The sequence below is a fragment of the Arthrobacter sp. ZBG10 genome, assembly GCF_001238605.1.
GTDB lineage: Bacteria > Actinomycetota > Actinomycetes > Actinomycetales > Micrococcaceae > Arthrobacter.
This window is the reverse complement of record NZ_LFQH01000052.1, coordinates 1-51,126: the sequence shown is the minus strand read 5'-3', so window position 1 is coordinate 51,126 and position 51,126 is coordinate 1. Positions and strand designations below refer to the sequence as shown.

At 67.9% G+C, this 51,126-nt stretch carries 38 protein-coding genes and 1 tRNA gene; 9 read left to right on the top strand and 30 right to left on the bottom strand.

Going from position 1 to position 51,126, the window contains the following annotated elements; all coding sequences use genetic code 11:
• Positions 1-951, top strand: a 951-nt coding sequence (locus ACU18_RS19945) for a hypothetical protein (RefSeq protein WP_197273581.1), incomplete at its 5' end; no start/stop codon positions are given.
• A gap of 96 nt (positions 952-1,047) precedes the next feature.
• Here ACU18_RS19945 and ACU18_RS13360 read toward each other — a convergent pair.
• The 16 genes from ACU18_RS13360 to ACU18_RS13285 all read right to left on the bottom strand — a co-directional run bounded on the left by ACU18_RS13360 (position 1,048) and on the right by ACU18_RS13285 (position 23,845).
• Positions 1,048-3,561 carry a PKD domain-containing protein gene (locus tag ACU18_RS13360; RefSeq protein ID WP_231686079.1) on the bottom strand — a complete coding sequence of 838 codons (2,514 nt, stop codon included), beginning with the start codon at positions 3,559-3,561 and terminating at the stop codon, positions 1,048-1,050.
• 237 nt (positions 3,562-3,798) lie between these two features.
• Entirely contained in the window at positions 3,799-7,374 is a 3,576-nt protein-coding gene (locus ACU18_RS13355; RefSeq protein WP_082178327.1) for a PKD domain-containing protein, read from the bottom strand.
• Positions 7,364-8,299, bottom strand: coding sequence for a hypothetical protein (locus tag ACU18_RS13350; RefSeq protein WP_050686265.1), 936 nt, complete (start codon positions 8,297-8,299; stop codon positions 7,364-7,366). The genes ACU18_RS13355 and ACU18_RS13350 overlap by 11 nt, the downstream gene beginning before the upstream one ends.
• Entirely contained in the window at positions 8,296-9,063 is a 768-nt protein-coding gene (locus ACU18_RS13345) for a hypothetical protein (RefSeq protein ID WP_050686264.1), read from the bottom strand. The genes ACU18_RS13350 and ACU18_RS13345 overlap by 4 nt, the downstream gene beginning before the upstream one ends.
• A 3-nt stretch (positions 9,064-9,066) precedes the next feature.
• Positions 9,067-9,903 carry a CDP-alcohol phosphatidyltransferase family protein gene (locus ACU18_RS13340; RefSeq protein WP_082178326.1) on the bottom strand — a complete coding sequence of 279 codons (837 nt, stop codon included), beginning with the start codon at positions 9,901-9,903 and terminating at the stop codon, positions 9,067-9,069.
• Positions 9,903-11,054 carry a DUF1972 domain-containing protein gene (locus ACU18_RS13335; RefSeq protein WP_082178325.1) on the bottom strand — a complete coding sequence of 384 codons (1,152 nt, stop codon included), beginning with the start codon at positions 11,052-11,054 and terminating at the stop codon, positions 9,903-9,905. The genes ACU18_RS13340 and ACU18_RS13335 overlap by 1 nt, the downstream gene beginning before the upstream one ends.
• 20 nt (positions 11,055-11,074) lie before the next feature.
• The gene (locus ACU18_RS13330; protein ID WP_050686262.1) at positions 11,075-11,530 is read right to left on the bottom strand and encodes an adenylyltransferase/cytidyltransferase family protein; all 456 of its coding nucleotides are present in this window, start codon (positions 11,528-11,530) and stop codon (positions 11,075-11,077) included.
• 418 nt (positions 11,531-11,948) lie between these two features.
• Positions 11,949-12,398, bottom strand: a complete 450-nt coding sequence (gene sufU, locus ACU18_RS13325) for a Fe-S cluster assembly sulfur transfer protein SufU (protein WP_050686261.1) — start codon at positions 12,396-12,398, stop codon at positions 11,949-11,951.
• A 22-nt stretch (positions 12,399-12,420) separates the two neighbouring features.
• Positions 12,421-13,746: a SufS family cysteine desulfurase gene (locus tag ACU18_RS13320; RefSeq protein ID WP_050686260.1), complete on the bottom strand. Its 1,326-nt coding sequence runs from the start codon at positions 13,744-13,746 to the stop codon at positions 12,421-12,423.
• A gap of 450 nt (positions 13,747-14,196) precedes the next feature.
• Positions 14,197-16,731 carry a helix-turn-helix domain-containing protein gene (locus tag ACU18_RS13315; protein WP_050686274.1) on the bottom strand — a complete coding sequence of 845 codons (2,535 nt, stop codon included), beginning with the start codon at positions 16,729-16,731 and terminating at the stop codon, positions 14,197-14,199.
• Between the two features lie 106 nt (positions 16,732-16,837).
• Positions 16,838-19,573 (bottom strand): helix-turn-helix transcriptional regulator, encoded by a 2,736-nt coding sequence (locus tag ACU18_RS13310; RefSeq protein ID WP_050686259.1) that lies wholly within the window; start codon positions 19,571-19,573, stop codon positions 16,838-16,840.
• 121 nt (positions 19,574-19,694) lie between these two features.
• Positions 19,695-20,285: an aminoacyl-tRNA hydrolase gene (gene pth, locus ACU18_RS13305; RefSeq protein WP_050686258.1), complete on the bottom strand. Its 591-nt coding sequence runs from the start codon at positions 20,283-20,285 to the stop codon at positions 19,695-19,697.
• Between the two features lie 85 nt (positions 20,286-20,370).
• Positions 20,371-20,961 (bottom strand): 50S ribosomal protein L25/general stress protein Ctc, encoded by a 591-nt coding sequence (locus ACU18_RS13300; protein WP_050686257.1) that lies wholly within the window; start codon positions 20,959-20,961, stop codon positions 20,371-20,373.
• A 255-nt stretch (positions 20,962-21,216) separates the two neighbouring features.
• Complete coding sequence (locus ACU18_RS13295; RefSeq protein ID WP_050686256.1) at positions 21,217-22,197, bottom strand: ribose-phosphate diphosphokinase; 981 nt, start codon at positions 22,195-22,197, stop codon at positions 21,217-21,219.
• Positions 22,198-22,199: 2 nt separating this feature from the next.
• Positions 22,200-23,678: a bifunctional UDP-N-acetylglucosamine diphosphorylase/glucosamine-1-phosphate N-acetyltransferase GlmU gene (gene glmU / locus ACU18_RS13290; protein WP_050686255.1), complete on the bottom strand. Its 1,479-nt coding sequence runs from the start codon at positions 23,676-23,678 to the stop codon at positions 22,200-22,202.
• A 95-nt stretch (positions 23,679-23,773) separates the two neighbouring features.
• Positions 23,774-23,845 (bottom strand) — tRNA-Gln (locus tag ACU18_RS13285).
• Positions 23,846-23,980: 135 nt separating this feature from the next.
• On the opposite strand from ACU18_RS13285, the gene ACU18_RS13280 reads away from it, so the two are divergent.
• The gene (locus tag ACU18_RS13280) at positions 23,981-24,607 is read left to right on the top strand and encodes a TetR/AcrR family transcriptional regulator (RefSeq protein WP_050686254.1); all 627 of its coding nucleotides are present in this window, start codon (positions 23,981-23,983) and stop codon (positions 24,605-24,607) included.
• A 9-nt stretch (positions 24,608-24,616) separates the two neighbouring features.
• On the opposite strand, the gene ACU18_RS13275 is transcribed toward ACU18_RS13280, so the two are convergent.
• The 5 genes from ACU18_RS13275 to ACU18_RS13255 all read right to left on the bottom strand — a co-directional run bounded on the left by ACU18_RS13275 (position 24,617) and on the right by ACU18_RS13255 (position 30,780).
• The gene (locus tag ACU18_RS13275) at positions 24,617-26,440 is read right to left on the bottom strand and encodes an ABC-F family ATP-binding cassette domain-containing protein (RefSeq protein WP_050686253.1); all 1,824 of its coding nucleotides are present in this window, start codon (positions 26,438-26,440) and stop codon (positions 24,617-24,619) included.
• Positions 26,441-26,472: 32 nt separating this feature from the next.
• Positions 26,473-27,435, bottom strand: coding sequence for a 4-(cytidine 5'-diphospho)-2-C-methyl-D-erythritol kinase (locus tag ACU18_RS13270; protein ID WP_050686252.1), 963 nt, complete (start codon positions 27,433-27,435; stop codon positions 26,473-26,475).
• Complete coding sequence (gene rsmA, locus ACU18_RS13265) at positions 27,432-28,304, bottom strand: 16S rRNA (adenine(1518)-N(6)/adenine(1519)-N(6))-dimethyltransferase RsmA (protein ID WP_050686251.1); 873 nt, start codon at positions 28,302-28,304, stop codon at positions 27,432-27,434. Before rsmA ends, ACU18_RS13270 begins: the two co-directional genes overlap by 4 nt.
• Positions 28,305-28,414: 110 nt before the next feature.
• The gene (locus ACU18_RS13260) at positions 28,415-29,617 is read right to left on the bottom strand and encodes a resuscitation-promoting factor (RefSeq protein ID WP_197273580.1); all 1,203 of its coding nucleotides are present in this window, start codon (positions 29,615-29,617) and stop codon (positions 28,415-28,417) included.
• Positions 29,618-29,874: 257 nt separating this feature from the next.
• The gene (locus tag ACU18_RS13255) at positions 29,875-30,780 is read right to left on the bottom strand and encodes a TatD family hydrolase (RefSeq protein ID WP_050686249.1); all 906 of its coding nucleotides are present in this window, start codon (positions 30,778-30,780) and stop codon (positions 29,875-29,877) included.
• A gap of 165 nt (positions 30,781-30,945) precedes the next feature.
• Here ACU18_RS13255 and ACU18_RS13250 point away from each other — a divergent pair, with 165 nt between their 5' ends.
• From ACU18_RS13250 to ACU18_RS13240, 3 genes are read left to right on the top strand one after another with little or no spacing between them, the layout of a single operon-like run.
• Positions 30,946-32,058: an AAA family ATPase gene (locus tag ACU18_RS13250; RefSeq protein ID WP_050686247.1), complete on the top strand. Its 1,113-nt coding sequence runs from the start codon at positions 30,946-30,948 to the stop codon at positions 32,056-32,058.
• 12 nt (positions 32,059-32,070) lie between these two features.
• On the top strand, positions 32,071-33,519 hold the full coding sequence (locus ACU18_RS13245) for a DUF58 domain-containing protein (protein ID WP_050686246.1): 1,449 nt from the start codon (positions 32,071-32,073) through the stop codon (positions 33,517-33,519).
• Complete coding sequence (locus ACU18_RS13240; protein WP_050686244.1) at positions 33,516-36,029, top strand: transglutaminase family protein; 2,514 nt, start codon at positions 33,516-33,518, stop codon at positions 36,027-36,029. The genes ACU18_RS13245 and ACU18_RS13240 overlap by 4 nt, the downstream gene beginning before the upstream one ends.
• A gap of 29 nt (positions 36,030-36,058) precedes the next feature.
• On the opposite strand, the gene ACU18_RS13235 is transcribed toward ACU18_RS13240, so the two are convergent.
• Together ACU18_RS13235 and rsmI are read right to left on the bottom strand one after the other, a co-directional pair.
• On the bottom strand, positions 36,059-37,558 hold the full coding sequence (locus ACU18_RS13235) for an NAD-dependent succinate-semialdehyde dehydrogenase (protein WP_050686242.1): 1,500 nt from the start codon (positions 37,556-37,558) through the stop codon (positions 36,059-36,061).
• A 195-nt stretch (positions 37,559-37,753) separates the two neighbouring features.
• Positions 37,754-38,629, bottom strand: a complete 876-nt coding sequence (rsmI, locus tag ACU18_RS13230; RefSeq protein ID WP_050686239.1) for a 16S rRNA (cytidine(1402)-2'-O)-methyltransferase — start codon at positions 38,627-38,629, stop codon at positions 37,754-37,756.
• 46 nt (positions 38,630-38,675) lie between these two features.
• Between rsmI and ACU18_RS13225 the strand changes: the two genes are divergently transcribed.
• Together ACU18_RS13225 and ACU18_RS13220 are read left to right on the top strand one after the other, a co-directional pair.
• Entirely contained in the window at positions 38,676-40,373 is a 1,698-nt protein-coding gene (locus tag ACU18_RS13225; protein ID WP_050686233.1) for a dolichyl-phosphate-mannose--protein mannosyltransferase, read from the top strand.
• Positions 40,374-40,440: 67 nt separating this feature from the next.
• Entirely contained in the window at positions 40,441-42,270 is a 1,830-nt protein-coding gene (locus tag ACU18_RS13220; RefSeq protein ID WP_050686231.1) for an AMP-dependent synthetase/ligase, read from the top strand.
• On the opposite strand, the gene ACU18_RS13215 is transcribed toward ACU18_RS13220, so the two are convergent.
• Both ACU18_RS13215 and ACU18_RS13210 read right to left on the bottom strand, forming a co-directional pair.
• A complete protein-coding gene (locus ACU18_RS13215; RefSeq protein ID WP_050686230.1) occupies positions 42,261-43,457 on the bottom strand; it encodes a TIGR01906 family membrane protein in 1,197 nt (398 codons plus the stop codon). The genes ACU18_RS13220 and ACU18_RS13215 overlap by 10 nt on opposite strands.
• 123 nt (positions 43,458-43,580) lie before the next feature.
• Positions 43,581-44,573 carry a stage II sporulation protein M gene (locus ACU18_RS13210; protein ID WP_197273579.1) on the bottom strand — a complete coding sequence of 331 codons (993 nt, stop codon included), beginning with the start codon at positions 44,571-44,573 and terminating at the stop codon, positions 43,581-43,583.
• Positions 44,574-44,670: 97 nt separating this feature from the next.
• Here ACU18_RS13210 and ACU18_RS13205 point away from each other — a divergent pair, with 97 nt between their 5' ends.
• Positions 44,671-45,471, top strand: coding sequence for an RDD family protein (locus ACU18_RS13205; RefSeq protein WP_050686226.1), 801 nt, complete (start codon positions 44,671-44,673; stop codon positions 45,469-45,471).
• A 2-nt stretch (positions 45,472-45,473) separates the two neighbouring features.
• On the opposite strand, the gene ACU18_RS13200 is transcribed toward ACU18_RS13205, so the two are convergent.
• From ACU18_RS13200 to ACU18_RS13185, 4 genes are all read right to left on the bottom strand, one after another.
• Entirely contained in the window at positions 45,474-46,712 is a 1,239-nt protein-coding gene (locus ACU18_RS13200) for a L,D-transpeptidase (RefSeq protein WP_050686224.1), read from the bottom strand.
• Positions 46,713-46,820: 108 nt separating this feature from the next.
• Positions 46,821-48,299 carry an adenosylhomocysteinase gene (gene ahcY / locus ACU18_RS13195; RefSeq protein ID WP_050686222.1) on the bottom strand — a complete coding sequence of 493 codons (1,479 nt, stop codon included), beginning with the start codon at positions 48,297-48,299 and terminating at the stop codon, positions 46,821-46,823.
• A gap of 39 nt (positions 48,300-48,338) precedes the next feature.
• A complete protein-coding gene (locus tag ACU18_RS13190; RefSeq protein ID WP_050686220.1) occupies positions 48,339-48,569 on the bottom strand; it encodes a Trm112 family protein in 231 nt (76 codons plus the stop codon).
• Between the two features lie 78 nt (positions 48,570-48,647).
• Positions 48,648-49,037 (bottom strand): DUF3499 domain-containing protein, encoded by a 390-nt coding sequence (locus tag ACU18_RS13185; RefSeq protein WP_050686218.1) that lies wholly within the window; start codon positions 49,035-49,037, stop codon positions 48,648-48,650.
• 117 nt (positions 49,038-49,154) lie between these two features.
• On the opposite strand from ACU18_RS13185, the gene ACU18_RS13180 reads away from it, so the two are divergent.
• Positions 49,155-49,667 carry a metallopeptidase family protein gene (locus tag ACU18_RS13180; RefSeq protein ID WP_050686216.1) on the top strand — a complete coding sequence of 171 codons (513 nt, stop codon included), beginning with the start codon at positions 49,155-49,157 and terminating at the stop codon, positions 49,665-49,667.
• Between the two features lie 26 nt (positions 49,668-49,693).
• Here ACU18_RS13180 and ACU18_RS19940 read toward each other — a convergent pair.
• A partial coding sequence (locus tag ACU18_RS19940; protein WP_050686214.1) for a DUF5719 family protein occupies positions 49,694-51,126 on the bottom strand: 1,433 nt, incomplete at its 5' end.

Genomic DNA, 51,126 nt, shown 5'->3' with positions numbered 1-51,126 from the left:
GAGGCAGCACCGGCTCCGGTGGAAACCGTCCAGTCCGTGGCCGCAGCCACCACCACCTCGGCCAAGCCATCGGCCGCCAACACCGGCGTTCCGGCCGGAACCACTTTGAAGCCGTACAACACCAGCGGCGCCGACCTGGTCATCTCCGTGGACGGCACCGTCCTGGACGGCCTTGAGATCTACGGCGACATCAAGGTCCGGGCAAAGAACGTGGTCATCAAGAACAGCAGGCTGCATGGCGGCAAGAACCACCCCGCCAACGCCACCGGCATCATCGACGCCAACAGCGCTGCCGTGTCCAACCTGCTGGTGCAGAACAACACCATCAACCCGGACCGTCCCTCGTTCAACCGTGACGGCATCGTGGGCCACGATTACACGGCCCTGCGCAACCACATCCAGCGGACCAACGACGGACTGGGGATCTTCAACCGTCCCGGCGGCCCGGCCACGGCCAACGTGACCGCCAAGGGCAACTACATCCATTCCCTGACGTTCTTCGACCAGGACACCGTGCACTCCGATGGGACGCACAACGACGGCATCCAGGTCCAGGGCGGCGAGAACATCCTGCTCGCCGGCAACACCGTGGTGGCCAGCATCGTTACCGGAGCAGGTTCGGGCCCGAGCCCCCGCGGCACGCACGGCGGCATTGCCATCATGCTCCAGCAGAACGTAGCCAAGCTGGCCAACGTAGTGGTGGAGAGCAACTGGGTGGATGACGGCCAGACGTCGATCAACATCGACAACGGCAAGTACTCCAACATCACGGTGACGGTCCGCAATAACTACCTGGGCCGCAACCAGTACCAGTACGCCAACGGCACCTACCCGATCCGGATCATCCAGCGGTCGGCAAGCACCGTCAGCGGCCTGTCCACCAACCGCTGGGAAGACAACCTGGCCTTCCTCACCGAGGGCAAAACCACCGGCATTCTCTACAACGGCTGATAACTCAATAGCTGCCCGGCCCGCTCTGCGGCACGGGCCAACAGGAAGGGGAGGAGTGCGCTGGTGGCGCTCCTCCCCTTCCTTTATGTTTGCCGGTCAAGGCCTCCTGACGCTGAAATCGTCAAACAGGACCCGGACGGGCAAGTTGGTGACGGCACTGGAGGTGTAGACGGTGACACCTGTGCTGCCGGCGGCCTGCAGTCCCGCTGTTGTATCAGTGGTGCTGGCTCCCCAGCCTGCCGGTTCCGTGGAGCCGCTGGACCACACTTTGGCCCGCAGCTGGCTTGGCCCCGTTCCCGTGACCTGGAACCGCAGCTGCAGCTGGTTTCCGGCACCGGCCGACAGTCCAGTGTTGGCGGTGACCAATGTGGTTTCCACGCCGCCGGAGAGCCGGATCAGGCGCAGGGTCACCACACCGGCAGCGTCGAGCTTGATCCTGGCGCGGTATTCGGCGGTGCCCACCCGCCGGCCCACCAGGCCTGCGTAGGCGCCGCCGCCGTTGGGTACCTTGTCGAAGGACAACGTCGCCTGCACGTCCGTGTCCGTGGCCGTCACGGCGCCAAGATAGGCGGAGGGGCCCCGCCCGGGTTCCAACGTGATCCGCCCGGCCCCGCCGGAGACGGCGAACGGTGTTGACCCGCCGCTGGTGGACCAGCCCCCGCCAAGGTCGGCGCTCCCCCACCCTCCGGTGACGGTCCTGCCAAAGGCATCGTTGGCCAGCGGGCCGTCGGGGTCGCCCCCGGCACTGACCGTGACGGGAGCAGAAACGGAATCGGTGTTGCCCGAGTTATCGGTGACAACCAGGGTGACCGTGTAGGTTCCTGCGGCCGCGTACGTGTGCTGCGCCGAGACGCCGGATTCCGTGCCGCCGTCACCGAACTGCCAGGCATACCCTGCGATGCTGCCGCCAGGATCAACAGACGCTGAACCGTTCACCGCTGCGGTCAGCCCATCGGTGCTGCTGGTGAAGCTGGCCGTGGGCGGCCCGTTGGTTGCGCCGGCAACAGTGATGCTTGCCGCGTTTCCCGTGAGCGTGTTGCCCAAAGGATCCCGCACGGAAATCCGGTAGCTATGCTGCCCGCCCGTCAGCCCGGAATCGGTGAACGACATGGTGGGCCGCTGCCAGAACGTGGACAGCTGCGAGGCCGTATACACCGGCGTGGTGTCGCCGTCGCGGAGCACGGTGTACGTCAGGTTCGAGTTGTCCCGGTCCCAGTTGGCCTGCCACTGGACCCGGACCTGACCGGCACCGGGGCTGCTGAGGCTGGGAACAAAACTTGCTCCGGACACCCGGGGGGCCTGGTCGTTGGGTGCAATGGACCTAACGGCGAAACGGGACAGGCCCTGCTGCGCCCGCTGGTTCACATTTTTGAACTCCCCCACCATCACCACGTAGGAGTTGTTTCCCGTGACCGCCCATGGGCCCTGGCTTTGGCCGCTGGCCGTCCCCGTGTCCATATCAGGGAACCAGTTAAGCATGGCGGGAGCCGGCTGCCCGGTGAAGGATGGATAGCCGTAGATGTCCTTGGTCAGGGTTCCGGTGGCCTCTTTGCCGAAGGCAACAGCCCGGTGCCAGGTCCGTGGTGTGGTTTCGGGGTAACCACCCAGGTTTCCGCAGTAGTGCGGGTGGCCTGCAACGTAGACAGCCGTGTCCGTGGCGAACGCGCCGTAGGAGTCGCCGTGGCAGTCCTCCACCCATTTGACCCGTGCGTCCGACCAGTTGGCGGCAAACGCGCCTTCCAGGTTGCCGCCGGTGCCAAAGATGTAGCCCGTGCCGTAGAACGATGTCCCATCGCTGGAGAGCGACAGGACGGCCGAGTCAGTACCTCCGTTGCGGACCACGTCATTGATGGGGGTGGCCAGGTTCGCGCCGGACACCGCATCCACCATGCCCAGGCCGTAGCCGGGACGGTTGGAGCCGTTCAGGGTGGTGAAGGCGCCGCCCACCACCACTTTGCTTCCGTCGGGAGAGAGCGCCAGCGCGTTGACTTTTCCGTTGGCCGCGTTGGGCGCCCAGGGCAGGAGGGCTCCATTGCCCGCGTTGACTGCCGCCAGCCGGTTCCGCGATGAGGAGCCAACGCTGCCGAACAGGCCCCCAAACCAGACCTTGCTGCCGTCAGCCACGATGGCCCGTACGGAGCCCCCAACGGAGGGGGCGAAGCCCGACAGGGGGGCGCCGGTATCGGGATTCAAGGCGGCTATCCGGTTCCGGGTGACGCCGTTCACAGTGGTGAAATCGCCGCCAACGTAGATCCTGCTGCCGTCCGGCGACGCCGCAATGGCCAGGGCCTGGCCGTTCAAGGATGCGGTGAAGGAGGTTTTGAGTGCGCCGGTGGCCAAGTCAAAGGCCAGGATATTACGCCGGGGCACGAGTTGTGTGCCGGCAGCGGCGCCGCTGGGCCGGGCGTTGTTGAATTTGCCGGCAACATAAACAGTGGTCCCCACAGTGACGGCCTGCCATGCCACGCCGTCGTGCTGGACCGTGGGGAGGCTGTCAGCGGTGACGGTCACCGGGGTTTTAGGATCATTGGGATCGATGGGAGCGGAGTCCGCCAGCGCCGGTGCCGCAAAGCCCCCACCGAAGAGAAACAGAGTACTGAACAACGCCACCAGCCGGAAAGCTGGTCTTTTCCTGAACATATCAGCCCTTTTCCACGTGCAGACCGAGTCTGTGGCAAAGCGCTGAGTCGCTTTGGGTGATGCTCCGGGCGCAAGCCCGGTCGCATCCCTTCCGCAGGGTTCCCTGTCAGTGCGGAAGAGCACCGTTGGCGCACAGGCTGCGCCGGCGGGGACAAAAGTCGCTGCGGCGCAGCCTGTGCACGAGCCGGTGGTGCGATAAGGCTACTCTTAGGGCACCTTCACCGAATAGTCATCGAACCGCACAGTTATGGGCACGTTGGTGGCGGAGCCGGACAAATAGCCCACCAGCCCCGTTGTTCCGGGTGCCTGCAGTGCTGCGGTGGTGTCGGTGCTGGTCAGCAGCCAGGCTGCAGGTTCGGCAGCAGTATCGCGCCACACCTTGGCCTGGAGCGTGCTGGTGCCCGTGCCCGTCACCTGCATCCGGATCCGGATGGCGTCGCCGGGGGCCAGGGTCAGGCCGGTCAGCGGTGCCGTGGAGATAATGGTTTCGGCCCCGCCCACAATCCGGGTGAGGTACAGCGTGCCTGCACCGGTGGCCGGAACCTTGACCTTGACCCGGTAATCGTCGGACCCCACCCGGCGGCCGATCACGCTGACGAACGTTCCGCCGCCGTTGCCGATCTTGTCCAGCGAAGCCTTGACCTGCACGTCGGTGGCGGCGGCGGATACCCCGCCCAGGATCGCCGTGCGGGTTACCCCGCCAGTGGCCAGGATCAGGTTGCCGACGCCGTTGCCAACCGTATAGGCAGCGGCAGTGCCTGCCACGGACCAGGCCCCGCCGGTGTTGGCGGCGCCCCAGCCTGAGGCGGTGGTGCGGCCGAAGTCGTCAGCAGCCAGAACGGTGTTGGCCGGTGGCGCCTGGACGGTGACTGCCTTGGTGAGGGAGCCGGTTGCGCCGTCATCATCCGTGACCGTCAGCGTCACGTTGTACGTGCCCGCCGCTGCGTAGGTGTGGGACGGAGTGGCGCCGGTGTCGCTGGTGGTGTCGCCGAAGTCCCAGGCGTAGGCGGCGATGGTGCCGTCAGGGTCGGCGGACGTGCCGGCATTGAAGGCCGCCGCGAGGTTGGTGGCAGTGGACGTGAAGCCGGCCACGGGTACCTGGTTGGGCGGCGGGGCGGTTACGGTGACCGGGTTGGTCACCGCGTTGGTCTGGCCGGTGTTGTCAGTAACGGTCAGCGTGACGTTGAAGGTGCCGCCGGCGGCGTAGGTGTGGTCGGCCTTGACGCCGGTACCCGTTCCGCCGTCGCCGAAGTCCCAGGCGTAGCCGGCGATGGGGCCGTTGGCGTCCGAGGAGGCCGTCCCGTCAACCGACGCTTTCAGCCCGTCCACGGCAGCTGCGAACCGCGCCACCGGGGCGGCCGGCGGAGCAGATACTGTCCGGCCCGAGGCCACGTAGTGGGCCTGGATCCGGGACAGCGGAAGCACTGCCGGGTAGATGGCGACGTCGTCGATCTGGCCGTTGATGTTGCGGCTGGTGGGCCGGTTGCTCCAACTGCCGAGGTTGTCGCCGCCCAGCCGCCAGAAGCCATCGAACTGCCAGGCAGAGGTAACGTCCGCCCGGCTTCCCACCAGGACGCCGTCGACAAACAGCTGCATGCCGTTGCTGCCCAGGGTAGCCACCACATGGTGCCACTGGTTGTCGTTGAAGCTCGCCGTCGAGTTGATGGTCTGCCGGGTCGCGCCGTTGGGGCGGACCCCGAAGAACAGCCTGCCGGTATTGGACATGTACACGGTCCGGTCGAAATCGGTGGAAACGCCGGTGGGTGAGTTGCCGTAGCTGATGATGCCGCCGCCCGTGGTGGACCCGGTCTTGAACCAGGCCTCAGTGCTGAACGTCTGCGGCCGCATGGCGATCGGCATCCTGGCGGCCACGCTGTCGGCGGTGCCGTTGAAGGTTGCCGCTGTCCCGCCGTCGGCGCCCACGGCACCGTCAGCTCCAAGGGTCACCCCGGGGCGCAGGACCAGGTCGTCCTTGCCGGCAAGGTCCACGCCGGTGGTTCCGGCGGCGTCCCCCAGCGGCCAGTAGTTGGCCGGCGCATCGGAAAGTACCGTCTGCGAGTAGGCGCCCGGGGCTGCCACGGTGTCCGTCGCGGTGATCCTGACGATGTCGCTGACTGCCTGGTTGTTGAAGGCGTCCCTGGCATAAATGCGGTACGCGTAGCTCCGCCCCGCGACCCGGTTGGTGTCCAGGAACGTCATGCCGGGCCGGTTCCAGAACCGTGAAGCCTGGTTCAGGGTGGCAATTACCACATTGTCCCGTCGAACCTCATAGACCAGGTTCTCGTTGTCCTGGTCCCAGTTCGCCTGCCAGCGGACCCTGACCTGGCCAGGCGCCGGGGTTGAAAGCGTCGGGGCGAAGTTTGCCCCGGTCACCTTCGGTCCGCGGAGGTTCGGCGCCGTGGTGCTCTTGGCGAAACGGACCATACCCTGCTGGGCCTGGCTGTTGACGTTGGTGAACTCGCCTGAGTAGACCACGTAATCCGCGTTGCCGGACACGGACCATGGGCCCTGGTTCTGTCCGGTGAAGGTCCCGTCACTCATGTAGGGGAACCAGTTCAGCTGCGACGGCGCCGGGTTGCCGCCAAAGTTGGTGTAGCCGTGGGTTTCCTGGGTCAGGACACCGGTGGCCTTCTTGCTGAACGCCAGGGCGCGTTGGAACTCCCACGGCTCAGCTTGCGGGAACCCGCCAACGTTTCCGCAATAGTGCGGATGCCCGGCCTGGTACACCACGTCGCCGATGGGGAATACGGAGTAACTGTCGCCATGGCAGTCCTCGATCCACTCGGTGGAACTGTCCGCCCATTTCACGGAGAAAATGCCTTCAAGGGTGCTGGCCCGGCCAAAGGTGTAGCCGCTGCCGTATACGTTGGTGCCGTCGGTAGCCAGCGCCGTGATGGAGCCGCCCGTGCTGCCGTTACGGACAATGTTGTTGATCTGGAAGGGCTGAGAAGCGCCCAGGTTGGTGTCCACCTTCCCCAGGCCGTACCCGGGGTTGGCGGATCCGTTCAGGGTGGTGAAGGCGCCGCCCACCACCATGCTGGCCTTGTCCGGAGAGAGTGCCAGGGCGTTGACGCGGCCGCCCACGGCCACCGGGTTCCACGGCAGCAGCGCGCCGTTCGAGGCGGCGGCGGCAGCCAGCCGGTCACGGGTGACGGTGCCTACGCCGTTGAAGAGTCCGCCCATGTAGACGGTGGTGTCCGTAGCCACAATGGCCCTTACGGAAGCGGACATGCGCGGCAGGAACGAGGTGTTGATGCTGCCCGTTGTCGGGTTCAGGGCGGCGACGCGCCAGACGGTGGCGCCGTCGATGGCCGTGAAGGAACCACCCACGTACAACCGGCTGCCGTCCGGTGAGGCGGCCAGGGACGTGACTTCGCCGTTCATGCTCGGGTGGAACGTGGGGTCCAGCACACCGGTTCTGATGTCGTAGGCCAGGATGTTGTTACGGACCACTTCCTGGGTGCCGGGTGCGGCGCCGGCAGGCCGGGCCATGGTGAACTCGCCGCCGACGTACACCTTGTTGCCGATGACCAGCTGGGTCCAGCCCACGCCGTTGTGCTGGGCGGTGGGCAGCCTGTCCGCGGTGACGGTCAAGGGGACATCAGGGGCCGGGGCACTGTCGGCTGTCGCCGGAGCTGCACCCCAGACGACGCCCAGTGACAGCGCCATTGCCGCACTGAGGACCATCACCAGGAGGGACCGTGGGCCGCGGTGCGGCGGGGGCCCTTCCTGGCTTGCCGTAAGGCCGGGGCTTTCCACCCCGGCTTGATGCTTAGAACGCATTGCTTTCTCCATCCTTGAGGGTTGCTGCAGTTCCGGGGCTGCTGAGGGCCAGCACATCCGAGTCCGAGTAGAGGCCCCGGATCCAGTGATCGTTGCGGTCGTTGCCCACGTTGTTGAGCCTGAGTGCGGTGCTTTGACTTCCCGGGATCATCGGGAAATGCCTGGGCACGGCGCTTACCTGTCGGGTCCGGATTCCGGCCCGCAGTGCGGTCCAGTGCAGCCAAATGTCATCGGCGCCGGGGCACAGGTCCAGGAAGGCGTCCCCGCCCCGCCGGAGGGCAGCCAGCATGAGCGGCGGGTAGATCACCCCGGAGACCCCCAGGGCGAAATTGTCGATGCCGGCTTCGGTGTCGTGGCGCCGCGCCCAGCCCGAATACCCGGTGATGCTGCCGCTGTCAACGCCCACCACGCTCACCCAGTGCCCGCCCACCGTGTCCGGGTGGTCGCGGTGGCTTGCCACCAGCGCGGCAAGCCACCCGGCCGGATAGACGATGTCATCGTCGGCGGTGGCCAACGGACACTCGAACTCTTCCGTCGAGAGGACGTAAGGGTAGTACTTCGTGTGCGGTCCGTAGTTTGAGGTAAGGCGCACCTCCAGGCCGCGTTGCTGCAGCCGCCGGAGCTGCGGGGTCAGCCGGACCATCAGCGCCGGGTCGTCCAGCCAGAGGATCAGGCGGCGCGGCCGAACGGAGCCGCGGGCAATGGATTCCAGGGCGATATCCACCGTCTGCAGGCGCGCGCCGTGGGTGGTCATGGAAACCACGACGTCGGCCGTTCCGGTGACGGACTCCGCCACCAGGCGGTTGCGGCAGCGGAGCGCCACCACGCCAGCATGGGCGCGGACGCGTTTGGCCGCCTTGCGCAGCCGACGGGCCGTGGCGCGTGCCTGCGTCACCGGCCCCGCAACCATGAGGGCCGGGGTCATGCGGGGGCCTGGCCTTCGAAGGCGGCGATGGGCGTTCCGGCGTCGAGGTTGAAGAAGATCTTTACGCTGCCGCGGCTGTCCTTCGGGACACCGAAGACAAAGATGCCGGTGGCGCTGGCGCCAGGGGCCACGGTGGCGGGGAACGGCTCCGGGCCCGGGCCGCTGAGGCTGCTCGCCGGGGAGTTGTCGGCCCCGTAGCTGACGTTGATGACCGCCGGGTCCAGCGAAATTTCCGCTGCGGTGTCGTTCTTGACGGTGATCTTGAAACGGAGCGCCGGGCCTGCAACTTCGCCGATGCCTGTGGCTTCGCCGTTGACCGCCTCAACGTCTGTGATCGCAGCGGAAACCCCGGTCTTCACCACTGCGGTGCCCACCAGGGGCACGGCAGGAGCGACGGGTTGTTCCACGGCAGCAAGTTCCTCGTCGCTCCCGGCCGGTGGAGTTTCCACAGCGGGAGCCGCTTCCGGAGCCGGGGCCTGGGGCGGTTCCGCTGCGGGAACCGGGGCAGGGGGCGCCGACGGATCGGCGGACGCCGGGGCGGCGGACGGATCGGGGTCCGCCGCGGCGGCGGACGGATCCGGACCCGACGTGTCGGGAGCGGCCGAGGCAGTCTCCGTGGCCTGCGCCGCGGTGGGCGACACACCCGGCCGGGTGGTTGCCCACACGGTGCCGGCAATCAGCAGCAGCGCCAGCACCACGGCCCCGATGATCAGGCGCCGTCGGCCGGCGAGGGGTCCCGCGGGGTTATCAGGGGTGGTTTCCATCAGTTACGCTCCTGCATCCGACATGGTGGTTCCGATGGCGGGACGACGGTCCCGGCCCAGGCGTGGCTGCGCTCCGTGGACGGCGGTAAGTTCCCGGAACCACTTCACGGAGGACAGTGCCAGGAACGCTGTGGTGGCGGCGAAGATCGCCGTGTAGACGGCCAGGAACACCGGGGTGGCGCCGTAAAGCATAAAGCTGAGGCACAGGACCCCGTAGTCCATGGGGACCACCAGCACGGCGCGGAGCCAGGACGGCGGGGCCCCTTCGTGCTGGCCCGGAACCACCCCGGCCTGCCGACGCAGCTGCTCGGTCAGGATCATGCTGAAAAACACCACTGCCGAGACCACCGCCGAGCCGAGGGGCACCAGGAGCCACACCGGGTCCACCGCCGCGAACCGGTAGAGGCCCACCAGCAGGGCGAGCGGAAGGGTGGAGGTTTTGAGGGCATCCACGATGTGGTCAAGCCACTCCCCCGCCGGCGAACCGGCTCCGGTAAGCCGGGCGAGTTGCCCGTCCGCGGAGTCCAGGGCATAGCCCAGCACTAGGGCCAGTGACACCAGGATCCCCAGCCCCCATGACGGCGGGAAGGAAATCAGCAGGGCGATGCCGGAAAAGGTGAAAAGCGCGCTGATGCCGGTGACCATGTTGGGGGTCAGCCTGGCGCCGAAGGCTGCAGCCGCAAGGTAGCGGCCCATCCTGCGGTTGACGAAACGGGAGTAGGCCGGCGCGCTGCGGGCAGCCGCCTTCTGCGCGCCGGACAGCCTGTCCACGGCGTCCCGGAAGCCGGCGTAGGGCAGCAGTTCCCGGGCTTCCGCAGCTTTGGCGTGCTGGCCCGGCATTACTCGGCCCCCACAGTGGTCTGTTGGGTGCCCCGCTGCACGCGCCGGGCCCGGCGTGGCGCCGGCGCTGTGGCAGCCACCAGGTCAGCGCACAGGCCTTCGTAGCCGTCGGTGACCAGGTCCCAGTCGAACCGGCGGGCCAGGCGCTGTCCCAGGACACCGCGTTCCAGCAGGCCGGGCAGCCCGCTTTCGGCTTCCTCCGCGAGCGCGGCCACGCCTGCAGGGTCGGCGAAGTACCTGCCCGCCGTCGAGAGCACTTCACGGTTGAAGTCCACATCGAATGCGTTGGTGGCGGCCCCCGACCCGATGGCCCGCAGCAGGGACGGGTTGGTGCCGCCCACGCTGTGTCCGTGCCAGTACACCAGGGAGTTTGCGTACAGCTGGTCCAGGAGGTCCTGGTCCCAGACGCCGCCAACAAACCTGACCCGGTCGTCGGCCAGGCTGTGCACCTGGCGGGTGTAGGCATCGGAGTAAGGTGCCGAGCCCACCACAATCAGCGGCTCCTTGGCTTTGCTGCGGACGTAGCCGTCCACCACCATGTGGACGTGGTTTTCGGGCTCGAAGCGGGCCACCACCAGATGATAGCCGCGGGGCTTCAGGCCCAGCTCTGCGAGCTTGTCGGATTTGGTGCCGGCCAGGATCGGGGCACCGTACGGCAGGTAGTAGGTATCGGCGTCGAACCGTTCCCGGTAATACGTCTGGATACCCACGGCGTCGGCGATCAGGGCGTCGGACCAGCGTACGGCCATGGCTTCGGCCCGGCGGTAGTAGCGTTTGCCGGACCCGCCCCACTTGGCCCGCTTCCATTCCAGGCCGTCCACGTGGGTGGCCACCGGAACGCCGGCCGCCCGGATCAGGGGCAGGTAGGGGGCGTTCGCGGCATTGAAGACAATCGCAGCGTCCGGCCGGTGTGCCATCAGGTGCATCACGGACAGGCCCGTGTGGCTGAGCGTTTCCAGTGACCTTTTGTGCATGGCCGGCAGGAACACCAGGTCCATTCCCAGGTAAGTGGAATCCGGCCGGGGACCTGCTCCGGTGTCACGGCAGTAGACCGTAACCTGGTGTCCGCGGGCGCAAAGACGCTGGCCGATCTCCTCGATGGCCGTTTCAAAGCCGCCGTACCTGGCCGGAACCCCGCGGGTACCCACCATCGCTATCCTTAGTCCATTCATCACTGCACCCCCTGGATTCTGTCCGCTGCTGCCGGACGGTTGATGAGTTCAAGAGCGGTCCGCAGGACCGAGCTGGAGGTCTGGACGGTGTAGGGGAAATAGACCACTTCCACCCCCACCTCCGAAAAGACGTGTTCAAGGTGCATTCCGGCAGGCGTGCCGCGCCAGTCGTCGCCCTTGAAAAAGACGGTGAACCGCAGTTCGTCCCAGACCTGGAGCTTCTCCGGTGCGGACTCGGCGTAGACCATGTCCACATAGGTGATGTTGCGGACGATTTCGAGCCGTTCAGCGAGCGGAACCACAGGCGCCCTGCCCTTGGTGAGCTCCAGCTTCTCGTCCGAGACGACGCCCGCAATCAGGTAGTCACACTGCGATTTGGCGTGTTTGAGGATATTCAGGTGACCGATGTGGAAAAGGTCGAACGCGCCCGGGGCATAACCGATTCGAAGACCCATGACTCTGTGCCTCCCCGGTCAGCCGGCCTGCAGGGCCACGGACATCGTGCGGCCCAATGCTGGTGGGGGCGGGGCGAAAGGCTGGCCGGAACGGCGCCGGCGGTGGGAAGGAAGGCCGGCAACGCGGCCCACGCAGGAACCCTGCCGGTTTTTGGGTGCGGAAAATTGACTGGCCTGACTCATCCTGAGACCTTCTCTAGGTAGGTATTTCCTGAGGTGAGGACCAGTCAAGCGGCTTGGCAGTACGGGTGCACCGGTACTTGCTACCTGTCTTGGCAGGGTACTGCTACCTGCATGTACTCATCAGGCAGGTAGCGGGTACTGGTGGTGCAGCCGGGACAGCGGGTGGGGCAGGAACTGCGGTCATCCGCACAGTCCGGTGGGTGGAGGCAGTCCGCGGCGGGCGGCTGCCGGCAGGTCAGGAGGCCTGGTTGAGGGCGTCCTCGGCCGCGACCCAGGAGATCATGGCGCATTTCACGCGCGCCGCATACCTGGCCACGCCCTCGAAGGCTGCAGCATCGCCCAGCAGCGCCGGGTCGGCGGGGACTTTGCCGCGGGAGCGCAGGACGTCCCGGAAGCTGTCGATGACCCCATGCAGTTCGGCCACCGTCATGCCTTCGGCCATTTCGCTGAGCACGGACGCCGAGGCCATGGAGATGGAGCAGCCCGCACCGTCCCAGGAAACCTGGGCCACTTTCCCGTCAGCGACGGCAAGCCGCAGGGTGACTTCGTCGCCGCAGACGGGATTGAGCTGGTGCGACTGGCCGGTAGCCGCGCCTTCGGGGGCCGCTGTGCCGGCCAGCCCGCTGCCGTGGCGCGTTTTGGCGTGGTCCAGAATGATCTGCTGGTACAGCTGGTCAAGGCTCATGGGTACTCCTGGGGTTACGGGACTAGGCGCGGAAGTAGGCCCGCACGCCGGACACAGCATCCAGGAACCGGTCGACGTCGTCGGTGGTGTTGTAGAGGTAGGCGCTGGCCCGCGTGGTGGCGGTCAGCCCCAGGCGGCGGTGCAGCGGCTGGGCGCAATGATGGCCCACCCGGACGGCGATCCCCCGGGAGTCCAGGAACTGCCCCACGTCGTGGGCATGGACACCCTCGACGTCGAACGCGGCCAGCCCGATCCGCTCCTTGCCGGCGGCGGGGCCGAGCACCCGGATGCCGGCGATGGATTCGAGTCCGGTGACCATACGCTGGCCCAGCTCACCTTCCCAACGGTGGATCCGGTCCAGGCCCGTTTCCGTAAGGTAGTTGGCCGCCGCAGCCAGGGCTACGGCCTGGGAGATGCGCTGCGTGCCGGCTTCGAAGCGTTGCGGCGCCGGCAGGTACTCGGCACGCTCCATGGTGACGGTGGTGATCATCGAACCGCCGGTAAGGAAAGGCGGCAGGATGTCCAGGATCTCCTGCTTGCCGTACAGGACGCCGATCCCGGTGGGCGCCAGCATTTTGTGGCCGGAGAAGACAGCGAAGTCAACGTCCAGCGCCTTGACGTCCAGGGCCAGGTGCGGAGCCGACTGGCAGGCGTCCAGGACCACCAGAGCCCCCGCGCTGCGGCCCAGCGCCACGAGTTCCCGGACCGGGTTGATGGTGCCCAGGACGTTGGACGCGTGGGTGAAGGCCAGCACTTTTGTGCGGGGACCAACAATGTCCCGGGCCTGGTCCAGGCGGAGGCTGCCGGTGTCGTCGATGGGGATGAAGCGCAGGACAGCGCCGGTGCGGAACGCCAGCTCCTGCCAGGGGATCAGGTTGGCGTGGTGCTCCATCTCGGTGACCACAATCTCATCACCCGGCTTCAGGGCCAGGTCCTTCAGCCTGGCATCACCCCGGCCCTGGGCTGCCCACAGCGTCGCGTTGGAGAGGGCATAGCTGATCAGGTTCAGGCCCTCCGTGGCGTTGGAGGTCCAGATGGTTTCCTCGTAGCCGGCGCCCACAAAGTCGGCGAGGGTCTGGCGTGCGTCCTCGAAGGCCTCCGTGGCCTCGACGGCGAGGTGGTGGGCGCCGCGGTGCACGGCGGCGTTGCGCTGTTCGTAAAACTCCTGCTCGGCTTCGATCACGCTGAGCGGGTTCTGCGACGTGGCCCCGGAATCAAGGTAGACCAGCTGCTGCCCGTTGACCGTCTGGTTCAGCACGGGGAAGTCGTTGCGGATCCGCAGCACCTCGGCGTCGTCCATGGCCGGCAGGGCACGTTCCAGGGTGGCTGGCGTTGTTACTACGGCCAAAACGAACTCCTTGAGATGCCAACTGTTGACTCTCAATTGTCCCACAACGCAACTGTGGCGGCCGCCCCGGGGGGACGGCCGCCACAGTTTCTCCGGGCTTCAGCCTGCGGAAAGAAGGGCCGGCGACGGCTGGGGGGAGAGTCTCGGTCTCAGAAGACTCTGACGTCGCCGGCCCCGTCTGGAGCCGGCCCCCTTGGTGGGGAGCCGGAACTTTCGGGAGACCTGGTATGCGGGCTGTCCGGCGGCGGTTTCCCCGCTGCTTTCCTTGCCTGCTTAAGTAAAGCGTCGGAGCCCGGACGCGTACACGAGTAGCTTGTACTCGACTTTGAAACGGGTCGGTACTGGGTCCGCCGGAGCCGCGGACTGCAGGCCCGCCACAGGCACACGGACATGCCGGGTCCGGCCGGAAAAACCCGGATGCGCATGTGCCGGGCACACCCGGGTGCTGTACTACTTGGGCAGGGCGGACTCGAGCTCTTCGCGGCTGCGGACGCCGAGCTTGACGTAGGTCCGGTAGAGGTGGCCCTCCACGGTGCGGACGGACACCATCAGCTTCTGGGCGATTTCCCGGTCCGTGTACCCCTGGACGGCCAGGCCAACAATGTCCTGTTCGCGGCGGGTCAGATGGACGGCCGGGGCGGCGGCGATAAACCGGCCTTCCCGGAACCGCTCGCCCAGTTCGTGGTCGCATTTTTCCCGCTGGGCCACGGCCTGCCGGGACCGGCGCCGCTCCCCGGCCTGTTCCAGGAGCGTACTGGCCCTGGCGTATGCCTCACGGGCCAGGTTGACGAAGCCGGCTTCCTCCAGGGCGGCTGCGGTGTCCATCAGGGCATCGCCGTCGCCCACTTCCCAGCCGGCAGCCAGGGTCAGCATGGCGCCGGCCCACCTTCCGTCAACGGTGCGGGCCACGTTCTGCACCATCGGGATGACGGAAGGGTCGCCCAGTTCCCAGCACATGGCGAGCAGTTCAAGGAGCGTGCCGGTCCTGCCGGCGGCCTCGGCGGCCGTGACCAGTGTGTGGAGGGACGCGAGGCCCTTCCCGTCCCTGGCCAGGTACTCCGCTGCAGCGGCGCAGTGGGCGGCTGCCAGGAGGTCGTGGGCCGGGGCCCCTGCCACGGCGTCGCGGCAGTCCCGCTCCAGCCGCTGCGCCTGGGCGGTATCGCCGAGGCGTGCGGCCACATAGAAGCCGAGGGACGCGCCGAACCGGAAAAGCTGCAGCGGGTCGTTGAGCCGGAGGGCCTCGACGGCGGGCAGCAGCACCTGGTAGGCGCGTTCCATCCTGCCCTGCCGCAGCAGCGAGTAGCCGCGCAGGATCTGCAGGCTGCCGTTGAACACGGCGTGCCCGGGTGAGTGCGCCGAGGCGTAGTTGTTCAGCTCGCGTTCCGCGGTTTCCCATTCGCCCATGGCCAGGTAGGCGCTGACCAGCCGGCCCAGGACCAGTTCCGGGAAGAAAAACAGGCTGCCTTCAAGCGCGGGAAGCTCGGACGCCGCCATCAGGGCGGCTTCCACCCCCTCATCGGCCCGGCCCGCGGCGGTCAGGGCGTGGGCCAGCAACGCCCCGCCCATGGCATGCAGGGGCAGGCCGGTGGCACCGTCAACAGCGCTGCCTGCTGCGGTACCCACTTCCGCGGCGAGCCCGGCGGCGTCCAGCTCACCACCGCTGCGAAGCAGGGCCATCAGGGTCAGCGGCCACTGCGGCGTCCCTGCCACACCGGTAACCGCCACCACCTCCTCGGCGAGGCCCGCGAGGGACTGGCCGTTGGCCTGGTGGGCGAAGGCACGCAGCAGCAGCACGGCAGGGCCATCGGCGTGGTTGAGCAGGGCCTCCCAGCAGCCGTCCAGCAGGGATGCCGCTTCCAGGTAGTACCCGTCGTTGAAGAGTGCCCGCGCCTGGATGGCCTGTGCCAGCGGGATCAGCGCCGGGTCCTGGACCTTTGAGGCGATCATGCGGGCGCTGGTATTGCGGAACCGGTCCAGGGCTTCCCGTGAGGCCTCGATCAGCGCGGCGTCAGGGATCCGCAGCCCGCACTCCAGGGCCCACTCCACGGAACGGGTCCGGCCTTCGCCGTGCAGCAAGGTATCGGGCAGGTGCGGCCGGGTTTTTTCGAGCAGCTGCAGGCTCCTGGACACCGAGATGGTGTTCCTGATGGTTTGGGCCAGGAGCACGTTCCCCAGGGACAGTTCGGCCGGAATCGATGGGTGTTCCACCACCACCTGCTGCTCCAGGAGCGAGCGGACCACGGCGGCTCCGCTGATGTCCTCGATGGCCTTGCGGCTCACGGGACCGGCCAGGGCGACCAGTTTCAGGGCTTCCTGCTCGTCCTGCGGGCGGCGGAGGTGCTCCTTGGCCACCACTGAGCCGATTCGGTCCCCGTCGGAGGGCAGTGGGCCCAGCAGGATCCAGATCCCGTTCCGTTTGGACAGCACCCCGGCCTCGGCTGCATCGTGCAGGAGCGCATCCAGGATGCGGGGGTTTCCGCCGGATGCGCTCCAGACCGCATCCACAGTGGCTGCCGGGACGGTGCCGTCCAGTACATGCGCCAGCACTTCCTCGATCTGCTCCCTGTTGAGCAGGCGCAGGTCCACCCGCTCGGCGAGGCCGTCGTACCAGAGCTGGTCCAGGGGCCGCGGCAGCCCGGGCCGTGGCCTGGCGGCGGCCACCACGGTGGCCCAGCCGGCCGAGATCAGGTCCGCCACCACGCCGGCTGAGCCCTCGTCCAGGTAGTGTGCGTCGTCCACCACCAGGAGGACCGGCGCTCCGTTGACGGTTTTCAGTTTCTCGAAGTACGTCCACATGGACCGCAGCACTGCCACCGGGGAAATCGATTCCTCCGCCGTGAGATCCGCGGTGTAAGGGGTCAGGACTCCGAACGGAACATTGGAAAGCGCGGAACTGCCGTGCATCTGCAGGACATTGAGTTCATCCGACAAACGCTCAACGATCCCGTCCGTCAGCGATGTTTTACCGAGGCCCGGACCCGCCATAACGTAGACCGCCTGGCTGGCACGGTTGCGGATGACCGCCGTGATCCGGTCGAGCGGTTCGCGCCGGCCCGGTAGGGCGCGGTGCGGGCCTGCGGTTTTGGAGCCGTTAGACAAGTCCAGTCAGATCACCTCTGGAAGTTACGCCGAGCTTGGTGAAGACCTGGTACAGGTGGCCTTCGACGGTTCGGACTGACACGCCCATTTCAAGGGCGATGTCGCGGTTGGAAGCGCCCCGCCCGGCCAGGCGGGCAATTTGGCGTTCCCTGCTGGTCAGCAACGGGCTGCCGCTGCTGGGCACGATGGGCAGGTTGGTGACGGTGGCAGCCAGGATGTCCAGCCGGGCCTGGGCTGTCCGGGCGGACGCGGCATCCCCGTCCTGGCGGGCAAAATCGACGGCGAGGGCCATGCACCTGGCCTCGACGGCCTCCAGTTCCAGGGTGGCAGCGATTTCGCCGCCGGCCAGCAGGGTTTTTGCGTCCTTGGTGCGGCTGCCGATGGCGATAAGCCGGGACACTTCGGCCAGCGGCCCCTGGCGGTGCGCCGCGATGTCCTCGAGGAGCCGGAACTCGGGGTCGCTGCCGTTGACGGTGGCCGCCAGCAGATACAGGCCGGCCACGGTGAAGCGCTCGTCGGCAAGGTTTGCCTCGGCCGCAAGTTTGAGGGCGCCGGCGGCGTCCGGATCGCCCAGCCAGCGTCCGGCCACCAGGGTGCAGAAGGTAATCACGCATTCGGTGGCGAAGTCCGCCGTGCCCGGCACGCGATGAAGTTTGGCGAGGTATTTCCTGGCAGCAGCAGGGTTGCCGATCTGGGCGTAGGCCAGTGCCGTGGCGGAATACGCGCAGCGGAGCCCGCTCTGGGTGGGATGGATCTCCAGCTGTGCCACAGCGGAGATCAGCGGTTCGAGGGCTTCGGTTCCGCGTCCGGAGAAAGCGTAGGCAACGCCGACCGCCAGTTCGTGGGCGGAATCCTGCTGCGAGATGCGGTTGGGCTCCTCGGTGCTTTGGGGACCCAGGAAGTCGATGCAGCGCCGCCACTGCCCGGCCAGCAGCAGCACCAGGTAGGCATCGCGGGTATACCGCTCGCGGATGCCCACAACGTGGGAGGCGTCGGTGAGCTGGCCACCCAGCTGCCGCATCAGGCTGAGCGCTTCCATCTCCCGCCCGGTCAGCGCCCGGGCTGTCATCAGGATGATGGCGGCGTTCATCCGGAAGCCGGTGTCCGGGTTCCGGGCGGGGTCCGCGGCGTGCTCCAGGGCGGGAATGATCGCAGCGTAGTTGCCCACAAACGCCTGGTATTCGAAGTCGCTCAGGGCGATGCGGTTGACCGCCACGGCGACCGGGTCAGGCCAGGCGGCAGCGTGTCCGGCGGCGGCCAGCCGGTCACGGGCCTGCACCAGGAGGCCCGGGACGGCCCGGGTCTTCTCCGGGATCCAGAGCATCACCTGGGACGTTGCGGCGATGACCTCGGCGTATTCCGTGGCGCCGAGGGCGTCCAGCTCCGCAGCGGAGATGCCTTCAAGGGTGGCCAGGGACTGGAGCGGGAGGTCCAGCTGCAGGTAGGCGGCAGCTTTTTGGCGCTGCGCCGGAACCCACAGCGGGTGGCTGCGTGGCAGCATATCGGCGTACGCCAGGGCGGTGCGCGGGTCAAAGAGCTGGACAGCTGCTGCTGCCGCCGCGAAGGCCAGGCCCGGGCTGAGGTCCGCCTCGCACTCATGCGTCCAGGCGGCGAAGGCCAGCAGCTCCTCCGTGCTCATGCCGGCGGGATCAGGTTCCGCACCGCCCAGGAGCATGCTGCGGAGCTCGCGGCGACGGGCGATGCTCAGCCAGGTCCGTACCACGTCCCCGATGTACTTCTCGCGGAGTGTCACCCAGCGGTGGTCGGATCCCTCGATTTCGAGGAGGCCTTCATCCTCCATGTCCGCCACCACGTCGGCGCTGAAGATGGCCGTCAGGCGGGACAGCTCCACACTGCGGGCGCAGGACAGCATTTCGATGACTTCGCGGGTTTCAGCGGTTTCCCGGGACCATCGCGAGCGGACAATGTCGTCCAGGCTGGCTGCGCCGTCCAGCACCACCTTGTCCCGGAGGGTCCAGACTTCATCGGAGAGGACCAGGTTGCCGGAGTGTTGCTGCTCGGTGACCAGCGCCTTGAGCAGCAACGGGTTTCCGCCCACCATGTTGTGGTACGTGGCGACCAGGGACGCGGAGACCCGGTGCCCCAGCAGCGACAGCAGCACCTGGCGGGTCTGGAGCTCATTGAGGTTGTCCAGCCGTACTTCGGTGATCCGCCTGTCAGCCAGCAGCCAGTGGAAATCATCCGGCAGGTCACTGGTCCGGGGCGCCACGGCGACGATCTTCGCAGTGCCGGTCAGCAGGACGTTCAGCAGCACGCCGGCGCTCATGTCATCGATACCGCCGGAAGTATCGAGGGTGATGATGCACGGCCGCCCGGCAGCGTCGCTGCGGATCAGGGATGTGATGCCGCGCAGGATCGCGGTGGGCGAACCCATGTAGGCCTGGGGCAGGCGGGCCAGCAGGAAGGACAGGCAGCCGTAGGGGGCACTGGAACCGGCAGGGGCGCTGCGGAGCTGGAGGGACCACACGTCGGGGCCAAGGTCATTGACGGCGGCGCGGGCCAGGGAGGACTTGCCCACACCACGGCTGCCGGTGATGACCACGCCCAGGGAGTCTTCACTGGTCAGGGCAGTACGGACGGAATCGAGGTTGGCGCCGCGGGCGGGAGCGGACCACTGTTGGATCCCGGGCATGGCAGGAGCCTGGCTGCGCAGCCCGGCCCCGTTCGGCGTTGACCCACGTCCCCAGCTCAGTGGCTCGATTGACATGCACTATCCCCTACATCCAGCGGTAACGGGATGTAGCTCCATTGCTCCCCCGCATAGGAAGTACAGTACCCCGTCGCTGAGACAAGGAAACAGGTGGTACGCGGAATAAGTTCGCGTGTTGCTAGCTTGCGGGCTTCGCCGGGTGGAATTTCTGCTGCGCGGCCATCAGCCCGTCCCGGACCAGGGCGTCCACCGCATCCGCCGCTTCGTCCAGGAGGAACGGCAGTTCCTTTTTCTCGGCGGTACCGAAGTCCCGCAGCACAAAGTCGGCGGTGTCCATGCGTCCCGGTGGCCGGCCCACGCCCACCCGGACCCGGAGGTAGTCCTTGGTGGCCAGGGCCCTGGAGATGTCGCGGAGGCCGTTGTGCCCGCCCTCCCCGCCGCCGGTCTTCAGTTTCACCGTATTAAAAGGGATGTCGATTTCGTCGTGGACTGCCACGACGTGGTCCGGGTTGATCCCGTAGAAGCCGGCCAGGGCCGCCACCGGGCCGCCGGAGACGTTCATGTAGCAGAGCGGTTTTGCGAGCACCACGCGCGGACCGCCGATGCCGAGCCGCCCTTCGAGCACCTGGGCCCGCATTTTGGAGCTTTTGAAGTTTGCACCCATGCGGCCGGCGAGCTCATCAAGCACCATCTGGCCAACGTTGTGCCGGTTGGCCTGGTACTGGGTTCCGGGGTTGCCAAGGCCGGCGATCAGCCAGGTATCGGTCATGGGATCATCCTAGGTCGGGCTGCGGGTAAATACCTGTGGCCGGACCCCCAGTGGGGATCCGGCCACAGGCGGGACATACCGGTTGTTACTCGGCTGCTGCCGGAGCTGCAGCGGCGTCTTCGGCTTCGTCTTCTTCGATCTCGATGGCCTCGGAGATGTTGACAACGAGAGCTTCGGCATCGGTCAGCAGGACCGAACCCTTGGGCAGGTCCAGGTCCGAAGCGTGGATGTGCTGGCCTGCTTCGCGGCCTTCGATGTTGACCACAACGGAGGTGGGCAGGTGGGTTGCTTCAGCTTCGAGGGAGACAACCGTCAGTTCGAGGTTGTGGACGGTACCCGGAGCGGTTTCGCCTTCGAGGTGCACAGCCACGTCAACGGTGACCTTTTCGCCCTGGCGGACGGTCAGGAGGTCGATGTGCTCGATGATCTGCTTGATCGGGTCGCGCTGGACATCCTTGACCAGGGCCAGGTGGCCTTCGCCGTTGATGTCCAGGGCCAGCAGGGCGTTGGCCGTGCGGACGGCCAGGGTGGTGGCCTTGGCCGGCAGGGTGATGTGGATCGGCTCTGCGCCGTGGCCGTAGATAACGGCGGGGATGAGGTTGGCCATCCGGGCGCGGCGGGCGTAGCCCTTGCCGAATTCGGTGCGCAGTTCTGCTGCGAGTTTCTGCTCAGACATGGAAATCTCCTTGAATCCTAAACGGTGTTCAGCAAGGGCGGAGGTCTGGTGCGACCTTCAACGCCAGGCGGCCGGAAGGCCTGCAGGAGAAGAGGTGGAACAGACCCAGTCGATTACGGAGACCATCAGCCGGCTTCCCGGTTGCTCTCCCTCGCCAAGGTATCGCTGGCAAGCTTACCAGCGCGGGGGCCCATTCCTGAAAACGGGCCGGGCCCGCCCGGCAGATCCTGCCGGGCGGGCCCGTGGGCGGCGCTGCTAGGCGTTGCCGTCGAAGAGGCTGGTGACCGAACCGTCGTCGAACACTTCGCGGATGGCGCGGGCGATCAACGGTGCGATGGACAGCACCGTCAGCTGCGGGAACCGCTGGGACGCGTGCAGCGGGAGGGTGTTGGTGACCACCACTTCCCGGGCGCCGGACTCGGACAGGCGCCGGGCGGCGGGCTCGGAGAACACGGCGTGGGTGGCGGCGATGATAACGTCCTTGGCCCCTGCGTTCTTCAGGACCTGCACGGCCCCCGAGATGGTTCCGCCGGTGTCGATCATGTCATCGATCAGGACGCAGGTGCGGCCTTCGATCTGGCCCACCACGGTTTTGGACACGGCCTGGTTGGGGACCGTCAGGTCACGGCTCTTGTGCACAAACGCCAGCGGCGCGCCGCCCAGGCGTTCCGCCCACTGTTCGGCGACGCGGACGCGGCCGGTGTCCGGGGAGACAACGGTGATGTTGTCCTCGTTCACGCGGGTCCGGATGTAGTCCGCCAGCAGCGGGATGGCCATCAGGTGGTCCACGGGGCCGTCGAAGAAGCCCTGGATCTGGGAGGTGTGCAGGTCAACGCTCATGATGCGGTCTGCGCCGGCGGTCTTGTAGAGGTCAGCCACCAGGCGGGCGGAGATCGGCTCGCGGCCGCGGCCCTTTTTGTCCTGCCGGGCGTAGGGGTAGAACGGGGACACCACGGTGATCCGCTTGGCCGAGGCCCGCTTCAGCGAATCGATCATGATCAGCTGTTCCATCAGGTGGTTGTTCAGCGGGGCCGGGTGGGCCTGGATGACAAACGCGTCGGTGCCGCGGACGCTCTCACCTGCCCGGACGTAGATCTCGCCGTTGGCGAAGTCGTAGGCGTCGATGGGCAGCAGTTCGGTGCCAAGCTCCTGGGCGATTTCCCGCGCCAGCTCCGGGTGGGCCCGCCCGGTGGCGAGCACCAGCTTCTTCTCGCCGTGCGCCGTAATTTCGCTCATTATTACTTGCCCTCTTCTGTAGATGCCGGGGTGGTGGAGGTATCTGGGGTGGCCGCCTGGGCCAGTTCGGCGGAGCGCGTTCCGGGCCGGTTGGCGGGCACCCAGCCTTCGGCGTTGCGCTGCGCAGCGACGCTGAGCACCAGCGCGCCGGCGGGGACGTCCTTGCGGATCACGGCGCCGGCGCCGCTGTACGCGCCGTCGCCTACCGTGACGGGGGCAACAAAGACGGTGTTGGAACCTGTCCGGACGCCCGAGCCGATCACCGTGCGGTGCTTCTTTTCGCCGTCGTAATTGGCGGTGATGTTGCCGCAGCCGATGTTGGTGTCCTCGCCGATTTCGGCGTCGCCCGCGTAGCCGAGGTGCGACAGTTTGGAGCCGCGCCCGATCGTCACGTTTTTGGTTTCGTAGAAGGCACCGATTTTGCCGGTCTCGCCAAGGACGGTACCGGGCCGCACATAGGTGAAGGGCCCGACGGCGGCGCCCGCGCCGATCACGGCACCGGAACCGTGGGTGCGGGTCACCGTGGCGCCCTCGCCGATGGTGACGTCCGTCAGGGTGGTATCGGGGCCCACGACGGCGTCGCGCGCCACATGGGTGCGGCCGTGCAGCTGGGTGTTGGGCAGGATCCGGACGTCCTCGTCGAGCGTTACGGACGGGTCGATCCAGGTGGTCGCCGGGTCAACAACAGTGACCCCGGCCCGCATCCAGGCTTCGACGGTGCGGCGGTTCAGTTCAGCGCCGAGCGCCGACAGCTGGACCCGGTCGTTGGCGCCTTCAACCTGCCAGCGGTCGGTGGTGGCCACCGCTGCGACCCTGCCGCCGGCTTCACGGGCCAGGCCCAGCACGTCGGTCAGGTATTTTTCACCCTGGGCGTTGTTGGTGGTCACGTGGCCCAGCGCGTCGCGGAGCACGGCGGCGTCGAAGGCGTAGATGCCCGAATTGACCTCACGGATCAAAAGCTCGTCCGCTGACGCGTCCTTGTGCTCCCGGATCCCGGTGACGGTCCCGTCGGCGGCGCGCAGGATCCGGCCGTAGCCGGCGGCGTCGGCCAGGACCGCGGTCAGCACGGTGACGGCGTTGCCGTCGCGTTCGTGCGTGGCCACCAGTTCGGCGAGCAGGGATCCGGTCAGGAGCGGGACGTCGCCGTAGGTCACAACCACGGTGCCGGCCAGGCGCTGCTGTCCGTCCAGCGCCTGAACGGCGGCTTCCACGGCGCGGCCGGTTCCGGGGACCTCGTCCTGGTCCACGATCAGCGCTTCCGGGTCCAGGCCGGTGAGGTGGCCGGCCACCAGGTCACGCTCGTGGCGGACCACCACAGCGAGCCGGCGCGGGCTGATGCTGCGTGCCGCGTTGAGGGCGTGACCCACCATGGACAGGCCGCCGATTTCGTGCAGGATCTTCGGGGTACGGGATTTCATCCGGGTGCCGGCGCCTGCCGCCAGAACGATTACGGCGGCTGGGCCGGCATTCTCAGAAGTCACGTACGGGCTCTCCTCGTTGGTTGCTGGCCCGGGGGCCGGCCGACCAGGCGGCGCGGCGCCCGAAGGCCATCCTGCTGAACGATCTCGTCAAGCAGTTCCGCCCATAGGATTCGAACCTATACTCCACGGCTCCAAAGGCCGGGGTGCTGCCATTACACCAGGGCGGACCATGCCGTAGGCGCAAGGCCCGGGCACAAGTCCCTATTTTGCCATGGGTCGGGGGCGGTGCGCGACACGGCCCGGAGCGGGTGCCGCGGGGAGGACTGGAATCCCGGTGCCGGGCGGTGGTGCATGATGGAAATGTGAGCAACAACCCGCCCCGGACGCGAATGACCGGCCTGCAGCGCCGGACCCAGCTGATCGGCGTCGGGCGTGGGCTCTTCGCCGCCCGTGGACTGGACGGCACCACCATCGAGGAAATCGCTGCGTGCGCGGGCGTGTCCAAACCGGTGATCTACGAGCACTTCGGCTCCAAGGAAGGCCTGTACACGCAGGTGGTGGACTTCGAGTTCCGGATCCTGCTGGCAGCCATCAACGACGCCCTCACCCAGGAAGCCAAGCCCCGCGTCCTGGTGGAACGCGCCGCCCTGGCCCTGCTGACGTACATCGAGGACCGGACCGACGGCTTCCGGATCCTGATGCGGGACGCGCCTCCGTCCCAGCCCGAAGGCGCGTTCTCCACCCTGCTCTCCCACGTCACGGCCCGGGTGGAGCACATCCTGTCCGACGAGTTTTCCCGCCGCGGCTTCAGCGGCCGGGACGGCGCCATGTACGCGCAGATGCTGGTGGGCATGGTGGCGATGACCGGCCAGTGGTGGCAGGACAGCCGCCAGCCGGACAAACACACCGTCGCCGCGCACCTGGTGAACCTTGCCTGGAACGGCCTGACCGGCCTGCAGAAGGACCCGGAGCTCCGCAGCGAAGGGTAGGCGCCGGGCCTACTCCCCCAGGACCTCCAGCGCTTCGAGCCATTCAAGTTCAATGCCTTCGCGGTCCCCGGCAAGGTCCTTGAGCTTCCTGTTCAAGTCGCCCATCGCGTCGAAGTCGTTCGCCGCAGTGGCCTTGACCATTTCGTCGTGGATCTTCTTTTCCTGCTGCTCCAGCTTGCCCAGCTGCCGTTCGATCCGGTTTTTGGCTTTCCGGGCATCCCGCTTCTCGGCTTCCGAGCGGCCCGGGGCGGCAGGTGCGGCGGACCCGGACGCACCGGTCACGGGGTTGCCGCCGCCGGTCACGGTGGAGCCGGCGAGTGCCGATTCGCGCAGTTCCAGGTACTGGTCCACCCCGCGCGGCAACGCGCGGATCTTCCCGTCACCCAGGAGCGCCATCTGGTGGTCGGTGACGCGTTCGAGCAGGTAGCGGTCGTGGCTGACCACCACCAGCGTTCCCGGCCAGCCATCCAGGACGTCCTCGACGGCGGCAAGGGTGTCGGTGTCGAGGTCATTGGTGGGCTCATCAAGCATCAGGACGTTCGGTTCGCCCACCAGGAGCCGCAGGAGCTGCAGCCGGCGCCGCTCGCCGCCGGAAAGGTCCTTGACCTGGGTCCACTGCTTCTGGTTGGTGAAGCCAAGCTGTTCCACCAGCTGGCCGGCGGTGAATTCCTTGCCGCCCACGTCGAAGGAGCGCTTTTCCCGCTCAATGACCTCGATGACGCGCAGGTCGGAGACGTCGTCGAGCTCCTTGACTTCCTGGGTCAGGACGGCGCTGACCACCGTTTTGCCACGCTTGACGTTGCCCGAAGTGGGCTGGATTTCGCCGTTGAGCAGTTTGAGCAGCGTGGTTTTGCCGGCACCGTTGACGCCCACCAGTCCCAGGCGTTCGCCGGGGGCGAGCCGGAGGGTGATGTTGTCGAAGAGTTTGGCTCCATCGCCGTCCAGGAGGTCCAGGGACACGTGTTCGAGGTCCAGCACGTCCTTGCCCTGGCGGGCGGTGGCCATCTTGCTCAGCGCCATGGAATCGCGGGGTTCGGGGACGTCGGCGATCAGGGCGTTGGCGGCCTCGATCCGGAACTTGGGCTTGGCGGTCCGGGCGGGGGCGCCGCGCCGCAGCCAGGCCAGCTCCTTTTTGACCAGCTGCTGGCGCTTGCTCTCCACAACGGAGGCGCTTCGGTCACGCTCTGCGCGGGCCAGCACGTAGGCCGCGTAGCCGCCGTCGAACGGGTCGATGATCCCGTCGTGGACTTCCCAGGTCTTGTTGCAGACTTCGTCGAGGAACCAGCGGTCGTGGGTGACCACCAGGAACGCGCCCTGGTTGGCCCGCCACCGGGTTTTGAGGTGTCGGGAAAGCCAGGCGACGCCCTCCACGTCCAGGTGGTTGGTGGGCTCGTCGAGCATGATGACGTCGTGGTCCTCGATCAGCAGCTTGGCCAGGGCCACCCGCCGCTTCTGGCCACCGGAGAGGGCGTGGACGTTGGCGTGCCAGTCCACGTCCGAGACCAGGCCCCCCATGATTTCGCGGATCTGCGGGTTCCGGGCCCACTCGTAGTCCGCCTGGTCCCCCACGATGGCAGCGCCCACGGTGAGGTCTCCGTCCAGCACGTCGCTCTGGTCAAGGTAGCCCACGTTGACCTCGCTGCGTTTGGTGACGCGGCCGGAGTCCGGGGTGGACCTGCCGGCCAGCAGGCGCATCAGGGTGGACTTCCCGTCGCCGTTGCGGCCCACCATGCCGATCCGGTCCCCTTCCTCGAGGCCGATGGTGATGCCGTCCAGGACGGTACGGGTTGCGAACGAAACACTCAGGTTCTCGCCGCCAAGAAGGTGTGCCAAAGGGAACTGCTTTCTGCTGCGGGGCTGAAGATCTACAAAAGGGTGTCGGAAATGATGCGGGCCCCGGGGACGGGGCCGTGCACTGCAAGGGCCGCGTGGCCGTAGCGTCGAAGATCCGTGGCCAGCGCTTCCGCCGCGAGGGGGTCATCGGCGAGCAGTGCCACGGTGGGGCCCGAACCGGACACAAGGCCGGCGATCGCTCCGTGCGATTCGCCGAGTCCCAGCGTATCGCGCAGGGCCGGGGCCAGGTCGATCGCGGCGCGTTGCAGGTCGTTGATGAGGACCCGGCTCAGGGCGTCGGCGTCCCCTCCCCGCAGGGCGGTGAGGATTCCCGGGTCGACGCCGGTGGGCTCGGCGGCCACGATGCCCTCGTCGGCGCGCAGCCGGTCCAGGGTGCGGTAGACGTCAGGGGTGGCCAGGCCGTAGTCGGCGGCCACCAGGACCCAGTGTGTCTGGGCCTTGGCCAGCGCGGGTGAGAGCTGGTCGCCGAGGCCAAGGCCCACGGCCGTGCCGCCCAGGAGCGAGAACGGTACGTCCGCGCCGAGTTCGGCCGCGAGGTGCGCGAGTTCCTCGCGGGAGAGTCCGCTGTTCCACAGCGCATCGCAGGCAAGGAGGGTCGCGGCGGCGTCTGCGGAGCCACCGCCCATGCCACCGGCCACGGGGACCCGTTTGGTAATCTCCAGGTGCACGCCGGTGGCATGTTCGGAAACGTCCGCCATGATGGCGGCCGCCCGGTAGGCGAGGTTGCCGGCGTCGAGCGGAATGTCAACGGCGTCCAGGTCCAGGGAGCTTTCCGGGCTGAGGCTGACGGTGATCCCGGGGCATTCGGTGCTGGTGGCGGCCACTTCCTCGTAGAGGGACACTGCCAGGTAGACGCTGGCCACCGAGTGGTAGCCGTCGTCCCGGAGCGGACCGACGTTGAGGGATACGTTGATTTTCCCGGGCGCCTTGACCCTCACGGTGCGGGCCGGGAACCGCCCGGGGAGGGCGTTCATGACCGGGCCGCCTTGGCTTCCGCGATCCTTGCGAACGCGGCGACGTCGATGACCTCGCCCCTTGCTGTGGGGTCCACGCCGGCAGCCACCAGGCAGCGTTCGGCTTCGGGCGCGCCGCCGGCCCAGCCGGCCAGGGCAGCCCGGAGGGTCTTGCGGCGCTGGGCGAAGGCAGCATCGACGACGGCGAAGACCTGTTCGCGGGTGGCAGTGGTGGCGGGCGGCTCGTGCCGGGTGAAGGCGACCAGCCCTGAGTGGATCTTGGGTGCCGGCCAGAAGACGTTCATGCCGATCACGCCGGCCTTGCGCATCCGGCTGTACCAGGCGGCCTTGACGGACGGCACGCCGTAGGTTTTGGACCCGGGGCCCGCAGCCAGCCGGTCCGCCACCTCATCCTGGACCATAACCAGCCCGTGCTGCAGGCTGGGGAAATGCTGGAGCAGGTGCAGCACCACGGGGACGGCAACGTTGTAGGGCAGGTTTGCCACCAGCGCGGTGGGCTGGACGGGCAGTTCCGTCACCTTCATGGCGTCGGCGTGGACCAGATGGAAGGAGCCGGCCGCGGCGGGACGCCACTGCGCCACCGTTTCGGGAAGTTTGGCTGCCAGGACGGGATCGATTTCGACGGCGACCACGGCCGCGGCGGCGTCGAGGAGGCCCAGGGTCAGCGACCCGAGCCCGGGCCCGACTTCCAGGACCGTTTCCGCCGGGCCCACGCCGGCAGCTGTCACGATCCGGCGGATCGTATTGCCATCGATGACGAAGTTCTGGCCCAGGGTTTTGGTGGGCCTGATCCCGATTTCCTCCGCCAGCCTGCGGATGTCGGTGGCACCGAACAGGGGTGCGGGCGCGGCGGGGATCGGTTCAGTCACCTGAGTATCCTATCCCGGGCGGCGCCGCGGACCTGCCCCGTTAACGGCAGCAGCCGGCCCCGGTGGGTACCGGGGCCGGCTGCTGTTCGCCTGCTGGCGGGGGTGCCTGGCTATCCGCCGGCGGCCCAGCCGCAGCCCCACGGCTGGAGGCCGCGCTGCGCATAGACGCGGTTGGCGATGTCGATCTGCTGGGCCTTGGTGGCCAGGCTGGCGTTGGGGGCGTAGGCGCCGCCGCCGGAGCCGATCCAGGTCCGGACGTCGAACTGGAGGCCGCCGTAGTAGCCGTTGCCCGAGTTGATGCTCCAGTTGCCGGTGGATTCACACTGGGCGATCCGGTCCCACATACCTTCGTTCATCATGCCGGGAGCTGCGGCTCCGGTGTTGCTGCCGCCCGCAGCAGCTGCGGGTGCAGGCGCTGCCTGGGGCACCGGCTTGGGCTTGGTACCCACGGTGATCTGCTCCGTGACGGGCTGGACGGCCACAGTCTCGGAAGCCAGGGTGCGGGACGCTTCGCGGCCGTCCACCAGGACCAGTTTGAAGGTCTTTTCGTTCTTGCCGGCCACTCCGGCCTGGGTCACGGTCTTCTCGCCCACCAGGACGTTGGCGTCCTCGGCTGTGACGGACTCGAAGGGAATCTCTTCGCTGGTGACGGCGGTCTGGCTGGTGTCAACGCGGGAAACCTTGATCACCATGTTGTTGACCACGGGGGCGTTGGCCGGCTGGGAGGTGCGGTCGTTCTCACCAAGGGTCAGGCCGGCGTCGTCCAGGACGGTGCCCACGGTTGCGGCAGTGGTGGTGGTGGCGGAGGCTTTACCGTCCGCGACGATGCTGACGCTCTTCGGCGTGGAGATGGACACGTAGGAGCCTGCGAGTGCCAGCTGGGCGTCCTTGGGGGCTGACACCGAGGAGGCGCTGGCGACGCCGAGTTCGGTCACGAGGCCGGCCACGTCCTGCGCGGTGGTGTTGACCGTCTGCTCGGAACCGTCCAGGCTGACCTTGACTTCCTTGGCCTGGTTCACGTTGATGACGGTACCGTTGCGGACCGACGAGTCGACGTCGGGGGAGATCCGGTCGGTGGACTTGAGGTCGAAGTCGGCGCCCTTGACCACCTGGCCCACAGTGCCGCCGAAGGTCTGCACCGAACTGACTTTTCCGTCAACATTCAGCGTGACCGTTTTGTTATTTCCAACGAAGGCTACGAGCCCCGCAACCAGCGCGCACAGCACCAGAACCTGTGCACCAACCTTGACGACGCTCAACTTGCCGTCTGATGTGAAGTACTTGACCACGATTGCCCGTAACTCTCGGTCCATCCGGGCACGGGGAAAAACGCAATAAAATGCCCGGAACCACCTGGAATACAGGCAGTCCGGGCACCGTCGCGCCGCCACATTCCAGGCCCGATTGGCGCGGGCGGAAGCCCGCGCAGCCAGTCATGGAAGGAAAAATGATTTACCCGGTGGCCTTCCCCGACCCCGGCTAATATCTTTCCACTGTAACCGTAGCGTTATAAACCAGCCAACAAATCTGCATACCTGGTATTCCTGAATGGATGCTGGACAGGCCCTTCCTAGGTCCAGGATCCGTAGGCCCGCACGGTATTTTCGCTGATCTCGGTGCAGAGCCGGGCCAGGTCGGTTCCTGTCAAACCGGCCATCGCCCGGACCGTGTAAGGCACCATGTAGCTCGCGTTGGGGCGCCCCCGGTGTGGATGCGGAGTGAGGAACGGGGCATCCGTTTCCACCATGACAAGGCCGGGATCAGCCACCGCGAGCGCTGCACGCAGGTTGTCCGCGTTTTTGAAGGTCAGAGTGCCGGCGAAGGACATGAACCAGCCTTTCCGGTTGCAGATCCTGGCCAGGTCCGCATCGCCGGAGAAGCAATGGAAGACCACGCGCTCCGGGGCGCCTTCCTCTTCCAGTACCTGCACCACGTCGTTGTGGGCATCCCGGTCGTGGATCTGCAGGGTGAGGTCCAGGCGCTTGGCAATGTCGATGTGCCGCCGGAACGAGTGCCGCTGGGCGGCCAGCCCCGCGCCCTCGGTACGGTAGAAGTCCAGTCCGGTCTCGCCGATGGCGCGGATCCTGGGATGGGCTGCCAGTTGCTCGATTTCCGCGAGCGCACTTTCGAGTTCGCCGCGGCCGGCGTACAGCGGGGCGTCGTTGGGATGCAGCGCCACTGCGCCAAGCAGCCGGCGGTCCAGTTCCACCGCCTGCACCGTGAACCGCGACGATTCCAGGTCGCAGCCCACCTGGACGGCGCCCTGCACGCCCACGGCCGCGGCTGCGTCCATGGCTGCCCGCACCCCCACCGGAGCCGGCCCGTCCGGAAAGTCCAGGTGCGTGTGGTTGTCCATCACCGGCACCGGCAGCGGCTCGGGAGCGGGCGGAAACCCGCGTTTTGTGGAGCCCTGGGCTTCGGCTGCCGTCCCTGCGGCGGGGTCCAGGTAGGCGGCGGGGGTCTGCGGAGTGCACATCGTCCCAGCCTAGCGGCCGGAACGGCAGGTATTTTTTGTCGGAACTCTCTGTCTACCGCGGCAGTTGTGTTAGTAGTCTGGGACGAACAGATGCGAACGCCCACCGACGGGCGAAGGCAGGCTTGCTGTCCCGTCCGGGCGAACCCCTGGGCTGAAAGGTTGCCGATGGAATCCCACCGACGCACTGCCGATGGAACCGCTGCGAACCGCAATCCGGCGGGCCTGGCGGGCTCTGTCAGCGCCCTGAACGGGCACCGGCCTGCGGCGCTGGACGACGCGGCGTTCCACGCTGCCGCGCAGCGCATCCTCACGACGGTCAATACAGTGATCGACGGCAAATCGGACGCCGCCCGGCTTGCCCTGACGGTGCTGCTGGCCCAGGGCCACCTGCTGGTCGAGGATGTCCCCGGAGTGGGGAAGACCCTCCTGGCCAAAACGCTGGCCAGGAGCATCGACTGCAGCGTCAACCGGATCCAGTTCACCCCGGACCTGCTGCCCTCTGACGTCACCGGTGTCTCCATCTACAACCAGTCATCCCGGTTGTTTGAGTTCCGGCCCGGGGCAGTCTTCGCCAACATCGTGATCGGCGACGAAATCAACAGGGCCTCCGCCAAGACCCAGTCGGCGCTCCTGGAATGCATGGAGGAGCACCAGGTCACCGTGGACGGGCACTCCTACAAGCTCGACGAGCCCTTTATGGTGGTGGCCACGCAGAATCCCATCGAGATGGAGGGCACCTACCCTCTTCCCGAGGCCCAGCGTGACCGCTTTATGGCCCGGATCTCCATGGGCTATCCGGACATGGACGCGGAAATCCAGATGCTGGAAACCCATCAGTCCGCCTCTCCCCTGGCCAAGGTCACGCCGGTGGTCACCACCGCCGAGGTCGCCGCCATGATTACCACCGTGCAGGACGTCTACGTGTCCCAGGCCGTCAAGGAGTACACCGTGTCCGTGGGCCGGGCCACCCGGGAAAGCCCGCTGCTCCGGCTGGGCGCCAGCCCCCGGTCCATGCTGCAGCTGCTCCGGGCGGCGAAGGCCACGGCAGCGCTTGACGGGCGCGGCTTTGTCCTCCCGGACGATGTGCTGCAGGTGGCGGAAGCTGTGCTGGCCCACCGTATCCTCCTGGACAGGAAGGCTGCCGGTGCCGGCGAAACGGCGCATACCGTGCTGCAGGGCATCCTGCAGCGGCTCCCTGTCACGCATGCTTCCGCGGGACAGCCCGGGACGCGGCCGGCCCGGAGTGCCCCAGCCTCCGGCCTGGGCAGGAACCGCTAGGCGGCGGCTCAGATGGCGCTGCTGGACCGGTTTCCCCGACATCTCCTGACCCCCCGGGGCTGGGGCATGCTGGCAGCGGGCGGGGTGGCCCTTGGGGCAGCCTTCGTTATGGGCCGCCGGGACCTGCTGACCCTGGGCATCCTGTTGCTGGTCCTGCCTTTTATCTCGCTGGCAGGGATCCGGCTGGTCAAGCCCAGGTTCCAGGTCTACCGCGAGTTTCATCCGTCCCCTGTGGAAACCTCTGCGCCCGCCACCGTCCGGCTGGCGGTGGCGCGGAAGGATCCCGGCAGCGGCCGGGCCACCATGGAGGAACGGCTGCCTTCCCGGTTCGGTGAGTCCCCCATGTTCCGGTTCCCCGCCCGGTCAGCTGCCGGCGGCACCAGCCGGTACGAATACCACCTCCGCTCGGCCCAACGCGGCCAGTTCCGGATAGGTCCGGTCATGGCCGAGTTCTCGGACCCCTTCGGCCTGTCCACGCACCGGCAGGCCATTGACGACGGCGACATCCTCACGGTCACGCCGGCCGCCGTGGTGCTGCCCCTGACAGGACTGGCCGGGGCGCGCGGTAACGACGGCATCACGGCCACCCGGATCCGGGCCAACCCCAGCGACGATGACGTTATGACCCGCGAATACCGGCACGGCGACCCCATGCGCAGGGTCCATTGGGCTGCCACGGCCCGGCACGGGGCGTTGATGGTGCGGCAGGAGGAATCGGTCACCACACCGGAGGCCACCTTGATCCTCGACCACCGGTTCGGCGCCTTCGCCGGCAGTACCGGGCCGTCCCCCGCAGCGAAGCAGGCCCGGCAGCAGGCCAGGGGCGGGCAGTCGATGCCTACCAGCGACACCTTCGAGTGGGCGGTGGTGGCGGCGATGTCCATCGCCGCGCACCTCACCGAACGCAACTATGTGCTGCGCCTGCTGGACCCCAGGGGCGAGCCGGCGTTCCTGCACTCACCGTCTGCGCCGGATCCCGCTGCCGAGGAGTTCACCGGCAGCGCCGGTCTGCAGTCGATCGCCGAAAGCCTCGCCGCCATCGCCCTGTCCGGCTCCGGCCACGCCCGTGATGGCTCTTTGTGGGACTTCGCGAACCGCACTGACCCCCGAGGCGGCCAGGACGCAGGTCCGGCCCCGTTTGATGACCAGTTGATGGACAAGCTTTCCGCCCACCGGATGCGCGGGCCGCTGATCGCCGTGCTGGGCCGGATCTCCGCAGAGGAAGCCCTGGCCCTTGCTCCGGCCGCCGGGTACGGCACCAACGCGTTCGCCCTGGTGGTGGCTGAGAAGCCTGGCGACCAGGCAGACGTTCTCGAGGTCCTCCGCCAGGGTGGCTGGCGTGCTGTAGCTGTGGCCCCCGCCGTCCCGGTTGCTTCGGCGTGGGCAGGCTTCGACGGGGACGACGCCGTTGCCGCCACCCCTGCGGCTGAGGTCCGGCGCGGGGCGGGGGTGGCCAGATGACGCTGGCGCCACCGCGGACCCCGGGACAGGGCCAGCAGCAGGACAACGGGGCGGGCGCCGCACCCCGCCGCGCCAGGGTGGGCCTTTTTCCGTGGGCCATGGCAGCAGCCGTTGCGCTGGCTGTCTGCGGCGCCGCGCTGTCCCTTAACGGTGTGCTCCGGGGCTGGAACTGGTATCTTCCCGTCCTGACCACGGTCCTCGTGGTCAGCTTCACGCTGGCAGCGCTCCGCGGGCTGCGCGCCCAGCCGTTGCTGGTGACGTTCGGCGGGTTCCTGGCCCTCGGCGGCATCCTGACGCTCACGTTCTTCCGCAGTTCCAGCATCCTCGGTGTCATTCCCGGCGGCGCCACCTTCGGCGAACTCGACCGGCTGATCGGGCGCGCCAGCGAAACAGTGCTGTCGGAAACGGCGCCCGTGGCGCCCAATGCGGGCATTGTGATGGTTGTGTGCGCCGTGCTGGGCCTCACGGTGATCCTGGTGGATGCCCTCGCGGTGCCGCTGGGCATGCCTGCAGCCACGGGCGCTGCCCTGCTGGCGCTGCTGGTGGTCCCTGCCATGATCAAGCCGCAAAGCGTCGGTTTCTGGGGGTTTGTTGCCACCGTGGCCGGGTACTTGCTGATTTTGGGTTGCAGCCAGTGGTTTGCACCCGGATTTGGTACGCAGACAGACGCCGCCGGCAGCACGGGACACCTGCGCCGTGCTGCCCTCACCGGCTCCGTGGCGCTGGTGGCTGCCCTGCTGGTTCCCGCCGTCATCCCCGGTTTCGACCAGGGTACGTTCCCGCAGGGCTCAAGGCTCAACCCGTGGGGCACCTCCACCGGCCTGAACCCCATGATTACGCTGGGCAACAGCCTGCGGACCCCTGACGGCACCGGACGCATCACCTATGCCACCAACGCCACGTCCCCGCTGTATCTCCGCACGGTCACCGTGGAAAATTTTGACGGCGATTCCTGGGGCCCGGATGACCGGAATGAGTCCCGGATACGGCTGGCCGGCCCGATTGATCCCGGCTACCAGGTCCTGGCCGATGCGCAGCAACGCCAGGTGACAGCCATCGACACCGGCTCACTCAGCAGCAACTACCTGCCGGCGCCTTATGCCCCCGAGACGGTGCGGGGCCTGAACGGCCAGTGGACGTGGGACCCAGCAACGCTCAGCATCAAGGGCACCGACACCACATCCCGGCGTCAGGACTACATCGTCACCTCGTCCGCTCCTGCCCTGACCCCGGCGCTCCTGGCCCGGTCCACGGGTCCCGCGCAGGACATTTCCGACACTTTCACCAGAGTTCCGGGGAATGTCCCCGCCAGTGTCCGCAGCACCGCCGAGACCGTGGCCGGCGCTGCCGGAACGCAGTACCAAAAGGCGATGGCCATCCAGAAATATTTGCGGTCCGCGGATTTCACTTATTCCCTCCAGTCCCCTGTCCAGGGCGGCTACGACGGCAACGGGCTCTCGGTGCTGGCGGACTTCCTGGAGCAGAAGAGCGGATACTGCGTCCACTACGCCTCCGCTATGGCGGTGATGGCCCGGCTCCAGGGCATCCCCAGCCGTATCGCCGTGGGCTACGCGCCCGGCCGGCTGACCGGTGAAACGGTGCCCGTGGCAGGGCAGGGCCCGCTGTCCGAATACGAGGTGGATGGCCGCGACGCGCACGCCTGGCCCGAGCTGTACTTCCAGGGCCTCGGCTGGGTCCCGTTTGAGCCCACCCCGTCCCGGGGCGTCGTTCCCACCTACGCCACCGAGGCGTCGGCGCCGGGGACGGCCGATTCGCTGGACAACAACGATGACCTCCTTCCCGAACCGGGCCAGGTCCCTTCCCCGGCCCCCAGCGTTTCCGCGGCTCCGGTCCCGCAGGACAACGGAACGGCCGACGCCGGTCCCCGCCTGCTGCCTTGGCTGCTGGGCGCCGGTGGTGTCCTGGCCGGCGGCCTGCTGCTGGCCTCGCCGTTCCTGCTGCGGACCGGAATCCGGGCCCGCCGGCTCCGGCCCCGCAACGCAACTGCCGCTGCTCCCCTGGCCTGGGCCGAGCTGGCGGACCTTGGCACGGACTACGGCCTGCCGCCCGGGCCCAGTGAGACCCCGCGTGCGTACTCCGCACGGCTCCGCCGTTCCCTGCTGGGCGAACCGGACGGGATGGACCGCGCGGCGCACCTGGCTGCTGCCGCGCTGACCACAGGTTACGAGCGGAACCAGTACGGCCCGCCGGAGGCTGCAGGTTTGGGCCCGGCCAATCAGGAGGCCACAAATCCAGAGGCTGCAAATCCGGAGCCTGCCGGGCCGGCGGACCCGGCCAGCCCGCGGGACCACATCGACGCGCTCCAGGCGGCCCTCCGGGCCAATGCCGGCGGTCCGGGCCGTTTCATCGCCACCTGGGTCCCGCCGTCGGTGATGCGGCGGCTCGGATTCCTCACCGGCGCACCCTTCAGGGCCGTGGGCCGGGGTGTCCGGGGAACAGCACAGGCCGCCGCACGCTCCTGGCGGAGAGCACGCGGCGGCCTGCGGTAGCCCGGCAAGACTTTGCCGGGCCAGCCGGGTTAGCCGGCGTAGGGGTCTGCGATGCCGATGTACTGCGTGTAGAGGTACTCCTCGATGCCTTCGAGGCCGCCTTCGCGGCCAAGGCCGGACTGCTTGACGCCGCCGAAGGGTGCCGCTGCGTTGGAAATAACGCCGGCGTTCAGGCCCAGCATGCCGGTTTCAAGCCGTTCACCCATCCGGATGCCGCGGTTGAGGTCCTTGGTGAAGACGTAGGCCACCAGCCCGTATTCGGTGTTGTTGGCCAGCCGGACAGCATCATCCTCGGTGCTGAAAGTGATGATCGGTGCGACGGGTCCGAAGATTTCCTCGGCCAGGATCCGGGTACCTTCGGTGACGCCGGACAGGATGGTGGGCTGGTAGAAGTAGCCGGGGCCCTCCACCGGGCTGCCGCCCAGGACTGCGGTGGCGCCGGCGGCGACGGCATCCGAGACCAGCTCGTGGACTTTGTCGCGGCTCTTGGCGTCGATCAGCGGGCCAACCTTCGATTCGGGTTCGGTGCCCCGGGCCGTGGTCATGTCCTTCATCTTGGCGGCGAACTTTTCCGCGAATTCCGCGGCGACGGATTCGTGGACAATGAAGCGGTTGGCGGCCGTGCAGGCCTCACCCATGTTCCGCAGCTTGGCCAGCATGGCCCCTGCTACGGCAGCGTCGATGTCGGCGTCTTCGAAGACCAGGAACGGGGCGTTGCCGCCGAGCTCCATGGAGGTCCGCAGGACAGTTTCGGAAGCATCGGACAGCAGCCGGCGGCCCACCTCTGTGGAACCGGTGAAGGACAGCTTCCGCAGCCGGGAGTCCTTGATCAGCGGACCGGTGGTGGCCCCGGCGGTGGAGGTGGGGATGACGTTCAGGACGCCGGCCGGCAGCCCGGCTTCCATCATCACGGCGGCGAACAGCTGGGAAGTCAGCGGGGTGAGATTCGCCGACTTCAGGACCATGGTGCAGCCGGCGGCCACGGCCGGGGCGATCTTGCGGGTGGCCATGGCCAGCGGGAAGTTCCAGGGCGTGATCAGCAGGCAGGGGCCTACCGGCTTTTTGGTGACCAGCAGCCGGGACTTGCCGTCCGGGGAAACGGAGTAGCGGCCAAAGGCGCGCACTGCCTCTTCGGAGAACCAGCGCAGGAACTCGGCGCCGTAGGTGACCTCACCGCGGGCCTCGGCCAGCGGCTTGCCCATTTCCAGGGTCATCAGCAGGGCGAAATCTTCTGCGCGTTCGGTCACCAGGTCGAAGGCCCGGCGCAGAATCTCGCCTCGTTCGCGCGGCGGGACCTTGGCCCACGATTCCTGTGCCGCGGCGGCAGCGTCCAGGGCGGCGGCACCGTCTTCGGCGCCGGCGTCGGCGAGGCTCAGCAGGACCTTTCCCGTTGCCGGATCCTCGACGTCGAACGTCTTGCCCGAAGCGGCGGCACGCCACTCGCCGTTGATCAGCAGGCCGGTGGGAACCGAGGCCAGAAGGCTGCTTTCGCGCTCGGCGGTTACGGCCGGCAGTGCAGTGACAGTCACGATGACTCCCTCGTCAGTAGGGGTTGTTGCAACCCACGGGCGCGGCCGGAAGTGACCGGGCTCATTGGGCTGATTAACAGTCACCCTACTGCCGCGGTTTCGTCCGGGTCTACGCCTGCACGCACTGCCAAATGCCGATCCGGCTGTGCACCTGCACAACCGCAGGGCCGTGCCGCGGCGGCAGGGGGGCCGAGCTCAGCGGGCGGCGAGGACTGCCGAATAAAGTTCCCGCTTGCTGACCCTGACGTCTTCGGCGACTGCCGCCACAGCCTCCTTGAGCCGGATGCCCTGGGCCATCAGCTCGTTGACTGCGGCAACATGATCCTCCGGTGTTCCGGCTGCCTGCTCCGGGGCACCGCCGAGCACCACCGCGATCTCGCCGCGGACCTCATTGCCCTCCGCCCACAGCAGGAGCTCGCCCAGCGTTCCCCGGATGACTTCCTCGTAGGTTTTGGTCAGTTCACGGCAGACGGCGATGGGCCGGTCGGGGCCGAACCGTTCGCGAAGGGCCCGGAGCATAACCTCCAGCCGGTGCGGGGCCTCGAAGAACACCATGGTGCGGCGTTCCGCGGCGAGGTCCGCCAGCCGGGACGCCCGTTCGCCGGCCTTCCGGGGCAGGAAACCCTCGAAGCAGAACCTGTCGGTGGGCAGGCCGGACAAGGCCAGCGCGGTCAGCACTGCGGAGGGTCCCGGCGCGGCGGTGACCGTGAGTCCGGCGGCAACCGCTCCCGCAACCAGGCGGAAGCCCGGATCGGACACGGCGGGCATGCCGGCGTCGGTAACCATCAACAGGGTGCTTCCCGCCCGGACCTGGTCCAGCAGTTCCCCGGTTTTGGCCGCCTCATTATGCTCGTGGTAGCTGATGACGCGGCCGGTCACGGTAACGCCAAGGCCCTGGACCAGCCGGTGCAGGCGGCGGGTGTCTTCGGCAGCCACGATGTCAGCCGTGCCCAGGAGCTCCACCAACCGGGCCGAGGCATCACCGGTGTTTCCGATCGGGGTGGCCGCAAGCACGATGCGTCCCACGGTTGGCGTGCCGGAATCCGGGCGGGTGCTGGGGTTAGGTTCCACGCCCCAAGCCTACTGCCGCGGCGGACTGCCAGCTGCAAAAGGTAGCATGGGGCCCGTGACGCAGACCTCCACCCGGCCGGCAGGAGCCGGCGATGCCGCACCGGCCGCCTCTCCCGGACACCAAGCCCGCCGGCCGTGGGTGGCCCGGCCCGCCGTGGCGTTCACAGCCGAAGCGCTGCAGGCCCGGCTGCTGGGCAGCATCCGCAGCTGGCGGGATTATCCGCCGTCGCTGCGACTGTGGTTTGTCCTGGTCCCGGTACTCACCACTACGGTGGCCGGCGTGCTCCGTTTTGTCCGGCTGGGCGAGCCGCACAAGCTGGTTTTCGACGAAACCTACTACGTCAAGGACGCCTACTCCTACCTGGTCAGCGGCTATGAGCGCAGCTGGCCGGACAAGGCCAACGATTCGTTCAACGCCGGCAACCCGGCCATCCTGCTGGACACCCCCGAATACGTGGTCCACCCGCCGGTGGGCAAATGGATGATCGCTGCCGGCATGCGGCTTTTCGGGCCCGAAAATCCGTTCGGGTGGCGGTTTGCGGCCGCCCTGACAGGCACCCTCTCGGTGCTGCTGATTTCCCTGGTCGCCCTCAAGCTGTTCCGGTCCCTGCCGCTGGCAGGCGCGGCAGGGCTGCTCCTGGCCGTTGACGGCCACCACCTGGTGATGTCCCGGACATCGCTGCTGGACATCTTCTTGATGTTTTGGGTCCTGGCGGCCTTCGGTGCCCTGCTGATGGACCGTGACGATGGCCGGCGCCGGCTCGCTGCCCGGCTGGGCACGGCGGCGACGGCGCAGGGTGGACTGCCTGCGTCGGCCGTGCTGCTGTCCGGACCCTGGCTGGGGATCCGCTGGTGGCGCATCGCAGCCGGTGTCTGCCTGGGCCTGGCCGTGGGCACCAAATGGTCCGGGCTGTTTTTCCTGGCCGGGTTCGGTCTGCTGACGGTCCTGTGGGACCTCAGCGCCCGTCGGGTGGCGGGCATCCGCGGCTGGATCAGCGCCGGAATCATCAAGGACGGCCTGCCGGCGTTCCTCAGCATGGTGCCCGTGGCCGGCGCTGTCTACACCGCCACGTGGGCCGGCTGGTTCGCCTCCCGGGACGCCTACTTCCGTAACTGGGCCCAGGCCAACCCGTCCACGGAATGGGGCTGGCTGCCGGGCCCCCTCCGGTCCCTGGCCCACTACCATCTTGAGGCGTACAAGTTCCATCAGGGGCTGGGCTCGGAACACCCGTATGAGGCAAGCGCCTGGAGCTGGCTGGTGATGGGCCGGCCCACATCGTTCTTCTACGAATCCCCGCCGCAGGGCACCGGGGCGTGCGATGTGGCCAAGTGCACCTCAGCCATCCTCTCCGTTGGCAATCCGCTGATCTGGTGGACGGCCGCGGCCTCCCTGGTGGTGCTCCTTTTCTGGTGGGCCGGGCGGCGGGACTGGCGCGCCGGCGCGGTGCTGGCAGGCATGGCCGCGGGGTACCTGCCGTGGTTCATGTACCCCGAGCGGACCATGTTCTACTTCTATGCGGTCTCCTTCGAGCCGTTTCTGGTCCTGGCCCTGGTCTACTGCCTGGGACTGGTCCTGGGCAGGCCCGCCGACCCGCCGTGGCGCCGCCGTTCAGGGCTGTATGTGGTGGTGGTATTCCTTGCGGCTGCGGTGTTGCTTTCCGCCTTCTTCTACCCGGTGTGGGCGGCGGAGACCATCCCCTACGACGCGTGGAAGGTCCGCATGTGGATGCCGTCCTGGATCTAGGGCAGGATGGCAGGAACGACCCATCGGCGCCCCTGCCGGGGCGGTGGCAGCGGAACGGAGGCCGGCTGTGAGGGAAGCAAGCACAGCTCTGCTGGTTGAGCTTGACGCCGGCAGCAACGTCACGGACCTGCTGCTGGAGCGGCATGCGGCCAACCCGGCGCACGCGCTGTACCGCCGGAAGGGCCCCAACGGCTGGGTGGACGTGCCGGCCCGGGCGTTCCTCCAGGAAGTCCGGGCGCTGGCCAAGGGCCTGGTGGCCGGCGGCCTGGAGACCGGCGATGCCGTGGCGGTGATGTCCGCCACCTCCTATGAGTGGACAGTTGTTGACTTCGCCATCTGGTTCGCCGGCGGCGTGACCGTCCCCATCTATGAAACCTCCGCACCGGGCCAGGTCGAGTGGATCCTCGAGGACGCCGGAGTCCGCCGTGTGTTCGCCGGCACCAGCGCCCTGGCGGACCTGGTGGGCGGGGTCCTGGCCGGTTCGGACCGGCTGCGGGACCGCCTGGTGGGGGTGGTCCGGATGGATTACGACGGCGAGGCCCCCAACCTGGCCAGCCTCGCCGCTGCGGGGGCGGGCGTGGCCGACACTGAGCTGGAGCGGCACCGCACCAGGGCGGGCCTGGCCGACCTGGCGTCGCTGGTCTACACGTCGGGGACCACGGGCAAGCCAAAGGGCTGTGAGATTACGCACGGCAACTTCGCCCTGGTGGCCAGGAACATTGTGGCGTTCCTCCCCGAGGTGCTGCTGCAGGACCAGGCACGGACCCTGATGTTCCTTCCGCTGGCCCATGTCCTGGCCCGTGCCGTGCAGGTGGTGTGCCTCAGTGCCGGCGCCACCCTGGGCCACACGCCGGGAGCTGCCCAACTTTTGGCGGACCTGGAAACCTTCCGCCCCACCTTCCTGCTGGTGGTCCCCCGCATCTTCGAAAAGGTCCGGGCCGGCGCCACCCACAAAGCTGCCGTGGGTGGCAAGGCCCGCCTGTTTGGTGCCGCGGCAGCCACCGCGATCGACTATTCCCGCGAACTGGACAGGCAGGGCCGGGGCCAAGGGACCGGGCCGGGCCTGCTGTGCCGCGCCAGGCACCGGCTCTTCGACAGGCTGGTGTACCCGAAGCTCCGCGCCGCCCTGGGTGGGCAGGTGGCCTTTACGGTCTCCGGCGCCAGCGCCCTGGCCCCCGACGATGCCCACTTTTTCCGCGGCGCCGGAATCCCGGTCCTCGAGGGGTACGGCCTGACCGAAACCACGGCGCCCTGCACCGCGAACACGCCCGGCATGACGCGCGTAGGCACGGTGGGCATCCCCATCCCAGGGACCACCATCCGGGTGGCGGCGGACGGCGAGATCCTGGTCAAGGGCATTGGCGTTTTCCGGGGCTATCACGCCAACCCGCAGGCCAATGCGGACGCCTTTGTGGACGGCTTTTTCCGGACCGGCGACCTGGGTGGGCTGGACGACGACGGATTCCTGACCATCACGGGCCGCAAGAAGGACCTCCTGGTCACGGCCGGTGGTAAAAACGTGGCCCCGGGTCCCCTGGAGGAAAAAGTGCGCGCGCATCCGCTGGTAGCCCATGCGGTGGTGGTGGGCGACGGAAGGCCTTTTGTGGCGGCCCTGGTGACGCTTGACCCCGAAGGGCTGGCCAATTGGTGCTCGGAGCGAGGGCTGCCGCCGTTGACTGTGGCCCGGGCCTGCACGGACCCGGCCATCCGGGCGGCCGTGCAGGAGGCGGTGGACCAGGCAAACCAGCTGGTGTCCACGGCCGAGTCCATCCGCTCGTTCGCGCTCCTGGACGCCGATTTCACCGTCGAATCGGGCCACCTGACGCCGTCCCTGAAACTGAAGCGGGCCGCCGTCGTCAGTGGTTTCGCGGCTGAGGTGGCGCGGCTTTACGCCTGATTGGCAGTGGCCGTTGACTCGTTGGGTGCCAGGCCGCGGCGCCGGCGGGTGGGCCACGTCAAGACAAGGGTCACTACTGCTGCCACCAGCACCAACGCACCGATCACAATGCCGGCGTCGATCCAGAACTGCCCCGGGAAGAGGCGGATCAGGGTGTCGTCCAGGCTGAACGTCCAGGTGCCGGCCGCGAAGAAGATCCGGTGAAACTCGGTGAAGAACTGCTGCCAGCCCAGTGCGGCCAGGGTGCCCAGCCCCAGGATCAGGGCCAGCGTGGCGAGGGAACCGGCGAAAAGCGCGCGCCGGACGCCGCCGTTGCTGCGTTTACGCAGGTAGAGGATGGCGACCAGGGCCAGCACCAGCAGCAGCACGCCCGCGCCGAACGTGGACAGGATCACCACCTTGACGTCGGCCATGTGGCTGACTTCGCCGTCCTTGAACAATTTGTCTCCGCTGCGGTGCATCAGGTCACCCAGGTAGCGGGGGCCGGACCAGTTGCTCAGGTAGTCCACGGCGTAGGAACCGTAGGTCATCCTGTCGTCGGTGCTGAACCCGTAACCGTCGCCCGGGAAGCCGGGCCGGTTGTACTCCACCCAGAGGAACAGCGGGCTGGTGACGGCGCGGACAGCGAGGATCAGGAGCGTCAGGGGGTAGAACACGGCCAGCAGCACCTGCATCACGCGCGGCAGGACCGGCTTCGCGTTGGCGGCACTTTCGCGCTGGGCGTTGCGGCGTTCCACTTCCTCGTCCGGCGGCCGGACCTGGAGTGCCGAGGTGGGCAGGGGTTCCTTGAACACCGGAGAGGTGCCGCGCGCCGACGGATCAGCGCCGGAGGGCTCGACGGCGGCAGCAGCGGCTTTCCGGCCGGCCCTGCTGTCCGGCTGGCTGGGTGTGACGGGTGTGACGGGTGTGGCGCCGGCGGCGGTTGCAGCCGCTGTTCCCGCAGCCGCGGTACCGGTTGTGGTCTGACCTGGCTTGGCCGCAGCCGCGGTACCGCTTGTGGTCTGACCTGGCTTGGCTGCAGCCGAGGGGCCCGTGGCCGGCTTGCCCGTGGCCGGCTTCTTGTTGCCGGTGGGTTCGGCCGGGGAAAGCCAGGAGAACGCGGGCTCGTCGGTGTCGCCTGAGGTGTCCAGGTGGGGTTCCTGCTGAGGATCGGCGCTTTTGGCGCGGGCCGGTGTTTCGTCTTTCACAGCAGCGTCTCTTCCGTCGGTTTCCGCGCCGCGCTGGGGTCCGCTGGCGCCTGTTTCTGCACCCGAGCCTACCGTCCGCCCTGTTGGCAGGGCGAGAAACCACCCCGCACGGATTACAACGATTCAGGCAGCGATTTCCGTATAGCCTGCGTCCTCGCTGCGCAGGTCACCGCGTTCCCCGGCCAGGAAGGCGCGCCGCCCCCACACCAGGACATAGGTCCAGTAGGCCGCCAGCACGGAGGCGCCGATGCCCAGTTTCGCCCAGACGGGCAGCGGTGAGGGGGTAACAAAACCCTCCACCAGCCCCGAGACGAACAGCACCAGCACCAGACCCAGCGCCACCGTGATCAGGGACCGGCCTTCCCGGGCCACGGCCCTGCCGCGGGTCTGCCGGCCCGGGGACACCATGGCCCAGAAAATCCGGAGCCCCGCAGCACAGGCCACAAACACGGCAGTGAGCTCCATCATTCCGTGCGGCAGGATGTAGCTGAAAAACACATCCGGCTTGCCGGCGGCAACAAACATCCCGGCCGCCACCCCAACCGACTGCGCATTGCTGAACAGGATCATGGGCACCCAGAATCCGGTGATGCCCAGGGCTACGGCCTGGGCGGAGATCCAGGCGTTGTTGGTCCATACGGCGCCTGCGAAGGACGCCGCCGGGTTCTCGGAGTAGTAATCGATGAAGTCGTTGTTGACGTACTGCGCCGCCTCGGCTTCCGAGGCAACCGCCCGCAGCATGTCCGGGTTGGTGCCGATCCACACGGCGAAGGCTGCGGCGACCAGGACGAACGCGGTGCCGCAGGCAAGGGTCAGCCAGGAAATCCGGTACAGGGCCGCCGGCAGGGCAGCGACAAAAAACCTGGCAATGTCGGCCATCGGGTTGCTCCTGGCGCCGGTAAACCGCGTCCGGGCCTGGGCCAGGGTGGCGGACAGGGAAGCGGAAAGCCCGCTCTCGGGCGCCAGCGACCTGATGAGGGACAGGTGGGAGGACGTGGACTGGTACAGGGCCAGGAGCTCATCAGCCTCGGGCCCGGTCAACCTGGGTTTATGCGCCAGCCCATGCAGCCGCGACCACTTGTCCGAGTGCACTGCCGAGAAGGCATCCATATCCACGGGACCAGCCTAACCTTCCCGCCGCTAGACTCTGAGTGTCCGCAACGTTCCGGCCGGCGTCCCGCCGGACCGCGCACCCCCGGAAGGAAACATCCGCGTGAGCTCCATCATCACCGGCGAGGCAGTGGTCCTGGAACTGCGGCCCGCGTCCTTTGGCGGCCGGGCCCTGGGCCTGTTCATTGATGTGGCCTGCCACGGTGTGCTGCTGGTGGCCATCCTGATCGGCCTGACATCGGCCGGCGGGGACCTGGACGAGGCTGCTGAGCGTGCCCTGGTCCTGTGCAGCGTGGTGTTTTGCCTTGTGGTGGTCCCGGTGGCGGTGGAAACGCTGAGCCGGGGCAGTTCGCTGGGAAAACTGGCCACCGGGTTGCGTGTGGTCCGCGAGGACGGCGGAGCCATCCGGTTCCGGCATGCAGTCATCCGCGGCCTGACGGGATTCCTGGAAATCTACCTGACTTTGGGCGGCCTGGCGTTGGCCGTGTCCTTGTTCAACGACAAGTCCCGGCGCCTCGGTGACCTGATGGCGGGCACGTACGCGGTCCGCAGCCGTGTTCCGGTGGAACGGGCAGTGCCGATCTTTGTCCCCCCCTGGCTGCGGGCCTGGGTGGAGTCGGCGGATATCGGCCGGCTGCCTGATGCCACCGTCCGGCGCGCCGCCCAGTTCCTGCGGCAGGCGGGCCGGATGGCGCCCCTGTCCCGGGCGGGCCTGGCAGCGTCGATCGCCACGGAACTGGCCGCGTATGTTGCCCCGCCCCCGCCGCCGGGCACGGGCCCGGAGGACTACCTGTCAGCCGTTGTGGCCGAACGCCGTCAACGCGAGCTCATCCGGCTGACCCGGTCGCGCCGGCGCAACGCGGACGTGGGTGAAAGGCTGCAGCGGCTGCCCTTCACCGGCTGAGGTCAGTTGTCGTACTCGGCCCACGGGATGTTCCAGTCGCCGAAACCGTCGTCGTTCGCGGCGTAGTCACCTTCGGTGTTGATGATCTGGACGACGTCACCGGTTCCGAGGTTCTCGAAGACCCAGGCGGCGCCGTCGGGAAGGAACCCGATGCAGCCGTGCGAAACGTTGGTGTTCCCGATAAAGGGGAAGGCGGAATCCAGGGCCTGGTGCAGGTACGCGCCGCTGAGGGTGAGCCGGATGGTGTACTCCACGTCCTCCTCGCCGTAGTAGGCGGGGTCCCCTGGCTTGAGGCCGATGCTTGCCGCCCGGAAGTGGTCATATCGTTTCTTCTCCATCAGGACGCCGAACCCGCGGGCCGAAGGGAAGCGCTTGTCCCCCATGCTGACCGGCAGGGTCTTGACCGGCTGGTCGTTCACGCTCAAGGTGAACGTGTGCGCGGTGGCATCCGCGACGGCCACTTTTTTGTCACCGATGGCGATGCTCATTCTTTTGTTGAAATTGGCGATCTGTCCGTTGCCCAGGTCGACGCCGAATAGCTTCATGTCCATGGACACGGTGGAGTTGGCAGCCCAGAACGTCTCGGCCCGGTACCGCACCATGGTGTCGCTGTACCAGTGGAAGGCGCCCACCTGGCCAGCGCTGCTGGTCACGGTGATGGCCTTTTCCACGGCGTCCCGGTTCAGGACGGGTTCGCTGAAGGTGACCTGCAGGGGTTGCCCGACGCCGACTTTCATGCCGTCCAGCGGGTAGATGGCGGCGTCCGCCTCGTGGGAGCTGGAAACCGTGGCGAAGGACCGGGTGGTGCTCGTTTCGCGGCCGGCACTGTCCTTGAGGACGTACGTGTAGCTGTAGTCGGTGTTGAACTTCAACGCCCCGGTTGCCGCCCAGGAGGTGCCGGCCGGATCGATGCTGCCGTCCACCGCCTCGCCGCCGGTGCTGGTCAGGGAGACCCGTTCGATGGTCCCGTGGTCAACCTTGAGGGACACCGGGGCCGCCGGATTGACCTGCTTGGCGCCGTTGGCCGGTGCCGCGTCAACGCTCACGGGCGTGATGACGGGGGCGGCGATTCCGGGGGACGTCCGGGCTGCGGAGCCGGCCTCTGACTCCAGCGGGGTCCCGGCGAGTCCCGGCGCTACGGCAGCAAACACACCGCCGGCGGCGGCGAGCAGGCACACGGTGGCCACCACCAGAATCTTCTTGACGTTGCCCTTGCGGCGGGGCTTGGTATCAGGCTCCATACATCGATTCTAGGTGGTTGCAAGGAACCCGGGTGCCAGCGGGCACCCGGGTTCCTGGTGGCACGGCTTCGCCGGGCACCGGCGGCGGGACCGCCGGTGCCCGGGCCGTCAGTAGCGGTAGTGCTCGGGCTTGTACGGGCCTGCGGCGTCGATGTCCAGGTATTCGGCCTGGTCCTTGGACAGTTCGGTCAGCTCCACGCCCAGGGCGTCCAGGTGGAGGCGGGCCACCTTTTCGTCCAGGATCTTGGGCAGGACATAGACCTGGTTTTCGTATTCGCGCTCGTCGGCCGGCTGGTCCTTCTTGGTCCACAGCTCGATCTGGGCGATGGTCTGGTTCGCGAAGGAGTTGCTCATAACGAACGACGGGTGGCCCGTGGCGTTGCCGAGGTTAAGCAGGCGGCCCTCGGACAGGACAATGATGGACCGCTCGGAGTCCGTGCCTTCCGAAAGGACCCATTCGTGGACCTGCGGCTTGATTTCGACCTTTTTGACGCCGGGGATCCGGGCCAGGCCGGCCATGTCGATTTCATTGTCGAAGTGGCCGATGTTGCCCACGATGGCTTTGTTTTTCATGCCCGCCATATGGTCGGCCATGATGACGTCCTTGTTGCCGGTGGTGGTGATGAAGATGTCACCGAGGGCCAGGACGGACTCCAGTTTTGCCACCTGGTACCCGTCCATTGCCGCCTGCAGTGCACAGATGGGGTCAATCTCGGTGACGATTACGCGTGAACCCTGGCCGCGGAGGGCCTCTGCCGCGCCCTTGCCCACGTCGCCGTAGCCGCAGACGACGGCGACCTTGCCGCCCATCAGCACGTCCGTGGCGCGGTTGATGCCGTCCGGGAGGGAGTGCCGGATGCCGTATTTGTTGTCGAACTTGCTCTTGGTGACCGAGTCGTTGACGTTGATGGCCGGGAAGAGGAGCTTGCCCTGCGCAGCGAGCTGGTAGAGGCGCAGCACGCCCGTGGTGGTTTCCTCGCTGACGCCCTTGATCGTGCCGGCGATGCGGCCCCACTTCTGCGGGTCGGCGGCGAGGGAACGGCGGATGACGTCCAGGAAGATGACGTGCTCGTCGGAGTCATTGGCGTCCGCGGCGGGGACAGCGCCTGCGGCTTCGAACTCAACGCCCTTGTGCACCAGCATGGTGGCGTCGCCGCCGTCATCCAGGATCATGTTGGGTCCGAGGTCCGGGTTTGTGTCCGCACCGGGCCAGGTGAGGATCTGCTCTGCCGTCCACCAGTACTCCTCCAGCGACTCACCCTTCCAGGCGAAGACCGGGACGCCGGCGGGCTGGTCCACGGTGCCCGTGCCCACAACGACGGCGGCGGCGGCCTCGTCCTGGGTGGAGAAGATGTTGCAGGAGGCCCAGCGGACTTCGGCGCCGAGGGCGGTCAGGGTCTCGATCAGCACAGCCGTCTGCACGGTCATGTGGAGGGAACCGGCGATCCGGGCGCCCTTGAGCGGCTGGGTGGGACCGAATTCCTCGCGCAGGGACATCAGGCCCGGCATTTCGTGTTCTGCGAGGCGGATCTGGTGCCGTCCGGCCTCTGCCAGGGAAATGTCGGCAACCTTGTAATCAAAAGTCATAGTGGTCCTTAATTCTGGATCTGATGTGCTGGTTCCGCGCTACGGCGCGGCGGTGCCGGCGGGATCGTGCTGGTCCGAGCCGGCCCTGGTGGCTGCTGCGAGCAGTTCCGGCGGCAGGAGCAGCGGGATGCCGTCCTGGATGGCGTAGCGCGGCGCAGCGCCGGCTTCCCCGGCGTTGGTGGCCACCAGTTCCTCGCCCTCCTGGACCAGGGGTGAGCCGGTCACGGGGCAACGCAGGACTGACAACAGCTCGGGACTGATCTTTGGCATTTGTTCATGCTCCCTGGCGGGCGCGCTCGCGCCGGTAGCGGACTGACGTACAGCGTCCAGCCTACCGCCCGCCGCGCCTCAGGACGGTTCCCGGAGGACGCGCAGGTGGCCCCTGCGGGTTCCCTCGGTTCCTGCCGGAGCTTCCAGTGCCGTGTGGGGGCCACGCTGGGCGGAAGGCCGCTGCTGCGGGGAAGGCTGGGCTGCCGCCTCGCGGACGGCGTCGGCCAGGGCGAGCAGGTCGTCGGGGCCTGGCTGCTGCGGTGTGGTGGGCATGGCCAGACGGAGTACTTCCCAGCCCCGGGGAACGGTCAGGGAGTCGGCGTGCTGGCTGCACAGGTCATAGCAGTGGGGTTCGGCGTAGGTGGCCAGGGGCCCGAGGACCGCGGTGGAATCCGCGTAGACGTAGGTCAGCGTCGCCACCGCTGACTGGCGGCAGGCGGATCTTGAACACTGACGGATAGCTCCCACGACAGCCCAGACTACCGGGCCGGCAGCCGGAACCCGCGCATTGGCGCGCGGCCGCGCGCATCGGGCTGCTCCGGCGATCCTGTCGCGTAATCCAGGTGCCGGGTTTACAGTCAATGTATGCAGTCATCGAACCAGGAATCAGCATTTACGGTCCGGTTGGCTGACCCGGAAGCCCACAGGGATCCGGGCACCGGATCAGCAGGCCGCGGCTTCACTGCCCGCCGCCGTAACCGCCACGGGCGTGGCCTGCGCGGCGAGGTGATGCTTCCCGCCCACCCCGGCTACCGCACCCGCTCGGACCGCTTTGATGACATGGTGATGGAATCGGCGCAGCGTTTGCACGACATCTGGGGGAAAACCCTGGACGGTGTCCGTTTCGGGGTGGATGAGATTCCGCCCAACCTTGAGCAGTTGGCGGCCGCAGCTTCCGCCGTGCCCATGGGCGCGTCCGCGCCGGCCACGGCCGACGACGGCCCCATGATCACCGTGTACCGGCGGGTGGTGGAGCAGGGCACCGCGAGCTCCGACGAACTGCAGGACCTGGTCCATGATGTGGTGGTGGAGTACACCGCGGAGATGCTGGGCGTGGCACCGGAAACCCTGGACCCGGTGTACCGGCGCCGCTACTGAGCCGCGCCGGCCCCCGGCAGCCTGGGTCAGTAGCCCAGTGCCACCGGAACGCTTTCCTGGCCGGCTGCCGCCGGCATAAAGGCCAGCGACGAAATGTCGTTCCGGCCATCCTGCTGCAGCAGCAACGCCCCGTACGCGGCATCCCCGGAAGCGGAGACAACGTAGCCCACAACGTCGGCGCCGTCGGTCTTCTCCGGAATGGTGATGGCCGCGGTGGTGCCGCCGGCAATGTCCGCCGTTGCCGGGGCCCGGACCTTGCCGTCCGACGTGACAGCGGCGTAGGTGATGCTGGCGCGCGCGTCGAGGGCCCCGAATACCAGTTGCCGGACGCCGCCCAGCGGCACGGGCACGACGTGCTGGCTGCCGAGCCGGACACCTGACGGCGCCCAGGCCACGTCTGATTCCTTCTCTGCGTCGACGCCCCGGCTCATCCGCGCCGCGGCCACAAAGGAGACATCCGAGGATGCAGCAACCGTGTATTGGCCGGCCGGGACGCCGGCGAGCGGCACCTCGGTGACGGCGCCGGCCTTGGCGGTGACCACGCCGCCGTCGGGCAGTGCCTTCTGGCCGTCCCGCCCGTACAGGCTGATCTCCACCACGGCATCTGAAGGGCCGGGCACTGTGAGCTGAAGGGCGGGGCCGGCGTCGTCGTAGCCGGATTTTCCGGTCATCGCTGTGACTGCTGCGGGGGCCTGGATGTCGACGCCGGTCATGACCTGGCGTGTGGACGGTGCGGCTCCGGGTGCGATGAAATCGACGCCGCCGGGGGTAAGTCCCCGGAGGACACTTTGCTGGATGACGGCGGCCACAGGTCCGCCCGCGCTGCGGACGTGGACGCTGAGCTGTTCTTCGGATGGGGCCAGGCCGGCAAGGATGACCGAACGCGTGGCTCCCGGCGCCACGAGGAGGCCGCGGCTGCCCGGGGCCTGGATCTGGCCCGAGGCACCAAAAAGTTCAAGGCTGACAGTGGCCGGCGTGGTGGACGCGTTGGAGAGCACCAGGACGGATGTCCGCCCTACGGTGGTCCGCGCTCCGGCCAGCCACTGGTCATTGGCTGGCTGCTGGCAGTTGGTGGCGGCCATGCCGCGAAGGTCACCGTCAGTTGCGGAGAACTTCAGGGCAGCAGCCGCCGATGCCTTCTGGTTTGCGACGGGGTCGGCCTGGAGCACGGAGGCCTGGTCCGTGGCACGGCCGGCGACGATGCCCGCAAGGGTTTCCTGAGGGGCGCTGTCCTTGGCGGGTACGCCTGGCTCCTTGGCAATTTCGACGGCGGTGGCCCCGTCGAGGCGGGACAGCCGGCTGGCAGGAAGCACGCCGGCTGACCCCAGGACCACTCCCGTGACGGTGGTGGCCGCGGTGGCGGATTCGGGGCTGAACTGGGGGTCGGTGCCGGCTTGGGTGCCCTCGAGCAGACGGGCGGGCCCGGGGCAGACGCCAATGCTGGTGCCGGCGGGAACGG

Bases quoted from the DNA above. Each gene is read 5' to 3' on its own strand.
- ACU18_RS13340 (WP_082178326.1), bottom strand. From the start codon at position 9,903: ATGCCGGGCCAGCACGCCAAAGCTGCGGAAGCCCGGGAACTGCTGCCC.
- ACU18_RS13270 (WP_050686252.1), bottom strand. From the start codon at position 27,435: ATGAACGCCCTCCCCGGGCGGTTCCCGGCCCGCACCGTGAGGGTCAAG.
- ACU18_RS13350 (WP_050686265.1), bottom strand. From the start codon at position 8,299: ATGACCCCGGCCCTCATGGTTGCGGGGCCGGTGACGCAGGCACGCGCC.
- ACU18_RS13200 (WP_050686224.1), bottom strand. From the start codon at position 46,712: ATGGAGCCTGATACCAAGCCCCGCCGCAAGGGCAACGTCAAGAAGATT.
- ACU18_RS13190 (WP_050686220.1), bottom strand. From the start codon at position 48,569: ATGCCAAAGATCAGTCCCGAGCTGTTGTCAGTCCTGCGTTGCCCCGTG.
- ACU18_RS13335 (WP_082178325.1), bottom strand. From the start codon at position 11,054: ATGGTGGGTACCCGCGGGGTTCCGGCCAGGTACGGCGGCTTTGAAACG.
- ACU18_RS13250 (WP_050686247.1), top strand. From the start codon at position 30,946: ATGGAATCCCACCGACGCACTGCCGATGGAACCGCTGCGAACCGCAAT.
- ACU18_RS13180 (WP_050686216.1), top strand. From the start codon at position 49,155: ATGCAGTCATCGAACCAGGAATCAGCATTTACGGTCCGGTTGGCTGAC.
- ACU18_RS13255 (WP_050686249.1), bottom strand. From the start codon at position 30,780: ATGTGCACTCCGCAGACCCCCGCCGCCTACCTGGACCCCGCCGCAGGG.
- ACU18_RS13330 (WP_050686262.1), bottom strand. From the start codon at position 11,530: ATGGGTCTTCGAATCGGTTATGCCCCGGGCGCGTTCGACCTTTTCCAC.
- pth (WP_050686258.1), bottom strand. From the start codon at position 20,285: ATGACCGATACCTGGCTGATCGCCGGCCTTGGCAACCCCGGAACCCAG.
- ACU18_RS13240 (WP_050686244.1), top strand. From the start codon at position 33,516: ATGACGCTGGCGCCACCGCGGACCCCGGGACAGGGCCAGCAGCAGGAC.
- ACU18_RS13245 (WP_050686246.1), top strand. From the start codon at position 32,071: ATGGCGCTGCTGGACCGGTTTCCCCGACATCTCCTGACCCCCCGGGGC.
- ACU18_RS13225 (WP_050686233.1), top strand. From the start codon at position 38,676: ATGGGGCCCGTGACGCAGACCTCCACCCGGCCGGCAGGAGCCGGCGAT.
- ACU18_RS13295 (WP_050686256.1), bottom strand. From the start codon at position 22,197: ATGAGCGAAATTACGGCGCACGGCGAGAAGAAGCTGGTGCTCGCCACC.
- ACU18_RS13345 (WP_050686264.1), bottom strand. From the start codon at position 9,063: ATGGAAACCACCCCTGATAACCCCGCGGGACCCCTCGCCGGCCGACGG.
- ACU18_RS13310 (WP_050686259.1), bottom strand. From the start codon at position 19,573: ATGTCAATCGAGCCACTGAGCTGGGGACGTGGGTCAACGCCGAACGGG.
- ACU18_RS13300 (WP_050686257.1), bottom strand. From the start codon at position 20,961: ATGTCTGAGCAGAAACTCGCAGCAGAACTGCGCACCGAATTCGGCAAG.
- ahcY (WP_050686222.1), bottom strand. From the start codon at position 48,299: ATGACTTTTGATTACAAGGTTGCCGACATTTCCCTGGCAGAGGCCGGA.
- ACU18_RS13315 (WP_050686274.1), bottom strand. From the start codon at position 16,731: ATGGCGGGTCCGGGCCTCGGTAAAACATCGCTGACGGACGGGATCGTT.
- ACU18_RS13355 (WP_082178327.1), bottom strand. From the start codon at position 7,374: ATGCGTTCTAAGCATCAAGCCGGGGTGGAAAGCCCCGGCCTTACGGCA.
- ACU18_RS13260 (WP_197273580.1), bottom strand. From the start codon at position 29,617: ATGGACCGAGAGTTACGGGCAATCGTGGTCAAGTACTTCACATCAGAC.
- sufU (WP_050686261.1), bottom strand. From the start codon at position 12,398: ATGAGCCTTGACCAGCTGTACCAGCAGATCATTCTGGACCACGCCAAA.